The sequence below is a fragment of the uncultured Odoribacter sp. genome, assembly GCF_937966165.1.
Lineage (GTDB): Bacteria > Bacteroidota > Bacteroidia > Bacteroidales > Marinifilaceae > Culturomica.
Genome location: NZ_CALCLB010000005.1, coordinates 172058 through 219951, shown reverse-complemented (window position 1 = coordinate 219951; position 47894 = coordinate 172058). Strand labels below are relative to the sequence as shown.

General features: G+C 40.3%; 39 protein-coding genes and 2 tRNA genes (1 of these 41 cut by a window edge). 14 read left to right on the top strand and 27 right to left on the bottom strand.

The window, feature by feature from the left end; genetic code table 11:
- The 4 genes from Q0465_RS02035 to Q0465_RS02020 form a co-directional block, all read left to right on the top strand.
- Positions 1-236 (top strand): hypothetical protein (locus Q0465_RS02035; RefSeq protein WP_298612098.1); only part of this gene is annotated, 236 nt, incomplete at its 5' end.
- Between the two features lie 152 nt (positions 237-388).
- Positions 389-1624, top strand: coding sequence for an ROK family transcriptional regulator (locus Q0465_RS02030; RefSeq protein WP_298612096.1), 1236 nt, complete (start codon positions 389-391; stop codon positions 1622-1624).
- 47 nt (positions 1625-1671) lie between these two features.
- Positions 1672-3615, top strand: coding sequence for a glucosamine-6-phosphate deaminase (nagB, locus tag Q0465_RS02025; RefSeq protein WP_298612093.1), 1944 nt, complete (start codon positions 1672-1674; stop codon positions 3613-3615).
- Between the two features lie 100 nt (positions 3616-3715).
- The gene (locus Q0465_RS02020; protein WP_298612090.1) at positions 3716-4606 is read left to right on the top strand and encodes a sugar phosphate nucleotidyltransferase; all 891 of its coding nucleotides are present in this window, start codon (positions 3716-3718) and stop codon (positions 4604-4606) included.
- 207 nt (positions 4607-4813) lie between these two features.
- Here the strand turns inward: Q0465_RS02020 and Q0465_RS02015 are convergent, their stop codons facing one another.
- The 3 genes from Q0465_RS02015 to Q0465_RS02005 form a co-directional block, all read right to left on the bottom strand.
- Positions 4814-5182 (bottom strand): heavy-metal-associated domain-containing protein, encoded by a 369-nt coding sequence (locus tag Q0465_RS02015; RefSeq protein WP_298612087.1) that lies wholly within the window; start codon positions 5180-5182, stop codon positions 4814-4816.
- Positions 5183-5221: 39 nt separating this feature from the next.
- Entirely contained in the window at positions 5222-7495 is a 2274-nt protein-coding gene (locus tag Q0465_RS02010; RefSeq protein ID WP_298612084.1) for a TonB-dependent receptor, read from the bottom strand.
- A 76-nt stretch (positions 7496-7571) separates the two neighbouring features.
- Positions 7572-8024: a hypothetical protein gene (locus tag Q0465_RS02005; protein ID WP_298612082.1), complete on the bottom strand. Its 453-nt coding sequence runs from the start codon at positions 8022-8024 to the stop codon at positions 7572-7574.
- Positions 8025-8218: 194 nt separating this feature from the next.
- On the opposite strand from Q0465_RS02005, the gene Q0465_RS02000 reads away from it, so the two are divergent.
- From Q0465_RS02000 to Q0465_RS01990, 3 genes are all read left to right on the top strand, one after another.
- Complete coding sequence (locus Q0465_RS02000) at positions 8219-9379, top strand: TlpA disulfide reductase family protein (RefSeq protein ID WP_298612079.1); 1161 nt, start codon at positions 8219-8221, stop codon at positions 9377-9379.
- Positions 9380-9481: 102 nt separating this feature from the next.
- Positions 9482-10276 (top strand): UDP-2,3-diacylglucosamine diphosphatase, encoded by a 795-nt coding sequence (locus Q0465_RS01995; protein WP_298612077.1) that lies wholly within the window; start codon positions 9482-9484, stop codon positions 10274-10276.
- A gap of 107 nt (positions 10277-10383) precedes the next feature.
- Positions 10384-11919 (top strand): YifB family Mg chelatase-like AAA ATPase, encoded by a 1536-nt coding sequence (locus Q0465_RS01990; RefSeq protein ID WP_298612074.1) that lies wholly within the window; start codon positions 10384-10386, stop codon positions 11917-11919.
- A gap of 83 nt (positions 11920-12002) precedes the next feature.
- On the opposite strand, the gene Q0465_RS01985 is transcribed toward Q0465_RS01990, so the two are convergent.
- The 8 genes from Q0465_RS01985 to Q0465_RS01950 form a co-directional block, all read right to left on the bottom strand.
- Entirely contained in the window at positions 12003-12680 is a 678-nt protein-coding gene (locus Q0465_RS01985; RefSeq protein WP_298612070.1) for an inorganic pyrophosphatase, read from the bottom strand.
- Positions 12681-12732: 52 nt separating this feature from the next.
- Entirely contained in the window at positions 12733-13680 is a 948-nt protein-coding gene (locus tag Q0465_RS01980) for a hydrogen peroxide-inducible genes activator (protein WP_298612067.1), read from the bottom strand.
- 10 nt (positions 13681-13690) lie between these two features.
- On the bottom strand, positions 13691-14839 hold the full coding sequence (gene dnaJ / locus Q0465_RS01975; protein ID WP_298612064.1) for a molecular chaperone DnaJ: 1149 nt from the start codon (positions 14837-14839) through the stop codon (positions 13691-13693).
- A gap of 110 nt (positions 14840-14949) precedes the next feature.
- Positions 14950-15531, bottom strand: coding sequence for a nucleotide exchange factor GrpE (gene grpE / locus Q0465_RS01970; protein WP_298612061.1), 582 nt, complete (start codon positions 15529-15531; stop codon positions 14950-14952).
- A gap of 115 nt (positions 15532-15646) precedes the next feature.
- Complete coding sequence (gene radC / locus Q0465_RS01965) at positions 15647-16372, bottom strand: DNA repair protein RadC (RefSeq protein WP_298612058.1); 726 nt, start codon at positions 16370-16372, stop codon at positions 15647-15649.
- A 172-nt stretch (positions 16373-16544) separates the two neighbouring features.
- Complete coding sequence (gene rpsT, locus Q0465_RS01960; RefSeq protein ID WP_298612055.1) at positions 16545-16796, bottom strand: 30S ribosomal protein S20; 252 nt, start codon at positions 16794-16796, stop codon at positions 16545-16547.
- Positions 16797-16828: 32 nt separating this feature from the next.
- Positions 16829-16900, bottom strand: a tRNA-Glu gene (locus Q0465_RS01955).
- An 18-nt stretch (positions 16901-16918) separates the two neighbouring features.
- Positions 16919-16990 (bottom strand) — tRNA-Glu (locus Q0465_RS01950).
- Between the two features lie 213 nt (positions 16991-17203).
- On the opposite strand from Q0465_RS01950, the gene rsmI reads away from it, so the two are divergent.
- Positions 17204-17908 (top strand): 16S rRNA (cytidine(1402)-2'-O)-methyltransferase, encoded by a 705-nt coding sequence (gene rsmI / locus Q0465_RS01945; RefSeq protein ID WP_298612052.1) that lies wholly within the window; start codon positions 17204-17206, stop codon positions 17906-17908.
- A gap of 227 nt (positions 17909-18135) precedes the next feature.
- On the opposite strand, the gene Q0465_RS01940 is transcribed toward rsmI, so the two are convergent.
- Positions 18136-20862: a WD40 repeat domain-containing protein gene (locus Q0465_RS01940; protein ID WP_298612050.1), complete on the bottom strand. Its 2727-nt coding sequence runs from the start codon at positions 20860-20862 to the stop codon at positions 18136-18138.
- A gap of 302 nt (positions 20863-21164) precedes the next feature.
- Here Q0465_RS01940 and hydE point away from each other — a divergent pair, with 302 nt between their 5' ends.
- On the top strand, positions 21165-22220 hold the full coding sequence (hydE, locus tag Q0465_RS01935) for a [FeFe] hydrogenase H-cluster radical SAM maturase HydE (protein WP_298612047.1): 1056 nt from the start codon (positions 21165-21167) through the stop codon (positions 22218-22220).
- Here the strand turns inward: hydE and Q0465_RS01930 are convergent.
- The 5 genes from Q0465_RS01930 to Q0465_RS01910 all read right to left on the bottom strand — a co-directional run bounded on the left by Q0465_RS01930 (position 22217) and on the right by Q0465_RS01910 (position 27398).
- Positions 22217-22876, bottom strand: coding sequence for a LysE family transporter (locus tag Q0465_RS01930; protein WP_298612044.1), 660 nt, complete (start codon positions 22874-22876; stop codon positions 22217-22219). The genes hydE and Q0465_RS01930 overlap by 4 nt on opposite strands.
- A gap of 27 nt (positions 22877-22903) precedes the next feature.
- Entirely contained in the window at positions 22904-24703 is a 1800-nt protein-coding gene (locus Q0465_RS01925) for a GNAT family N-acyltransferase (RefSeq protein WP_298612041.1), read from the bottom strand.
- Positions 24704-24843: 140 nt separating this feature from the next.
- Positions 24844-25137, bottom strand: coding sequence for a DUF721 domain-containing protein (locus tag Q0465_RS01920; protein WP_298612038.1), 294 nt, complete (start codon positions 25135-25137; stop codon positions 24844-24846).
- 67 nt (positions 25138-25204) lie between these two features.
- On the bottom strand, positions 25205-26299 hold the full coding sequence (locus Q0465_RS01915; protein WP_298612111.1) for a DNA replication/repair protein RecF: 1095 nt from the start codon (positions 26297-26299) through the stop codon (positions 25205-25207).
- A gap of 253 nt (positions 26300-26552) precedes the next feature.
- Entirely contained in the window at positions 26553-27398 is an 846-nt protein-coding gene (locus Q0465_RS01910; protein WP_298612108.1) for a helix-turn-helix domain-containing protein, read from the bottom strand.
- Positions 27399-27610: 212 nt separating this feature from the next.
- Between Q0465_RS01910 and Q0465_RS01905 the strand changes: the two genes are divergently transcribed.
- The 3 genes from Q0465_RS01905 to Q0465_RS01895 all read left to right on the top strand — a co-directional run bounded on the left by Q0465_RS01905 (position 27611) and on the right by Q0465_RS01895 (position 32951).
- On the top strand, positions 27611-29143 hold the full coding sequence (locus tag Q0465_RS01905; RefSeq protein WP_298612036.1) for an ATP-binding protein: 1533 nt from the start codon (positions 27611-27613) through the stop codon (positions 29141-29143).
- A gap of 11 nt (positions 29144-29154) precedes the next feature.
- The gene (locus tag Q0465_RS01900; protein ID WP_298612033.1) at positions 29155-31884 is read left to right on the top strand and encodes an ATP-binding protein; all 2730 of its coding nucleotides are present in this window, start codon (positions 29155-29157) and stop codon (positions 31882-31884) included.
- 374 nt (positions 31885-32258) lie between these two features.
- A complete protein-coding gene (locus tag Q0465_RS01895) occupies positions 32259-32951 on the top strand; it encodes a tetratricopeptide repeat protein (RefSeq protein WP_298612030.1) in 693 nt (230 codons plus the stop codon).
- 124 nt (positions 32952-33075) lie between these two features.
- Here the strand turns inward: Q0465_RS01895 and Q0465_RS01890 are convergent, their stop codons facing one another.
- Complete coding sequence (locus tag Q0465_RS01890) at positions 33076-34095, bottom strand: 2-oxoacid:ferredoxin oxidoreductase subunit beta (RefSeq protein ID WP_298612027.1); 1020 nt, start codon at positions 34093-34095, stop codon at positions 33076-33078.
- 53 nt (positions 34096-34148) lie between these two features.
- Entirely contained in the window at positions 34149-35996 is a 1848-nt protein-coding gene (locus Q0465_RS01885; RefSeq protein ID WP_298612024.1) for a 2-oxoacid:acceptor oxidoreductase subunit alpha, read from the bottom strand.
- A gap of 398 nt (positions 35997-36394) precedes the next feature.
- Here Q0465_RS01885 and Q0465_RS01880 point away from each other — a divergent pair, with 398 nt between their 5' ends.
- Together Q0465_RS01880 and corA are read left to right on the top strand one after the other, a co-directional pair.
- Positions 36395-37906 (top strand): mechanosensitive ion channel family protein, encoded by a 1512-nt coding sequence (locus tag Q0465_RS01880; protein ID WP_298612021.1) that lies wholly within the window; start codon positions 36395-36397, stop codon positions 37904-37906.
- 93 nt (positions 37907-37999) lie between these two features.
- The gene (gene corA, locus Q0465_RS01875) at positions 38000-39061 is read left to right on the top strand and encodes a magnesium/cobalt transporter CorA (RefSeq protein ID WP_298612018.1); all 1062 of its coding nucleotides are present in this window, start codon (positions 38000-38002) and stop codon (positions 39059-39061) included.
- A 942-nt stretch (positions 39062-40003) separates the two neighbouring features.
- On the opposite strand, the gene Q0465_RS01870 is transcribed toward corA, so the two are convergent.
- The 8 genes from Q0465_RS01870 to Q0465_RS01835 all read right to left on the bottom strand — a co-directional run.
- Complete coding sequence (locus tag Q0465_RS01870) at positions 40004-40402, bottom strand: hypothetical protein (protein ID WP_298612015.1); 399 nt, start codon at positions 40400-40402, stop codon at positions 40004-40006.
- 472 nt (positions 40403-40874) lie between these two features.
- A complete protein-coding gene (gene eno, locus Q0465_RS01865) occupies positions 40875-42161 on the bottom strand; it encodes a phosphopyruvate hydratase (RefSeq protein WP_298612012.1) in 1287 nt (428 codons plus the stop codon).
- Between the two features lie 290 nt (positions 42162-42451).
- Complete coding sequence (locus tag Q0465_RS01860) at positions 42452-43030, bottom strand: hypothetical protein (RefSeq protein ID WP_298612009.1); 579 nt, start codon at positions 43028-43030, stop codon at positions 42452-42454.
- A 298-nt stretch (positions 43031-43328) separates the two neighbouring features.
- On the bottom strand, positions 43329-43907 hold the full coding sequence (locus Q0465_RS01855; protein WP_298612009.1) for a hypothetical protein: 579 nt from the start codon (positions 43905-43907) through the stop codon (positions 43329-43331).
- Positions 43904-45592: an RHS repeat-associated core domain-containing protein gene (locus Q0465_RS01850; RefSeq protein ID WP_298612006.1), complete on the bottom strand. Its 1689-nt coding sequence runs from the start codon at positions 45590-45592 to the stop codon at positions 43904-43906. Before Q0465_RS01850 ends, Q0465_RS01855 begins: the two co-directional genes overlap by 4 nt.
- Complete coding sequence (locus Q0465_RS01845) at positions 45519-46442, bottom strand: hypothetical protein (RefSeq protein ID WP_298612003.1); 924 nt, start codon at positions 46440-46442, stop codon at positions 45519-45521. The genes Q0465_RS01850 and Q0465_RS01845 overlap by 74 nt, the downstream gene beginning before the upstream one ends.
- A 739-nt stretch (positions 46443-47181) precedes the next feature.
- Positions 47182-47712 (bottom strand): 50S ribosomal protein L17, encoded by a 531-nt coding sequence (gene rplQ, locus Q0465_RS01840; protein ID WP_298612000.1) that lies wholly within the window; start codon positions 47710-47712, stop codon positions 47182-47184.
- A gap of 5 nt (positions 47713-47717) precedes the next feature.
- Positions 47718-47894: the end of a DNA-directed RNA polymerase subunit alpha gene (locus Q0465_RS01835; RefSeq protein ID WP_298611997.1), read on the bottom strand. 816 nt of this gene lie beyond the right edge of the window; only the last 177 of its 993 coding nucleotides appear in the window; its start codon lies off the right edge, out of view — the gene reads right to left on this strand; it ends in the stop codon at positions 47718-47720.

Genomic DNA, 47894 nt, shown 5'->3' with positions numbered 1-47894 from the left:
TGATGATATTGGGGATACAGCTTAGTAGGGCTCAGGAGAGGCAGGTAAGCGGTACGGTCACGGATACGGGTGACGGTACTACGCTTACTGGGGTGACTGAGGTGGTGAAAGAGAAAGTCACAGAAATATCCAACCATACCCGATTGCAGAAAGAAATTTGTAAAACAAGAAAAAGTAACCGGACTGAACACTTTTTTCCGGTCGCTCTCTTCTTTTATACAGCCGATCCGGAATAGAATCTTTCTTCATTTCGGAACCTCCCTTCTGTTATCTTTCCCGGAACTTCTGCAAAAAATAGTAAACGCTTACAAAATAATTCATTCCTTAAATAATTTTTTTAGTAAGTTTTTCTACTTTTGTAATCAATTATTTTCCTAAACAAAAGAAAATGCAATCGACTAATAAAAATTCATTACCTGGATTAAAAGAAAAAAGATACCAGCAAAAAAAAGATATTATCGGTTTTCTATATAAAATGGGGGAATTATCCAAACCCGAAATATGCCGCTTAACAAATATGACGACCCCTACAATCAGTAGGATGATCGATGAACTCATCGAAGAGGGATGGGTAACAGACCGCGGACAGGGTATGTCCATTGGAGGTAAACGTCCCCATATTTTTTCTTTAAATCCGGACGCAGCTTACATTATGGGAGTAGATGTCGGCCGGGAACATTTAAAAATTGCAATTTTCAATCTCCGGAAAGAAATTATCGGTGAAATCAAAGAGTACCGGTCTGTCCTGGAAGATGGAAAAACGAATGAAGAAAATTTACAATACGTCCAGGATAAGATTAACCAAACACTCGCAGAACTCAATATTTCTTATAAAAAAATAAAAGTAGCAGGCTTTGCCATCCCGGGCCTCATTGATAGTGACGGAAATTCATTTACTTATTTCGTTTATGAAGATACGAATATTAAAAAGGTTCTGGAAAAAATGCTGGGTATGCCTGTATTTATTGATAATGATTCCAAAGTAATGGCATTAGCAGAGCATACCTTCGGAGTAGCCAAAGGAATCTCGGATGCCTTATGTATCAGTGTAAATGAATGTATCGGACTAGGGATGATTTTAAACTCTCAGCCCTATACCGGCTATAAAGGAATGGCCGGAGAATTCGGCCACATCCGGATATCGGGCCTGGACGGACAATGTTATTGCGGAAAAGTAGGCTGTCTGGAAACTGTAGCTTCCGGCAGAGCAATTGTCAGAAGTGCCCGGGAAGCCATACAAAAAGGCACCAAAACAGCTATCCAAACCCTTGCCAAAGATGAAGAAATTACATTAGGTATAATTATCAAAGCCGCCAAACAAGACGATATTTTTGCCATCGATTTACTCCAAAAAGCCGGAGAAAAAATCGGAGAAGGAATCTCTACACTGATTCATTTATTCAATCCCCAGGTATTGGTGATCGGAGGAGAAATGGCTGATTCCGGAGACTTGATCATTGCTCCTATCCAGCAAATACTGAATAAGTATACCCTCACCCGTTTAAAAAATCAGTGTGAAATTAAATTGAGTGATTTGAACTCTCATTCCACCATCATGGGAACTTTAATGGTTGTAATGAAAAATCTTTATTACGATTCGGAAAGCAATTTTTCCCTTTATTAAACGAAACATTATTGCCGTAGAAATAAAAACCTTATAATATCCAATCTATGTTAATGAACACATATATCGCCACAGGCGAAGGAGCTAACAGGTATGAAAAAATACCCGTACAGATATACGAAGAACCGGCTACAGCCGTCGTTGCCGTTGCAAAAGAAATCGCAGAATTAATCCGTTCCAAAGCAGAGAAAAATGAAAAATGTGTGTTGGGACTGGCAACCGGTTCGTCCCCGATAAAATTGTACGAGGAATTGATAAGAATGCACAAGGAAGAAGGTCTTTCTTTCAAAAATGTCATCACTTTCAATTTGGACGAATATTTTCCGATGCCTAAAGAATCTGAACAAAGTTATCATTACTTTATGCATCACCATTTATTCGACCATATCGATATTGACCCGGACAATATTCATATACCGGACGGAACATTGAAATCAGAAGAGGTTGAAAAATTTTGTAAAGCTTACGACCAACAAATAGAAAAAGCAGGCGGCATTGACTTGCAAGTCTTAGGAATCGGCAGGACCGGTCATATCGGTTTTAACGAGCCGGGTTCGCTTCCAACTTCTACAACCCGCATGGTCTATCTGAATGACGTGACAATTCAGGATGCTGCAGGAGATTTCGGGGGAAAAGATAAGGTTCCGACCCGGGCAATCACAATGGGAGTCGGTACTATTCTGAAAGCGAAAAGGATTGTCTTACTGGCTTGGGGGGAAAAGAAAGCTTCAATCATTAAAGAAACGGTGGAAGGTAGTGTCTCCGATAAAGTACCCGCAACCTTTTTACAAACTCATCCGAATGTTGAATTCTTTATCGATATCCAAGCTGCAGAAGAACTAACCCGGGCCGATCGTCCCTGGCTGGTCAGTAATGTAGAATGGAATGAAAAGCTGATCCGGAAAGCTGTGATTTGGTTATGCCAAAAGGTAAATAAACCCATTTTGAAAGTAGAGAATAAAGATTATATGGACAATGGAATGAGCGACCTGATTAAGACTTTTGGTTCTGCCAATAAAGTGAATATTCAGGTGTTCAACGATCTTCAGCACACCATTACAGGTTGGCCGGGCGGAAAACCCAATGCAGACGACTCCACCCGTCCGGAAAGGGCTTTTCCTTATCCTAAACGGGTACTCATATTCAGTCCGCATCCGGATGATGATGTCATTTCTATGGGCGGAACTTTTGCCCGTCTGGTCGAACAAGAACACGACGTACACGTAGCATATCAAACTTCCGGTAATATAGCTGTTCTCGACGATTATATTTATCAGCAAATGGATATTGCAGCTGCTTTTACCCGTTTAGTGGGGGGAGATACCAAAACCATGGATGCCGCTTTTGAAAAAGTAAAGCAAATCATTGACCAACGTAAACCGGAAGATGACGAACCGGAAGAATTATTACCTTTCAAAGGGGCCCTTCGGCGTGCAGAAGCAAGAGGAGCCGACCGCTATTTAGGAATACCCGAAGATCATGTACATTTCCTGAACTTACCTTTCTATGAAACCGGTTCTGTCAAGAAAAAACCCCTGAGCCAGGCCGATATTGACATCATTGTCAAACTGCTCCGGGAAGTTCAGCCTCACCAAATATATGCAGCCGGCGATTTAGCAGACCCGCACGGTACACACGGGGTATGCCTGGATGCCCTTTTAAAAGCTTATGATATTGTATGCGATGACGAATGGTTTAAAGATTGCTATACCTGGTGGTATAGAGGCGCCTGGATGGAATGGGAAATAGAAAAAGTTGATATGGCCGTACCCATTAGTCCGTCAGAACTGTCAATTAAACGGAAATCTATATATAAACACGGTTCTCAGAATAACGGACCTGCCTTCCCGGGAGACGATCCCCGTGAATTCTGGCAAAGAGCAGAGGACAGAAACCGGAATACCGCAGACATATACAACAAATTAGGGATGGCCGAATATGAAGCCATGGAGGTATTTGCCCGCTATGAACACAAAAAAAGAAGGAAATAATTCTGATTACCGGAAAGGAGAAACCTCCTAAAGACAACCCTTTCCGGTTTTTAATTTAAAGTAAGGATTTCTAAATAAAGAGTTTTTAAATCTGAACATTATGAAAAATAAAACGACACTATTAATCATGGCCGCTGGCATGGGATCCAGATTCGGCAGTCTGAAACAAATTACGCCTCTGGGACCGCATAAAAAAGCTTTATTACACTATACAATATACGACGCTGTACATGCAGGTTTCGACAAAATCGTTTTTATCATCCGGGAAAGTTTTGCGGAAGAATTTAAAAATTTTGTAGGAAAATATGCTGAAAATTTGGCGGAAACGGTTTATTGTTATCAGGACATGAACAAATTGCCGGGAGGCCTGCCCCCAATTGAGAGAGAGAAACCCTGGGGCACCGCCCACGCCATCTGGTGTGCCAAAGACGCCATCCACGAACCTTTCGCAGCCCTGAATGCAGATGATTTCTATGGAAGTGATGCTTTTATAAAAGCCCACGATTTTTTAGCCGCAAATCAAAATGAAAAGGAGTATTGCCTCGTAGGCTATCGTTTAGCTTCTACATTATCGGAAAACGGCACTGTTTCCAGAGGGGTATGCGAAGTCGATACAGACAATTACCTGACAGCCGTTACAGAATGTACAAAAATCGGTACCTTGCCGGACGGAACAATTCGAGATGAAGAATTAGGTAAAATTCTCCATCCGGATGATGTTGTCTCCATGAACTTCTGGGGATTTACTCCTACTGTTTTCAGAGAAATCGAAAAACAATTCCTAGAATTTTATCCACAAAATAAAGATAATCTGAAATCTGAGTTTTATATTCCTAAAGTTGTCGATCAAATGCTAAAAGAAAAAACAGCCAAAGTAAAAGTATTAAAAACAAATGCCAAATGGTTCGGAGTGACTTATAAAGAAGATATCCCCGGCGTAAATGCTGCTTTAGCTGCTTTCGACACAGAAGGTAAATACAGTGATTTATAATACAAATGTCCGAAAAACAGGTTTCCAGGAAGATAAAATGACATTTCCCTACGGAAGTTGATTGTAACATTTCGCTGATGAACGGCATGAAATATTCCGATATTTTCCTGAATCAGCATCCAGGCACATCCTGCAGAAAATTGTTAGACTGGCGCTAATCCAATACAAAAGGACTTCCTTCCGAAACCGTTTTTCGGACACTTCTTTTTACAAAGCGTTAAAAGGCTCTTTTTTATCCTTTTTCTGAAAATAACCCCTTCCCCCGTCCCCGGGAGTTGTTTTTTCTTCTTCAAAACCAGAAACAGGAATGTTCAGTTTTTCTATAGCTTTCTGTAATTTCTCAGGGGTATTTTTATCTGTACGGAATTTAATCGTAACCGTTTGTTTTTCCAGGTTAACATTTAAATCTTTCACTCCTTTTTCAAAAGGGATATTCTTTTCCACTTTTGCTTTGCAGGATTCACAATGCAAGGTCGCATGATAAACGAAGGTTTTTACTTCTTTGTCAGTACTTTCTGCTTTCGCTGCCCAGCAGAAAGCAAGCATTAATAAAAATACAATTTTCACTGTTTTCATCTTTTTCTATCCATTTAATTAAACTTTTAAAAACATTTCTTATTCCCGGTCGATCGACAAGCGCAATCCGATATAAAATTTACGCCCGTGTATCGGCCCCCAGATCTGCGAAGCATCAAATTCTTTACTCCAGGGGGCATCTGCAGCAATAATCGGATGTTCCTGCATAAAATCACCTATATTCTCACAACCGACATATACGCTCCATTTCCGAAAATATTTGGTAACCTGAGCGTTCATCAACTGATAAGAATCAAAATTTCCTTTCCCCCCGGGCAAACGTCCGGGCCCATTTAACTGTGCCGTAAAATCGAACTGCCATTTTTTCATATGGGTATAGTACGAAAAATTAATCAATCCTTTATATCTACTTTGCAAAGGCGTCCTCAGTAGACGCCTCTCCCCGTCCCCCTGCAAATAGGTCATCCAGGCGTCGTTATAACGATAAGCCAATAGCATATCCAGACGGGGGATCAATTCATAGCGGATTTCTGCCTGATAGCAATTTGAATAAGAATCCCCTTGCAAATTGTAAAAATTAATTTTACCGGGCAAAGATTCATTATCCACCATAACCTGATGCGAAAAATCCGTCCGGTAATAATCCAGACTAATATTCAACACCCGGTCGAAAAGAATAAATTTCCGATTGAAAAGTATGCCAAAATTCCAGGCTTTTTCCATTTTCAATTGTTTTAATTCTTCCGGATGTTCTGCCAACAGCTTATTATTTATGTATACTGAACGGCCTGAAGCCAGCAAATAGCTATTCTCAGCCAATATATTAGCCCAACGGGATCCCTGTCCGGCAGAAAACTTTAAAGTTGTAAGTTCATCCGGAGCATACGACACATGAAAACGAGGAGTTACAAAGCTTCCTGCTATATTATGATAATCATATCTCAAACCGCCCATTAAAGTCAGTTTGGTCCAGAAATGTCCTGTATACTGGAAAAAAGCTCCTCCGACTTTTTCCTCCCGTCTCCAGTATACAGGTTCCGTACGGACAAACTCCGTCCCTTTTGAAACATAATCGTTGAAATTTTCCTTATACCGGTCGTAATTGAAAGAAACGCCTGCTGAAAATTTCTGATCCGGATTATTTCCGAAAATAGACTGATAAATGTAATTGACAAAAAGGGAACGTTGTTTGCCGTCATACGCTTTCGCTCCGTAATAAGCATCCTGGGTATGATCTGTATAATTCACTAATAAAGCCATACTGGTATTTTCAAATTGTGGCATTAAATATCCCATTTTCAAAAACCCTTCATAACGCCTTGATTTTATCCCTATTCCATACAATTGTCCTTCTCCTGTCAATGAACGCATATTTTTCCGAAACCCTTTCTGTCCCCCTAAACGGTCTTCATCCAGAAATTTCCCGCCGAATTGTATAAACCAGGCATCCGTTTTATAAGCCCACCTATTCATCAGATTGTACTGAGTTTTCCGGGGCATATCCAAAAAACCGTCCCGATGCCTGTCGTGGGACTGATTCATCCAATCCCCGTGAGCTAAAATAGCTGTACTCCACTTATCGCTCAGGTGAATTCCCGTATTCATATTGAATTCGACCATTCCTTCATCACTCCCATACAGGTTTACAAATATTTTTTCAGCATCCTGTGGTTTTTTATAGTCTACGCTGATCTGTCCGGCTATGGCTTCATATCCATTTATAACCGAACCGCTTCCCTTCGAAACAGAAATTGCACTCATCCAAGGCCCCGGAATATAATTCAAGCCATATAAAGCGGATACTCCCCGGAAATTAGGCATATTTTCCGTCATCATCTGCACATACTTCCCGTTTAATCCCAATAGCTGAATTTGTTTGGCTCCCGTAACAGCATCGGCATAAGATACGTCTACAGATGCATTTGTAGTAAAACTTTCCCCTAAATTACAGCAAGCAGCCCTGCACAATTCTTCTCCTGTAATCACTTGTTCAATCAAAGGGCTACGCGTATTTATTATCGTTCCCGGTCCTCGCTTTACTACATTCACCTCCTCCAGTTCCTGCCCATTTTTCAAAACGATTTCTACAACGGTATCCCCGGGTTTGATGACTAAGGTATCCGAACGATAACCGATAAAGCTCACAATCAGTTTTTCTCCTGTTTTCTTTGCTATACGAAATCTTCCCTCCCCATCTGTAGTAACCCCAAGCGTGGTTCCAATCCAGTATACATTTGCCCCCGGTAATACACTTTTTATACCCGAGCTCTCTTCCCAAACCCGCCCTTCTAACTGTTGTGCATACATAAATTTAACGACACAACAAAAAAATAAAATACATATAAATTTCATCCGTAAAACATTAACAATAATACCTCTCAAAACAACACACATTCTCTCTCTTTCAGAGATAATTCATTGTCAATATTCAACAAAGGTAAGTGCACAGCCACTCCAAAGGAGGAGCCTCCGCTAAAAAATCGCACCGGGTCCGAAGAAAAGATTCCCCGTAAACGAAATCAGAAGAAAAATCAAAAACAATTTCTTCCGGAATAGTCGCTATCCACTGAAAAGTAACAATCCGTTTTACCTGGAATAAATCCGAAACCCGGTAAAAAGTATGATGCGAATTGGAATGATGATTACAAGCCTTCCGCTGCCTGCTACAACATCCCTTCCCAGGAACCGAAGCCGATTGCTGCAGTGGACAATTTTTCAAGCGTTGACAGCAACACTTGTCTTTTTGAGGAAAAATATCTACGAATACATATTCTTTATTGCAAGGAGCACAATAAAACTGGGAAATATTTATCCCCGTTATTGCCAGCCAGACAATAAGCAAAATAAAAAAATTCCTTATGTTGATCACTAATTTTCCCATTATCTGCAAAAATATCTTTTAATTTCAGGATTCCAAAATCCCCCGAAAAAAATAATTACCTGTCCCTCTTCCTCTGAATCCGCTTTTTCTACCTTTACCAGAGAATAGATTATAACTTTTACGCACTCCCTTTAGTTTTTAATTGCTATTTTTCTAACTTTGTGCATTCATAATTTCAAAATTTATAGCCTATTATGATTAAAAATATCTTTCTTGCAGGATTTATACTTTTAGTTTTCATTTCCTGTCAAAATTATAATGTAAAAGTTCAGGGAACGGTCAAAGGAGCCCAGAAACAACAAATTTATCTGGATCAGTTAAATGTAGAAGGCGTAATAACGGTCGACTCGGTAAAGGCAAACCGGGAAGGACAATTCACGTTTAAAACAAATATTTCTTTACCTACTTTCTATAACATCCGCATTGGAAAACAAGAAACGATAACATTATTAGCCGAACCGGACCAAAAAATAAAAATAAACGGAGAACTCGATCACCTTAGAAACAATTATTGGATAGAAGGTTCAGAAGGATCATTATGGGTCAAGCTATTGAATTTTCAATTGAACCGCACCCTATCAGCCCTCGATTCTCTGAAAAATTTATACGCTACTCTTCCGGAAAACAAAGCAACCGAGACCCGGCGCACAACAATTGCAGCTGAATGGGATTCGGTATTGGTACAACAAGTACGGTTTTCCCGGAATTTTATCGTACAGCATGCTATTTCGCCGGCTTCTTATTACGCCCTGTATCAAAAAATAAATGACGATAACTTTATTCTTTCCCCGGAAACAGATTTGCAATCCTATAAGATTGTTCTCTCTTCTTTATTAGCGATGTATCCGGAATCCCAGTATACAAAAGCGTTAAATACCCATTATGAAAAAATCCAGAAAGACATACAAACTCATAAAATGAGGGAATTAATCCTTCAATCGGAAAATAGTTTACCCGAAATCAATCTACCGGATATTCACGGGAATCCGGTTTCTCTCAACTCACTAAGGGGCAAATATATTATCCTGGATTTCACAGTACTCGCTACTCCCGAAAGCAGTGAGTATATCAACGCCTTAAAAGCCGTATACAATAAATTCCGCCATAAGGGCGTGGAAATCTATCAGGTATGTCTGGACCAAAACAAGCTTCTGTGGGAAGAACTTGTACGGAAATATGATATAAAATGGTTATGTGTCCGGGATCCGGAAGCCCTCAAAAGCAAAGCCGCCCGGGATTTCAATATTCAGCAAGTTCCTTCCAATTATATTATAAACAAAGATTTTGACATTGCAGGCAAAAACCTTTATGGGAAACGGATGGAAGACAGAATACAAGATCTTTTAAATAAATAAATTTACCCCTTCCGGAAGTTGCCCTGACTTTTAAGCAGGAATTACAAATCCCCGGAAGTAAAGGATATCTTATTTCCCATAAGTAATAGTAGTTCAAAAAGAATGCAGGAACTCCGTCTCAAAAACGATATAACAACTAAAAAAATCTATTTCCTCTCGGATGCTCATTTAGGCGCCTCCGCTCTGAAAAACAACCGGGAACGTGAAATGAAACTGATAAAATGGCTGGATTTTATTCGTCCGGACTGTGCGGTATTATTTTTACTGGGAGATATTTTCGATTTTTGGTTTGAATATAAATGGGCCGTTCCCAAAGGATATGTCCGCTTTTTATCCAAAATTTGTGAATTCACCGATGCAGGCATTGAAGTTCATTTTTTTACGGGTAATCACGACATCTGGGCTTTCGATTATCTGAATAAAGAATGTGGTATGGTCGTACATACACACAATGAAATTTTTAACATCAGAGGAAAAAAATTTTACATCGGTCACGGGGACGGTTTGAATCCAAAAGACAAAGGTTATCTATTTATTTACCGCATTTTTCACAATCGTTTTCTCCAGCGATGCTTCAGGCTGATTCATCCGGACTGGGGAATTACGCTGGCACGTAAATGGTCCTCTCATTCTCGTCTGAAGGGGGAGGGTAAACCAGAAACAGATGGTTATAAAGGGACAGAACAAGAGGATATTGAAATCTATGCCAGAAAAATGCTCGAAAGCCAACATTTTGATTATTTTATTTTCGGTCACCGTCATCTTCCGCTGGATATTGCCTTGCCCCAAGACAGCCGTTATATCAATACGGGGGACTGGATCAGCTGGTATACCTATGCCGTTTTTGACGGGCAGAAGATGGAACTAAAAACATTTGAAAACCCGGAGCTAAGCTAAACGGATCCCTTCCTCATTATTTATCTTTATCCAATACTCTGTTTTTCTTTGTTTTTTGCTAAAAAAGTCTTAACTTACTTTGTGCATTTATCTAAATTACAGCCACCATGTTAGTTAAGATTTTTAGTGGTGCTGTCTGTGGTATTGAAGCGACAACCATCACGATTGAAGTCAACATCCTCTGGGGAGTAAAATTCATTATTGTAGGACTTCCTGATAATGCTGTAAAAGAAAGTCAGCAAAGGGTGGATTCTGCTTTGAGGAATATCGGTTCCAAAATTCCGGGAAAGCGGATTATTGTCAATCTCGCCCCTGCCGATGTGAAAAAAGAAGGATCTGCTTATGACCTGCCTTTGGCTATCGGAATATTAGCGGCAAATGAAGAAATTCCGGCAACGGAACTACACCGTTTTACGATATTGGGAGAACTATCTCTGGATGGAAGTCTGGTGACTGTTAAAGGAGTGCTGCCTATTGCTATCAATGCACAAGCAGAAGGATCTACCCATATGATTGTGCCCTACGAAAACGCTAACGAAGCCGCAGTAGTGAAAGGATTAAATGTCTATGGATTTTCTCATCTACGGGAAGTCGTCGCTTTTCTGAAAAAAGAACAAAAGTTTTCCCCCATTTGCTTTCACCCCGGAAATACGGAAACGGACAATTCTGTTCCCCTCTGTGACTTCAAAGATGTAAAAGGGCAGGAAAATGTAAAACGAGCGATGGAGATTGCTGCTTCCGGAGGTCACAATATGTTGATGATTGGTCCGCCGGGAAGTGGTAAGACCATGTTGGCCCGGAGACTACCGACCATACTTCCGCCCATGACGTTGGAAGAATCCCTGGAAACGACCAAAATTCATTCGGTAGCAGGTAAGCTGCAACGCAATAGTTCTTTAATCACGACCCGTCCCTTCCGGGCACCTCATCATACGATCTCCGATATCGCCCTTATCGGAGGAGGGTCTTTTCCCCGTCCCGGAGAAATTTCTCTGGCCTGTAACGGAGTCCTTTTCCTGGACGAATTACCGGAATTCAAAAGAGCTGTACTGGAAGTCATGCGACAGCCGCTGGAAGACCGCACGATTACGATCAGCCGTGCCAGGTCGAGTGTAGACTACCCGGCAAACTTTATGCTAATTGCTTCTATGAATCCCTGTCCATGCGGTTATTACACCCATCCTTCAAAAGAGTGTACCTGCAACGGAGGAATGATCCAACGCTATTTATCGAAAATATCCGGGCCCCTCCTGGACCGCATTGATATTCATATTGAAGTAGTACCCGTAGAATTAGATAAGATAACCGGAAACCAAGAAGAAGAAAGCAGTCAAACAATACGGGAAAGAGTAATCCGGGCCCGTGAAATACAAAATGGCCGTTTTAAAAATTTCGCCGGCGTATATTGTAACGCTCAAATGAATTCCGCCTTATTGAAAAAATACTGTCCTTTAAATGAGAAATGTACCTCTTTACTGAAAATAGCTATGCAAAAATTCGGACTTTCTGCCCGGGCTTACGACCGTATCATTAAATTATCCCGGACAATTGCCGATTTGGCAGGAAATGAACAGATCCTTCCCCAATATATTGCAGAAGCCATCCAATACAGAAGCCTCGATAAGGCTTCCTGGGGGAAGTAACATAAAAATGTTCCAAAAGTTTTGCTGAATTATCCGCAGCATTACAGTTCCGGATAAAAATAACTTTTGGAACTTCTCCTGATTTATACCCGGCTCAGGATATCTTCCAGTCCTTCAAAATGATTTTTATAATCCTCCAGGCTACGGCGTATTACTTCATGCGCCTCTTCTTTTCCATATACATCTGTAATTTCTACTTTTCGCTGTCCGTCTTCCCCCGGCATATCTTTATAAGTCAAAAAATAATGCCTCAACCGGTCTACGATAACCACCGGAAGTTCTGAAATATCATTATAACCGTGATATGTAGCATCATGCCGCAATACGGCAATAATCTTATCATCCGCTTCATTTCCATCCAACATCCGGAATCCTCCGATCGGGCGTACTCTGGCAATAATATCTCCATGAGCAATTGTACGTTCCGTCAATACACAAACATCCAAAGGGTCACTATCTCCTATGATACCACTACGATGGGATTGCTGCATACAATATTCAGCCACCAAATCCCCGCAATAACTCTGCGGAATAAAACCGTATAAAGCAGGTACGACATTGGAATATTTCTGAGGACGGTCGATTTTAATATAACCGCTTACCTTATCCAATTCATATTTTACCGTATCGGTAGGTACCATTTCAATAAAGGCAGTCAATACTTCCGGGGCTTCCTCTCCCACTTCCAAACCGTGCCAAGGATGGGATTTATAACGCAATCCCATCAAACGCGCTATCGGGTCATTAATTTTATTTCCCATAATTTAATCTGTTATTGTCCTTCAGGACTTTTCTATTCTTTCTCATCGTCCGCTAACGATTTTTCCATTCTACTATCCGTCCCCGGCTCTTATCCAGCATTTCTTTAGGAACGACAGAACGAATTTCTTCACACAACAATTCTATGAGTTTATGTTTAATATAATAACGGGAATAAATAACACTTACTTCCCGCAATGGACTGTTCTCCCGAAACCTCCTTACCTGTTTTTGCTGCTCAGGAGTCATATAAAGTACTGCTAGCTGAGGTATCAGCGTAAATCCACCTTCTTTATCCACAATCTTCATCAGGGTTTCCAAAGAATTACTCTCGAAATCAAAAGGTAAATTCCGATGTTGGAAACTTCTCATCTCACATAGATTTATCACTTGATCGCGGAAACAATGCCCGTCTCCCAACATCCAGATATCCGGCGTAGCAATATCCGAAATATCCACCTCTTTTTTCTGTAATAAAGGGTGACCGGGACTGGCATATACCAGCATTTCCTCATAGAACACAGGTTGTTCTACAATTTTTTCGTCCCCGTAAGGAGTTACAAAAATTCCCACATCGATAGCATCCTGCTTCAGATTACGGATGATATCTTCCGATACCATCTCTTCTACTTCTATTTTGACAGCAGGATACTTACGAATATAATCCCCGATAAATATCGGCAATAAATAAGGAGCCAATGTAGGTATAATTCCGATCTTCAAGCTGCCCTCGATCTCCTGTTTATCTTCTACGATAATTTCTTTTATGCGACTCGCAGATGCCAATACAATCCGGGCCTGTGTGATAATCCTGTTTCCAATATCAGTCGGCACTACCGGTTGACGGGTACGGTCGAAAATGATTACTCCCAGATCCTCCTCCAGCTTTTTTATCTGCATACTTAAAGTAGGCTGCGTCACAAAGCATTTTTCTGCAGCTGTTGCAAAATGACGGCAGTCGTCAACAGCCACAATATATTCCAATTGAGTGAGAGTAATCACAATATTCTATTTATTGTTCAAAAAAATCTTTCATCTTCTTGAAAAAACCTGTCTTGTTGTCAGATTTTCCCGGTTTGAATACATCGTAATCCTTCAACTTCTCAACAACTTTCTTATCTTCTTTGGATAAACTTTTAGGTATCCATACATTTACTTTCACCAATAAATCTCCTTTTCCGTAACCATTTACGTCAGGCAACCCTTTTCCCCTTAACCGGAGAATTTTTCCGGGCTGTGTACCCGGTTCCACTTTTACCTTTACTTTCCCTTCCAAAGTGGGAATTTCGGCTGAATCTCCTAAAACGGCTTCCGGGAAGCTGACAAATACGTTGTAAAGCAGGTCGTTCCCATCCCGTACCAACTCAGGATGTTCCTGTTCTTCCACCAAGACAATCAAATCCCCGTTAACTCCTCCCCGCCGAGCTGCATTCCCTTTACCACTCAATGATAATTGCATGCCCTCGGCTACTCCGGCCGGAATATTCAGCGTAATCACTTCCTCAGACAACTCCACACCTTCTCCATTGCAATAAGAACATTTCTCATTGATGATCTTCCCTTCTCCTTCGCAAGCCGGACAAGTCGAAGTCGTCTGCATTTGTCCCAATATAGTGTTTTGTATACGGGTTACCTGCCCGCTTCCTTTACAGGCAGAACAAGTAGAATAAGAAGAACCGTCCTTAGCTCCTGTACCATGGCAATGTTCACAGGCAACATACTTTTTTACCTTGATTTTCTTCTCTACTCCTGTTGCAATTTCTTCCAGCGTCAGCTTGACTTTCACCCTCAGGTTAGATCCCCGGTTCACTCTGTGTGCACGGCGTCCTCCTCCTCCAAATCCGCCAAACCCACTGAAACTACCGAAAATATCACCGAAATGAGCAAATATATCATCCATGCTCATTCCTCCTCCAAATCCTTCAGCACCACCGCCTAAACCGGCATGTCCGAACTGATCGTATCTCCTCCTTTTTTCTTCGTTACTCAGTACATCGTAAGCTTCCGCTGCTTCTTTAAACTTCTCCTCAGCTTCCTTATTGCCCGGATTTTTGTCCGGATGATATTGTATAGCCAGTTTCCGATATGCTTTCTTTATCTCTGCAGCCTCAGCATTCCTCGATACACCTAGCACTTCATAGTAATCTCTTTTTTCTGCCATTATCCTAATTTATATTCCGGATTCCGGCCGGAACACCTCCCACCGGAATCTGAATTGTTATTATTCGCTACACACATTACTGCTCCGTTACGACCAGAGTTTTTATCCCGTTATTCTCCAACCACTACTTTTGCAAAACGTATTACCTTATCATTCAACTTATATCCTTTCTGGACACAATCCACAACTTTCCCTTTCAGATCTTCCGAAGGAGCCGGAATTTTTGTCACCGCTTCATGTTCATCCGTATCAAATGTATTGTTGACACAATCTATTTCTTTCACTCCATTATGAGCCAGAAATTCTTTAAAGCCATTATAAATCAATTTTACTCCTTCCCGGATAGCATTAATGTCATCGGATTTCTCCATACTGGCTAAAGCCCGTTCAAAATTGTCTACTACCGGCAAAATACCTGTCAGAACCTGCTCTCCGGCATTTTTTGTCAGTTCCATCTTTTCTTTCAACGTACGTTTCCGGTAATTATCAAACTCAGCAGACAGACGCAAATACTTGTCATTCACTACAGCCAATTTCTGTTCCAGATCTTTTACTACATCCGGTTGCACCACTTGTTCTTCTGCCGCTTCCGGATTTTCTTTTTCTTCAGGTTCTTCCGGCTGAATTTCTTTTTTCTGCTTCTCGGCTTTCGCTTTTTCTTCTGCTTTCATCGCCTTCTCTTTTTCTGCCATGTCTTATATTTTTAATGTTTATTTTCCATTTAACGTAACAAAATTAAGCAAAAACTTTGCCATTACAAAAGATGTCAGTTTGTCGTTGTCAATCTGACATCTTTTTACGACAGGATTAAAGCTTTTTTGCTTTTTTTACAGTTCTGTCTATAATTTCATCGTCCACAAAACTAAAATAGGAACCTCCACCGATAATTAAATGGTCGTGCAATAAAATATCTACGATTTCCCCAGCCTCCTGAATCTTTTCTGTCACTTGTTTGTCCTGTTCACTCGGCCATAAGGCACCACTCGGATGATTATGAGCTACAATTATGGCACAAGCCTTGACTTCCAATGCTTTCCGGAAAAGAATCCGGATATCAATAACCGTCCCCGCCATTCCTCCGGAAGAAATTTTTTCACTATCAATCACCCGATTGGAACGATTCAGGTAAATAACCCAGAATTCTTCATGATCCAAATCTTTCAGGGTCGGAGCAATATACCGGTAAGCATCTACACTGGAATGTATGGAATTAACCGGTTTTTCCGTTTCCAAAGGCCGCCTCCGGCTAATTTCTATCGCCGCAATCACTCCGGCAGCCTTGGCTAAACCCATTCCCTTGTATTTTTTCATCAATTCCCGCATGCCCAAGCGAGCTAAAACATTGAGATCATACCCGCAATCCGATAAAATACGCCGGGCTAAATCCAAAGCAGATTCCCCCGGTTTGCCGGAACGTAAAATAAGAGCTAACAGTTCATTCGTAGATAATGCAGCTACCCCCTTTTTTAAAAGTTTTTCCCGGGGCTGGTCGTCGTCAGCCCACGCTTTTATAGGAAGATACAGTCTTTCCATAACACCGAAAATTTTGAACTAATAAGTTACGATTTTTTTACAAAATAAAAAAGAGGTAGTGTCTGTTTTCGGTTTCAGAAAAACAAATACTGAATAAACGATGAAAAGTCTTAAAAAAGAATTAGAGAGTGTCGTCTCTGACACTCTCTTCTGATATGAATGTAAAGATCAATTACAATTTATTGACGTGCAAAGCCAGTTTGGACTTCAGATTAGCTGCTTTGTTATCGTGAATTACATTTTTCTTCGCCAATTTATCCAACATAGACGAAACTTTAGGTAATAATTCAACAGCTACAGCTTTATCTGTAGTATTACGCAACTTTTTCACAGCATTCCGTGCCGTTTTTGCATAATAACGATTTCTAGCATTTCTCGTTTCTGTTTGTCTTATTCTTTTTTCTGATGATTGATGATTTGCCATCGCTACAAATATAAAATTCAACTTCTTTTGCGTAGTCCGTACGAGAATCGAACTCGTGTTACAAGAATGAAAATCTTGCGTACTAACCCCTATACGAACGGACCATAAATCCTTTTTTACAGTAGTCCGTACGGGAATCGAACCCGTGTTACAAGAATGAAAATCTTGCGTACTAACCCCTATACGAACGGACCATTATTTTGCTTTAGCGGATGCAAATATACGACATTTTTATTTCACTCCAAAAAAATGCTAATTTTTTTTCAATACACAATCATCTGTCATAGCAAAACACTGACAATAAATCATTTATTCGAATAAACCCGTACATTATTTTAAGATTAAAGATAAATAGGTTATCTTTGGAAAATTCTAAAACAGCAAAGGAAGTATCCAAAAAAATTAAAATGGGAAAATTATATTTGATTCCGACCCCTGTAGGTAATCTGGAAGACATTACACTCCGGGCGTTACGTATTTTAAAAGAAGTAAGTCTGGTCCTGGCTGAGGATACCCGCACGACTGCTAATTTATTAAAACATTACGAAATCCAGACGCCCCTGCAATCCCACCATAAGTTCAATGAGCACCAACAGGTAGAAAAGATTGCCGAACGCCTTTCCAAAGGCGAAGATATTGCACTCGTCAGCGATGCCGGTACACCCGGCATTTCCGACCCCGGCTTCCTGCTGACCAAAACCTGTATTGAACACGGACTGGAAACAGAATGTTTGCCGGGAGCAACTGCTTTTGTACCCGCTTTGGTAAATTCCGGATTTCCCTGTGACCGTTTTTGTTTTGAAGGTTTTTTACCGCAGAAAAAAGGCCGGCTCAAACGGTTGACAGCCTTGAGCGAAGAAAGCCGGACCCTTATTTTTTATGAATCCCCCTACCGGCTGGTAAAAGCCCTTCAACAAATGAGCGAAATTTTCGGTCCCGACCGTCAGGCCTGCGTTGCCCGCGAAATTTCCAAACTATTCGAAGAATTCAAAAGAGGAAGTCTGCAAGAATTAATCGATTATTATACCGAAAAAGGAGTTAAAGGAGAAATCGTCATCATCGTAGAAGGGAAAAAGAAAGAGGAAGGGGAATTGTATATTGAAACAGAGTAAAAATGTATAAATGTTCCGTTTTTTGAACTAAACGACAGTACAATTATTTTGTCATATTCGAATAAAAGAATACTTTACTAACCGCTTATATAAAGATTCTGAACTGTTTTTCCCCTGAACTTTAGGCTCGTTCATCAGCAAGCCGGCAGATAGGTCTTAATCAGTCAGGAAGTGCCATTAATCACCTGGACATTTAAACAATTTTACGTTTACATATTCGAACATCCTTACCTCTGTACTTTGTATTTAATTAAACTTCCGTTCTCCACACCGGCAAAAAGGTAAAAATTCCCATTATCCGAAAAAACGATGGAGAAGGGAGAATCTCCAGAAATCGGGAATCCGGACGACATCCCTGTTTTCAAATTCCACAACAGCATTTGATGCTGTTCTTTATCCAGCAAACCGATCCGGATATCATTTCCGGAAAAACGATATATATATGGAAAATCAAGGCTATTAGCATCTATTTCTTTCGAATAAAGCTCCTGTCCCGATAAATTATAAACCAAAAGATGCTTCCCTGCAGTAAAAATCAATTCATCCTGACCATCATTATTGATATCAGCCACATTTAAATGCCAGCCGGGAAGCAAACTTCCGTACTTTACTACCTCTGTTTTACCGTCGAAGTCAACTAAATTCAACCGACCGTCTGAATTGGCAAAAGCAAGCAAAGGCTTTCCTCCCTTATGCGTGAGATAGATTTCGGTCTTTTCACCCAACTCGAAAACATCACTCACACGTACCCTCTCTTTGGCTCTCCGGTCCAAAATGTACAGACGATAGAGATCAGCCAATACAATATAATCTTTATTACCTAAGCGATAGTGGTATATCCGGCTCGAAATTTTCTTATCCGCTTTAAAATTTTTCCAATCCGGAATCAGATTTCCTTTTATATCATACAAATTCACACTTTGATTTGCCAAAGGAGCAAATATCCTGTAATTCCGGTTCTGGTCGTAGTCGAATAATGAAATCCCCTGTTCACATTTTGCTTCAAACGCTATCGGGAAATGCCCTACATATTTACCATTCCGGTCAATAAGATATAATTTATCCGGAGAAGAAAATAAATACTGTAATTTGCCATTTTTAAATGCATCCACTTGATAGACTTCGCTATTGATCTTTCCGTCCAGTTTCAGTTTCCATAAAATACGACCGGAATTATTTAACAGGTAAACGGTATGCTGATCGTCCTGTACGAAGATTTCCTGCTCTTTATTGTTATGGTTGACTACCGGTACCGGCTTCATATTAATCTTTGCATCCATTTTGGTTTGCCATACCCGATGGGGAAAATTTTCCCGTTTTACTTCTTCTGTGCTTAAAAACAAATTATTGTACAACATCTCCCCTTCATTCGACCATTGCAGAGCCAAAGTAGAAAAATTTGTCAGTTCCTGTTCATGTGCTTCCAGATATTTTCCCCCATTCCCTTTCGTCACATACGTATAATAAGGCAACATTTTCTGCACATTGGCAAAATAAGCCAGGTTCGATTTTGCTGAAAGCTTCATCTTTGCCTTTTTAAACCAATCCGTATTTTTTATAAAATTTCCATGCACATAATCTTTTATAAAGTCTTCCATTACTTTTTGAGAAGATCCCAACACCAGATAGTTATCTATAACCCATATATATTTCACCGGAATTCCCTCAAAGATATATCCCCAATATACAGCCGCCCAATCTTCTACAAAAGATTTATAATAAGAAACTGTTTTATCGCGGTCGACCGCATATCGTAAATACCCTCTTCCCGGATTCAGCTGCAACTGCCTGTTCTGCCGGGCCAGGATTTTCTCTACCCAGTTTTTACACAAACCGCCCGATTTTACTTCTGCCACAATCAGTCCATCATTCTTCCCTGAGGTTTCGTTAAAACTCATATTTACCAGAGCAAACCGCCCTTGCAAAAGTTCCCTCAATTCAGCTTCTGCCTCTTTCCCCAAGATAGTGGTATATTTTTGTTTCCGTTTCCGCACATTCTCAATTAATCCCGCATTCCGCCTGTATTCTTCCAAAGCCCTCAAATACGCGTCCAGCTGGCTGATATTCAAAAACATTACGGAAGAAGCACCGGCAGGAAGTATCCCGTCTAAATTTGAAATCCCGGGCTGCTGACCTTCAAAGGTCTTCATGTAAGAAGCATCTAAACCGGCATAATCCATAAAACCGTTTAAACTGATCCCATCCGCTTTCAGTTCCCCGTCCCAGGCTCCCCATTTAAAACAGGAAGAAATATTCAAATGAGGGAAAAGACGATTCGTCTGTACATACAGGGGTAATAATTCCGAAAAGAAATCGGTATTCAAAAAAATATTCAAACCGGATCGGGGGGAAAAATACTTGGTAATATTTTTAAATTTAGAAGATCTGCCCGGAACACTGGCTTCCTGCTCAAACTGCTTTAAAGCATCTTCGAGAAACAACTCTGAATCGGAAAGTAAAATTTTACCTTCTTCTGCCGCACAGAAGATTTCTCCTTTCTCTGCCTTTAATGTATATATTTTATACTGATCATATTTTCGCGGAATGATCGCTCTCCATGCGAAATTTTCTCTCAGACATTCAAATACTTCCTTTCCTGCTAGAACATCCTTATTATCTCCTACAAATAAATATACAATTTTCTCTTTTCCTTCTTTCCGTAAGGCTATCACCCGGGATGTCGGAGCAATAAAATCCTTATTCTCCAGTAAAGAGGCAGAACGGTAAAGTAAAGTGTTCTGAAAATCAGCAATACCGGATTTAAATGCTGCATCAATTTTCTCCGGTAAAGCAATACCGGCATTTATATTTATAACGAAAGCCGAATTGTAGGGAATAAAAGAATCCTTACTGTTATTTTGTAATTCTCCACGCCGGTAAATATGCCACAGGCTATAGATAATTAACCCCAATAACAGCACCCCTATAATTGATAACCAAACCCCCTTTTTCATAACCGTATATCTGTTTGAATAGCAAAATTAGTAAATTATTGAAAATAATAACAAGAAAAGAAAAGTTCGCTCCTTTATGCGTGTTAAAATTTTATATAATTCTTCCGTATAGCCTTGATATGCCAGGTTATCATTTTCATCCGGTCGTTCACTAAAGGGCGACTTTCAATTGAATACGTGGAGTTTAAACGAAAAATACCAGTTACCGGGAGATTGCTTTTCTGTCCATACGGTTATTTCAAATAGTATAGGGAAAAATAAAGGATTTTTTCTAATATTGTGTCTTTAAAGTGTATTTACAGATGGAACAAGCTGAAATCATCCGATTATTAAAATGTACAGGTGAAGAAGAAAGCCGACTATTCGCCGATGCCGCCGGCTTAAGGAACTCCCGGATCGGAAATGCTGTTCATCTTCGCGGCTTGATTGAAATATCCAATATTTGCCGGAAAGATTGTCTCTATTGTGGCATCCGTAAATCGAACCTCCGGGTCCATCGCTACACCCTTACAGAGAATGAAATCCTCAATGCCGCTCTCTTTGCCGACGAACACCGGTATGGCTCCATTGTTTTACAGGGAGGCGAAAGAACGGATCCTGTTTTTATCCGCCAGATCGGTAAATTATTAACGGAAATAAAAAAAAGAAGTCAAAATCGTCTGGGGATTACGCTTTCATTGGGAGAACAAAATGAAGATACTTACCGATATTGGTTTGAATGCGGAGCCCACCGCTATTTATTGCGGATTGAAACTTCCGATCCTGCATTTTATAAAAAAATTCATCCCCGGGACGGGCTACATTCTTTTTCTACCCGCCGTACTTGTATCGAAGCGCTCAAACGATGCGGGTATCAAACCGGTAGCGGGGTCATGATTGGTTTACCTTTTCAAACGACCGAAATGCTTGCCCGCGATCTTCTATTCCTAAAATCCCTGGATATCGATATGGTGGGTATGGGGCCTTATCTGGAACATCCGGATACTCCCCTTTATGCTGAACGGACAAAGCTTCTTTCTCTTCCGGAAAGATTCCGTTTAGGGCTGCATATGGTGGCTTGCCTGCGGTTACTTATGCCGGACATTAACATCGCCGCAACCACAGCCCTACAGGCGATTGATCCGCTGGGACGGGAAAAAGCCCTCTCTGCCGGGGCCAACGTCATTATGCCCAATATCACTCCCGCTATACAGCGGAAAAATTATACTTTATATCAGGGCAAACCCTTCTCTGAGGAAGGAGCTACTGAAGTGATGCAAAAACTGACCGAAAGCATCTCCCGCTATGGCTGCCATGTTGCCTTTCAGGAATGGGGGGACTCTAAACACTGGCAGGACAAACAGACCTCTTCCGATTAAGCAGCAGAAGGCAACATCGACCGGAAAGGTTCAAAAGCAGCCAAAATAACCAATCCTCCTAAAATAGTAATAATAATTCCCGACACCCGGTTGATCGTGATCAATACCCGCAATTTAAATTTCTTCCGGAAAATATTAACTATTGTCGAAAGAACATACCACCAGGCACTTCCCCCCAGCAATACCCCAATAAGTACCATTATCTCGGTCACGGCATTGGGAGCATCCCCAAATACAGAAGTACCTGCAAATACAGCCATAAATACAATTACAGTAACCGGGTTAGAAGCCGTCAAAAAAAATAAAGATAAAAAATCCCCTAATAATCCTTTCTTTGTCACCCGTCTTTTAGCCTTCACCTGTTTTAAAGGATTATCAAAATAAATTTTCAATCCGACGATAATCAGAAAAATGCCTCCGATAATCTGGAGAATTACTTCATGCGTCTTAATGGTATTAATGACAAACCCTAACCCGAAAGCGGCCACAGTAGCATAAAATAAGTCCGCACAAGCTGCACCCATTCCGGCAATAAAGCCGGACAAAGCTCCTTTATGCAATGTTTTCTGAATAATAAGTACACCCATAGGTCCTAAGGGAACAGACACCATCAGTCCGATTAACATCCCTCTGAAAATGTATACGATATCGTACATCCCTGCTCTGTTTTTAGTCCTTTGCCGTTATAGCACCACACTATCTGACGAAAAACGACTTAAAATGGTTTCGTCGTTAATTTCTTTTGACAAAGATTCAATTGTATTCATCGGTACATCAAACAAATCTAAAATCAACAGCCCGTCCAGGCACATATTAAATTTAGGATCGATATTAAACCCGATTATTTTAGCATTTAATGAAATATATTTTTTCAGTAAAATCGGCAATTTATCACTGGAAGGTTCTATATCCCCGATCATTTTATCCAATAAAGCAATATTATTCTGAGAAGCCTCCAGCATAACATCCACATCCGGATCTTTTGTTTCCACCCGGTATTTGCAACGGGAAGAGACATAGCGGGCCAACTCATTATTATAGTGGTTCTGAATAATAAACTTCATTATAAGTTCTTTGGAAACATCTGTATACTTACCGCTTATGGTAACCGGACCGATTAAATAGCGGTATTCGGGATTTTTGATCAGAAAATACAGTATCCCTTTCCACAATAAAAACAGTGGCAAAGGTTTCCGCTGGTAATCTTCAATGATAAACGAACGTCCCAGCTCTATCGATTCGTATAAAATCGGAAGCATAGCCTTCCGAATTTTGAAAAGAGAGTTGATATAAAATCCCTTTAAACCATAACGGTCAATCACTTCCTTTCCTTTCCCTACCCGATAAGCGCCAACAATTTTGTCTGTGTCATTGTCCCAGATAAAAAGATGGAAATAATAGAGATCATACTCGTCCAGATCGATACTCCGGTTTGTCCCTTCTCCTACAGCCCGGAACGTTACCTCCCTGAGCCGGCCGATTTCATTGAGAATATTGGGTATTTTAATAGAAGGTGCACAATAGACACTGTAATTCTTCATATTAAACAACAGATAATCTTCAGCGATATTCTGCACTTCTTTCTTCAATACCGCCACATCTGCTTCCGGAATGATAGGCTCGGCCTTGGGTTCCGCCTTTTGCGATTTCAAAAAGAATTTTTTTACTTCTAAAGAAGAACCCAATAAATAAGTCTTCGCCCGCAAAAATTTACCGTATTGGATAATATCTGCAAAAGAATTTTGTGTTTCGACACTAATCGGATTTCCGATTCTCAATTTCACGATTCTATTTTTCTTATTTAATAATTCTGAAGGCAACTTTACTGTCCTCAGCATCGGATGAATTAAACCCAGCAGGTGAAATAACAAACTATTGGAGCCCTTAAAATAAATTGGAATGACCGGTACATTTGCTTTCCGGATCATCTTTAAAACGGAGGTCCCCCATTCCTTATCTTCTATATTGTTCGATTCCGCCTGATAAGCAGAAACCTCTCCCGCCGGAAATAGTCCCAATGGTTTCCCATCCGATAAATGCCGTAATGCTTCTTTAATTCCTGCCGTACTCGATATAGCCTTCTGATTTTCAAACGGATTTACTCCCAAAAAATAATCTTTAATCGGCACAATCTTTTTTAGCAAAAAGTTTGCCATAACTTTATAATCCGGCCGGATTTTACTCAGCAATTTAATCAGAATAATACCGTCCAATCCTCCGAAAGGATGATTGGAAATGGTAATAAAAGCCCCCTCTTTCGGTATTTTTTGCAAATCTTCCTCGTTGATTTCTATCGTCACTCCCAATGCATTGATTAAACGGTCTAAAAAAGCATTCGGATCTTCATCATATACGTCCGAATACAATTTATTGATTTTATTCAGCCGCATGATATGCATAACCATCTTCGCCGCAAAACTTCCTCCGAAACGATTCAATCCTTCCGACGCTTTTAATAAATCACTCGATTCTATCAGATTCATAATTTTATCTCCTTATCACACCCTGAATCTATCCCCCTGTTTCTAGTTTTTACTTTTGATATCGGATTTTCCACCTTAACCTCCCCCCGCTCTTTCCCCTTATTCTCTTCCCTTCCTTCAACCTGAATTTATGGATTTTTCTACTTTATAATCATTTCCTTAACGACTTTTTCCCCCAACCGGTCATTTAAAGCCGTAATGATTCCTTCTCTCACCATCATAATCTCATTTCTTACTACAGAAGAAGTAAAACTCACAAACAATTTTCCCTCCAGCATGTAAATATTCTTTGTCTTCGAAGCGATCAGCTTACCTACAACCTGCGGCCAGATTTCGGAAACCTCGTATTCCTTGAATTTCTGATCCAATCCCATTTGCTTCAAAACAAGTCCAACAAGTTCATCTAGTTTCTGTGTTTTTCCCTGACTGATCATCCGGCTTTTCCCTTTAAATTGCAAATATAATATAAATCATACGTCTCTCTTCTATCGAAGTTCAAAATTAAAAAAGAGTTCCGTCTTCTACCCGGAATAAAGTATATTCTTTTCCCTGTGTACTCAACATTTCATCAATGTGTTCCCGGTTCGTATCCGTAATGAATATTTGTCCAAAAATATCTCCTCCCACAAGCTTTATTATCTGTTCCACCCGTCCGGCATCCAGTTTATCAAAAATATCATCCAGCAATAACATGGGCTTTAATTGATTAACCCGGTACAACCAAACATATTGAGCCAGCTTCAAAGCGATTAAAAAAGTCTTTTTCTGTCCTTGGGAGCCGATTTTCCGGACCGGGTAACCTTCAATTTCCAATAAGATATCGTCCCGGTGTATCCCTGCTGTGGTATATGCCAGCAAGCGGTCCTTTTCCAAAGCCGCTTCTAAAGCAAGCTTTATGTCTCCTTCCCCAACCGAACTATGATAGCGTAAATTTACTTTTTCTTTCCCCGAAGAAATCAATTCATAATATTCCCGGAATACGTTTTTAAAATCTTCCAAAAAATCCAGCCTCTTCCTCCACACTTCCTCTCCATATTCCACCAATTGTTCATCCCATATCTCCAAAGCTTCCCGGTCCAAACTCCCCCCAACAGAAGCCTTCAGTAAAGCATTCCGCTGCAAGAGAGCTTTATTGTAACGAATCAGGGCCTGTAAATAATCCCGGTCACACTGACAAATAATGTGATCTACCAACCGCCGGCGTTCTTCGCTTCCCCCTTCGATCAATTTCACATCTTCGGGCGAAATCATCACAAGAGGCAGTAAACCGATATGTTCCGACAATTTAGTATACGCCTTCTGATTCTTTTTAAAAATTTTCTTTTGTCCCCGTTTTACCCCGCAATAAATATCCAGCTCCTCTCCCCTTTGCTCATACTTTCCCTGTAATACAAAAAACGGTTCCCCATGACGAATATTTTGGTTATCCGGCAAATTAAAATAACTTTTACACATCGACAACTGATAGATGGCATCCAGAATATTTGTCTTCCCCACTCCGTTATTTCCGATAAAACAATTAAAACCGGAACAAAACACAACTTCAGCCTCCGCTATATTTTTAAAATTGACAATATTTAATTTTTTTAAAGTCATAAACTTTTTCATCTGCCATAAAAATCCGTTTTCTACTCACTTCTTTCCCACTGCATACAAAGATATTAAGATTTCGCGGAATATCGGCAAAATCCGACTTAATAAAGTAAGTATTTGAAAATTAGGTTGTTTATAGCATTTTTTCAATATCCCTTTTCAAATTAAAGGACAGGACGGGGAGAAATCAAGCAGAAGGAAAGCAAACGAATCTTTTCCTTTTTAGTATAGATAAAAACATGGAAAGGAAACAGAATCAGAAAAAGAAACTTTCCCTGTATTTAGAAGGGGGCATCCCTGTATAGCGGCGGAAATAGCGGCTCAGTGTCGCATGATCGGGGAAATTCGTCCGGGCAGCTATCGATTTGATGTCCAGTGACGAGTCCCTGAGCAACATCTTGATCTCATAAATCGTGTAATAGACAATCCATTCACGGGCGGACTGTCCGCTGACGTTTCTGACGAGATTCGTAAGGGATTTCGGAGTAAGGCTTAGTTTTTCGGCATAATAGGCTACGTCCTTGTCGGGGGAATGTTCTTCAATAATATATTGCATAAACAGAAAAGCAGTCTCCTCCTTATGCGTATACCGGGTCTTCTCCTCCGTAGGGTCGTTGATATAAACCATATAAACCGTCCAATAATAGGTCCTTAAAAATTGCACAATTGTTTCGCGCCGGCAATTTGAGGATGAGTTCACTTTCCAGTAAGTCAGCAAGTCGCAATAGTTTATAAAACGCCGTATATGTCCTTCGTCAGGTTTGGATGCTATATGTCTCCGCATATAGGCCAGGAATCCCGGGCGCAATCTGCACAGCCCGCTCAGTATATCGGTGAACAGGGTAAGTGTAATACAGAAAAAAGTCATCCGGAAATCCTCACTCCTGTTTTTTATGGATACGAGCTGCCACGGCATCAGTGTAACAACCATTCCCGGAATGATCCTGAACCTGCCGTCAAACACCTGAATAGTCGCCGTACCCGCTATGCAAACAGCTCCGATCCCCTCTTTGAGATAGGTAGGACATTCCGAAACGGGAAAGACGGAAAGTTCCGTATGAATACTGAATTCCTCTTTCTCCGGTACCCCTGGTCCGGCCATATTCGTTTGTAGTTTTTCGTTTGACGGCATATTTTATTTTATGACAAACATAGTCATTTCTTCCGTAATTTTACTCTATTTTCCTCATTGTCTGGCAATCATTGCCCTATTTCATCGTAAATCTAGTTTATAAATTAATTTTGTACTTATAAAAATTGTCTATACACAAAAAAACTTTATCGTTTAATCGAAGCTTGTAATATACATTTTCTATGTGTGCCGCAACCAAAAGTTCCAATAAAAAAATTCCTGACAAGGAGGACCGGCATGGAGTATGCCGCTGTCCAGGTTCAGGTTATTACTCTGACCTGATGCTGGAAGCGATGCAGACCAGTGTTATCTTTTTCAATAACGACGGCGCCATCTACCGTACCAACACACTGGCCCGCAAAGACTTACATATAACAGATGAAATTGTAGGACGGCTTCTTCCCGAACTATTATCGGTCATTAATAATGAAAACGATATATTGTCTGAGCTCATGGACGGCCTGGATATTTCCGCAACAGATCAGGTACAACTGCCGGCCGGTACCATCGTGCGCTGCGCTCCTTCAAAAGTACAATTCTTTGCCAGTGGCTGTATTACCCGCCTGGAATGCGGACGGCATCTGTTTTCATTCCGAAATATCATGGATGAAATTACGCGGGAACAGATACTGAGCATGATATTGGCACGGACAAAGATTTTCCCGTGGTTCTACGATACAGATCGGAATAAAATGCTGATTGATGCTCATTGGTTTTCTTATCTGGGCATTCCTGCCGGGGACTGTATGATAACCCAGAAAGAATTTTTCGCCCGCGTGCATCCCGACGAACGGGACACATTAGCCGAAGCCCTTCAATTACAACTTTTCGAACAGGAGATACAGGATATATTTTATTACCGCTTGATGCGTGGAGACGGCACATGGGAATGGTTCTCTGCACAATCTATGTACCTCGGCCGGGCCAACGACGGATCCCCCTACCGTGTTGTAGGGGTCTGCCAGAGTATTCAGGATCATAAGACTACGGAAGAAAATCTTCGTTCAGCCCGCGATAAAGCGCAGGAAAGCGACCGTCTTAAATCGGCCTTCCTCGCCAATATGAGCCATGAAATCCGTACCCCCCTGAATGCTATTGTAGGATTCTCACATCTGCTTACCGGAGAAGAGATCGATCTCTGCAATGAGGAAGCCAGAGAATATGCAGCCTTAATCAATAAGAATTGCGACTACCTGATCACGCTGTTTACGGATATTCTCGATCTTTCGCGTATCGAAACCGGTTCTATGGAATTCTGTTTTACAGACCATTCTCTCTCACAGGTCCTGTCCGATATTTACGAAAAATACGCAAAGGAAATGCCGGAAGGAGTGAAATTCAACCTATTGATTCCTCCCGGTGACACCCGGATCTATACCGATGCTCAGCGCCTACGGCAAGTAATGGGACATATAGTGGAAAATGCCATAAAATTTACGGCAAAGGGCCATATTGATCTCGGCTGCATGTTTACAGGCGACGGAAACGAGGTCCGCTTGTTCGTGGCCGATACCGGATGCGGTATTCCTCCGGACATGACCGAAAAGATATTCGACCGTTTTTATAAAATCGACTCTTTCAAGCAAGGCGCCGGATTGGGCCTTTCAGTCTGTAAAACGATCATAGAGGGTATGAGTGGCAAAATCAACGTATCCTCCCAACCGGGGAAAGGTTCCCGGTTCACCGTTAAAATTCCAGTAAAACTACAGAAATAATTTACAAAACGATGAGCAATAATACTCCTCTCCAAATATCGGACCTATATGGCCCGGTATTGGACACCCTACCCGATATGCTTGTTCTCTACGACAAAGATATTACAGTACTGGACACTATACACCCTATTCCGGAATTGATATCAGAACAACCGGAAGTTTTTACCGGTATGACGTCTGAACGCCTGAAACAAATTACCGGAACCCATTTCAGTCAACTGGCAACCGTCATCCGAACCCGGAAACCCAGCCGGTTCGTTTTCCGGTATAAAGGATATAAGAGCAACAAAACCCAATATTATGAAGCCTTTCTTACCTGTCCGGAAGCCGATTATGCCCTCGCCTATATCCGCACCCTCCATGAAGAGTCTGTCGCAATGATGGAATCCGAACACCTGCATTATTTTTTTACCGAAGTACTCGAAAACATTGCAATACCGATCACGGTCAAAAGTCTGGATTCGGGATGTTATCTCTTTTGGAGTAAAAAAATGGAAATATTCGGCCGTACAGCCAGTGAAATGATCGGTTTCAACGAAACCTTCTTCTTATCCGAGGAAAAAGCGCTTCGGGTACAGCAAATCGACCAGGACTTGGTTCGGGAGAAAAACAAACAGTATCAGGGTATTGAGAAATACACGCTATGCGACGGGAAAGAGCATACATTCGTCATTACCCGGACTTTATTCACATTCGGGGCTGAAAAACTGGTTATGGCCAGTGCTCTCGACATCTCAGAACTCAGAAAGACCCAGGCGTCCCTGCTATACACAAAGGATGAGCTGGCCCGCAAGAATATGACACTTTCTTCGGTACTGAGCCTGGCTAAGGTAATCCCCTGGGGGTGTGACCTCGAAAAAAATATTTTCTATTGCGACTACGACGCTTACCATCCCCACACTGCTACGGAGCCTGACGAACACGGGTGTTATGCCGTTCCCATGCACAACTATTTCACAGGTATCCATCCTGATTACCGGGAGGAAGCGATCCGGATGATCGCAGAAATGGCCGAAGGACAACGGACGGAATTTCACGAAACCTATCAGGTACACTGGTTCAACGAACAACAATGGGAATGGGTACAAATACAATGTAACGTCGCCCGGAAAGGGGCGAACGGAAAACCCGTCTCACTGATCGGTTCTGCTCAACGGATTACCGGGCAGAAAGAGACAGAACTGGCTTTGCTGCAAGCAAAGGAAGAACTGAACATAAAAAATGTCATGCTTTCCTCTGTATTGGGTATCGCACAGGTCATTCCCTGGCACGGGGACCTGCAAACAGGTCTGTTCTCCTGTGATTATAACGCCTATCACCACGAAGAAACCGCAAACCCCGATGAAAAAGGAAAATATACGGTTACCTTTAATCATTTTTTTTCCCGTATCCATCCGGACTTTCAGGAACATGCTATCAAACAATTCAATGACCTGGTTGCAGGATGTATATCCGAGTATCATGAAGTTTATCCCATTCACTGGTACAATAACCGGGAATACGAATGGCTGGAGACCCAAAGCAGTATTCCTAAAAACGGAATTGACGACAATCCTCAGCAGCTGATCGGTTCGGCACGTGTAATTACCGCCCAGAAACAAATGGAAGAATCCCTGCGCAAAGCCAAGGAACAGGCCGAGCGCAGCAATACCCTTAAAAGTGCCTTTCTGGCCAACATGAGCCATGAAATACGCACTCCCCTGAATGCCATTGTCGGTTTTTCAGAACTATTGGCCGAGGCTGTTGAGGAGGAAGAAAAAAAGGAATATCTCAACATCATTAAAAATAGCAATGCTTTGTTGTTGCAGCTGATAGGAGATATTCTCGATCTGTCAAAGATAGAAGCCGGGACATTGGAGTTTGTTTTCGCCGACCATGATCTGAACGAAATGATGGAGGAATTCCGGCAGACTTCCCGCATGAAAATAGCCGATCCCGCCATAGAAGTAGCCTGGAAGGACAGCCTGCCCGGTTGTAGGATCCATACTGACCGGGGACGCCTTTTGCAGGTTTTGCACAACTTTATCAACAACGCGGCCAAATTCACCCGCCAGGGGCATATCCATTTCGGCTACCGCAAACAATCGGACGGCCGCTGGTATTTTTACGTGGAAGATACGGGCTGTGGTATTGAGGCCGGTAAAATAGACGATATATTCGAGCGTTTCGTCAAACTCGACGCGAAAGTGAAGGGCACCGGACTAGGCCTTGCGATCAGTAAAAGTATCATCGAGCGTCTGGGCGGTGAAATCGGGGTTACCTCCGTGGAAGGAGAAGGATCGACATTCTGGTTTCTGCTACCCGCCGAATGCGTCACTACATCAAGCCCTTTGACAGGAAGCCCGGAGGAAACCGGCTACACCTCCCCCTGTACGAATTCCGACCGGCAAACCCTGCTGATTGCCGAAGATGACCCGGCCAACTATAAATTATTCGAGTTTATGCTTAAAAAACATTATACGCTCCAGCACGCCTGGAACGGACGTGAAGCTGTGGAAATGTTCAAGGCAAACCGTCCCAGCATGATACTGATGGATATCAAAATGCCGGAAATGGACGGCTATGAGGCAACAGCCGCTATCCGTAAGCTATCGACCGACATCCCTATCGTGGCTGTGACTGCTTTCGCTTATCCCGAAGATATGCGCCGCATACTCTCCAGCGGATTTAACGGCTGTTTACCTAAACCCGTCAGCGGAGAAAGTCTGAAGAAAAAAATTTCGGAACTATGCCCCAGGTAAATAGAAAATAAAGGCAGGCAGGGCTTGATACAGGAATCGGACAATCAGGAATTTTGCCCGAATATCATTTACCCCCAGGAGGACAGTCTTGCGGGAGAGCATTCCTCCCTTGTCTTTCCGATACGAGCATTCTAATAGATTCGTACTCAAACAACTACTTGTTGCACGTATAAAACAGACGGACAACAATACCATGATTTTTCAAAGGAAGGGAAAGAAAAACAAAAAATTATTTCAATTTTTCATTTCTTCTTTCCAATTAAAAAACTACTTTTGCACGTTATTAATATGTTTATCAATTCTGAAGGAGGAAAACTTATTTCGTCAGTGCGCGCGATAAATTTTCAAATCCCATAACAGTAAAGGAAATAACTATGTCAAAGTCAAAGGAAAAAAAACACGAAGACAAATTTGAACACCTTGAAGAAGCATTAACCAGAGGGGAACAATTCATTGAGTCGAATCAAAAAATGCTGATCAATGTCGTGATTGTAATTTTAGTCATCATCGCAGCTTTTTTAGGTTATAATAAATTTATCAAACAACCCCGTATACAGGAAGCATCCCAACAGATCTTCGGAGCCCAGAACTATTTTGCCAAAGATTCATTTAACCTGGCTTTAAACGGAGACGGTAATATTTCAGGATTCCTGGAGATTGCAGACAATTACGGTTCTACTCCTTCCGGTAATTTAGCTAAATATTATGCAGGTTTGTGTTATTTATACACCGGAGATTACAAAAATGCCATTCAATATCTGGAAAAATTTTCTTCAGATGATTTATTACTATCCAATATGGCTATAGCAAATATCGGAGATGCTTATATGCAATTGGGAGATTACAAGAAAGCTGCTGAATACTATAAAAAAGCCAGTACATCCAAAATAAATAATTTTTCAACTCCTCTCTTTTTAATGAAGAATGCTTCTGCTTATGAGAAAGCCGGGGATTATGCTTCTGCTCTGAAAATCTACGAACAGATTGAAAAAGAATTTCCGAATACTCCGGAAGCCCGGGATATTGAAAAATACATTGTCAAAGCACAAATGAATTTAAAAAAATAAAATACTGACGAGTAATAAAAAACTGCCAAAACAATTTTGGCAGTTTTTTTATATCCCCACTTTTCCTATTTCCAAAAAAGAAGCCGTCTGAAACTCAAACGGCCCCTCTTAGAGAGAATATAAATTATTTTACTTCCCATGTGTCTCCACTGTTCAACAGGTCTTCCATACAATGGATCCTGGATATTTTCTTGACTTCCTCTATTTGATCATCCAATGCTTCGTCATAGGTATGCGCTTCCACATCCCGGATAACTCCAAAAACTACAGGAAATTCAGGAGCTTTCATATTGACCAGCATCCAGTGCAGGAATGGATTGGGATCATGAGCATCGTGAACCAGAATATCGTTTTCGGTAATTCCGTCTTTCCCGATTTCCACTACCTTCAATTTTCCGCTCTTATCAAATATCAATCCTTTGTCTTTATTTTTTCCGAAGATCATCGGCATTCCATGATGCAAAATCAACTGACGGTCTTCCCGGACGTCCTTATCTGTAATTGCAGCATGGGCCCCATCGGCAAAAATCACGCAATTTTGCAACACTTCCACAACAGATGTCCCTTTATGTCTGACAGCTGTTTCCAATACCTCAGCTGTCAAAGCCACATTGGTATCCAGAGAACGGGCAAAAAACTTACTCTGGGCACCGATAGCCAACTCGCCCGGATTAAAGGGATGCTCTATCGTCCCGTAAGGAGAAGTTTTCGTTTTAGTACCCAATTTAGTTGTAGGGGAATACTGACCTTTGGTCAATCCGTAAATTTCATTATTAAACAACAATAATGTCATATCTACATTTCTCCGGATGACATGTATAAAATGATTACCCCCAATAGCCAGGGCATCTCCATCCCCGGAAATCTGCAGTATATTCAGCTTCCGGTTAGCATTCTTAGCCCCGGAAGCAATAGCAGCCGCACGACCGTGTATAGTATGAAAACCATACGTATTCATATAATAAGGGAAACGGGAGGAACATCCGATACCGGAAATAACAGCCCAGGATTCTTTCGGATAACCTAATTCTGCCATTGCTTTCCATACGGCATTAATGATCCCGTGATCACCGCAACCAGGACACCAACGGATTTCCTGATCGCTTTTAAAATCTTTCGGAGTATATTTTAATTCTTCTGACATAGCTTTAAAATTGAAAATTGAAACATCAGTAAGTGTAAACTTCCTTTTTTCAATTATTTATCATTTATCAATTTATTAACTTCTTCTTTAATTTCAAGCATTGTGAAGGGTAACCCTGCCACTTTATTGTATTGCTGATAAGTAAATTCAGGATATTTACTTCTCAAATAAGAAGCAAACTGCCCCAGGTTCAATTCACACACCAATATTTTCCTGAACTTTGCAAATACATCACGGGTATTTTTAGGTAACGGATTGATGTAATTAAAATGAGCCAAACTTACATCTTTACCCTCTTTCCGCAATTCCTTTACAGCCGAAAATAAATGTCCGTAAGTTCCACCCCATCCCACAACCAATATTTCTCCGCCTTCCTGACTTCCATACACTTCCTGCTGGGGAATAGAATTGGCAATGCGAGCCACTTTTTCCTGCCGGAGGTCGGTCATCACCTGATGATTTTCAGGAACGTAACTGATTGTTCCGGTGATATTCATCTTTTCCAATCCTCCTATGCGGTGTTCCAGTCCTTTCGTTCCCGGTACAGCCCACGTTCTGGCCAAAGTCTCCGGGTCACGGGCATACGGCTGGTAATTATCACCTTCTTTAGCACGTCTGATATTGATTTCCGGTAATTTAGCCATAGAAGGAATCAACCAAGGCTGAGCTCCGTTAGCTAAAAATCCGTCCGTCAATAAAATAACCGGAGTCATATGCTCTAAAGCGATCTTACCGGCAATAAAAGCGTAGTCGAAACAATTCCCTGAAGTACTGGCAGCAATAACAGGCATAGGACTCTCTCCATTCCTCCCATATAAAGCCTGCATTAAATCGGATTGCTCCGTTTTTGTCGGCAAACCGGTAGAAGGACCTCCCCGCTGCACATCTACAATGACTAAAGGCAATTCAGCCATAACAGCCAAACCGCAAGCTTCAGATTTCAATGCCAGTCCGGGACCGGAAGTAGTAGTTACAGCAAAACTACCTGCATAACTGGCTCCGATAGCCGTACATATCCCTCCGATTTCATCCTCGGCCTGATATGTTTTTGCCCCTAAATCCCGTCTTAAAGCCAACTCTTGTAAAATATCCGTAGCCGGAGTAATCGGATAAGATCCGCAGAACAAAGGCAAACCTGCTTTTTCAGCAGCAGCCAATAACCCCCAAGCCGTAGCTTTATTTCCAGTGATGGTCCGGTATTTCCCTTTTTCAATATGAGCCGGAGCTACCTTAAAATGCACAGCCAAAGCGTGCACATTTGCCGCATAATTATAACCGGCCCGCAACACTAATTTATTGGCAGAAGCAATATTCGGTTTTTTAGCAAACTTCATATCAAAAAATGCCTCCGTATGCTCTACAGAACGTTCGAACATCCAATAAGTCATACCCAAAGCAAACATATTTTTGCAACGAAGTACCGATTTTTGATCCAATCCGGTTTCCTTTAAAGCCTCAATAGTTAACTTGGTAATATTGACGGCAATGACATTATAATCATTCAAAGAATGATCCGTCAACGGATTAGAGGTATAACCGGCTCTTTCCAGATGTTTATCTGTAAAAGCATCCGTATCCACAATAATCGTACCCGCCTTTTTAGCCCAGCGTAAATTCGCTTTTAAAGCTGCCGGATTCATAGCCACCAATACATCCGCGAAATCCCCCGGAGTCGTAATGTGTTCTTCACCAATATGAACCTGAAATCCGGATACACCTCCGACTGTCCCTTGCGGAGCCCGGATCTCTGCGGGATAATCCGGGAATGTTGACACATCATTCCCAAACAATGCAGCGGTATCTGAGAACTGCTGCCCGGTTAACTGCATCCCGTCTCCGGAATCCCCTGAAAAACGGATGACAACATCTTGTTTTTCGATAACTTCTGTCTCTTGATTCATGACAAAATAATCTTCCTTTAAATTTTTAATTATTTTTATTTGTTTTCAGAGAAAATTTTATGTTGTAAAACATGGTAAAGGTAGCGAATCGTGGAGACTAAACAAGTTTAAACCGAACAATTTTTCCCCTCATATAAGTGGCTTTATATCAATAATTCTACAAACGTTTTCCCCGTTTTTTTGAGGTTATAAAATATACTCATTCTAAATAACTACTGAAATAACAGCTTTTTTTTGCAAAACCAATGCTTACGTTTGCGGAATTATTACATAAGACTCTATTTTTGATTACAGATTATTACTTATACTACTTTTTTACCTCTCATCAGAAAGGAAATTTTTCTCTTTCCCTGTCACAAGTTTTTTTCATTTTCGTATGACAAATAAAAAAGGGATTTATGAAGAAAATTTTCTTTCTATTCATTTTATGCTTGAGTTTAGGAGCTTGCCACCACTCTGTCACTTCACTGAATGCTCCGGATCCGGAAGAACAATTTCTCATTGCCCGTAATCAGGTAGGACCTGTAAAAAAAGGAATGACCATCAAACAATTACTTTCCTTACTTCCTGACGATCAGACCAAAAAATTAGCCAGCCGTTCAGAATTATCCTCGGAAACGGCCAATAATTATTATATTTATGACGATAGCACCCGTCTGTTATTTATTGTCAGTCCCCGTCGTAAAAATGACGAAACTTCCCGTATCAGTCAGGTAATTATCAAAGATCCCCGTTTCAGAACCCCTTCCGGCATCGGATTGAATTCAACAGTAGGAGAAATCCGACACGCTTATCCTGAAAGTAAGATTGTCCCTTCTGTAAACAATATTATTTTATATATCCGGGAACTGGATGCCAATTTTGAATTGGATAAGCTTCATCTTTCCCCAACGATCTGGAATGATACAACAGGTAATATCGAAATCGATAGTATTCCTCCCTCTACCCATATCACTGATCTGACGATCGTCTGGACTTACGATGCCAGTAACATTACCGATAAATTATTCTGGGACGACCTGATTCACCATCTTATCAACTGGATTGTCACGCAGGTTCCGGCTATTCTCTTACTTATCGTAATCTTTATCGCCTTATTGCGGCTTCTCCGCTATATTGTCAAACGGATCCGGAAATCGGCCACAAAACGTCTCCAAAAACTGAAACAGGACGATTCTGAAGGATTAAAACGCATTAATACAATTGCAGAAATTACGTACGGCATCGGAAGAATCTTTTTGTGGACTATTTTTATTTTGATGTTATTGGAAAAATTCAATATTAATATTGCTCCTATTCTGGCAAGTGCCGGAATTGTAGGACTAGCTGTGGGATTTGGCGCCCAGGAATTGGTCCGCGATTTTATTTCCGGCTTTTTTATGTTATTGGAAGACCAAATCCGGGAAGGGGATGTCGCTATCATTAACGGGACCGGCGGCACAGTCGAAAAGATTGAACTCCGGACGACTACTCTCCGGGACGCTTCCGGGGTCGTCCATATCTTCCAAAACGGGAAAATCAACTCCCTTTCCAACATGACAAAAGAATGGTCGGCTATGGTAGTTGAAATCCGCATTGCATATAAGGAAGATACGGACCAGGTAAATGCCGTATTAAAAGCTGTGGGAGAAGAGATGAAAAAGGACCCGGACTTCGGCCCGAATATTTTGAGTGTAGACCTTTGGGGAGTAGATGAATTTGCAGAGAACGGAGTCATTCTAAAAGTGAAACTGACAACCAAAGCCGGTCAGCAATGGAGTATCAGCCGGGAATTCCGCCGCCGCGTCAAGCAAGCATTCGAAATTCACCACATTGAAATCCCTGTGCCACACCTTAGCTTGTATGCAGGAGAAACGACAAAACCCATGCCTATTATTTTAACAAAAGAGGAAACCGAAGATAAAAAATAAAAACAGACATAAAAATTTATTTTAAATTGCTTTCCTTTTCTTTTTACTTATTATCTTTATTCTGTATTTGTATTTTAAATCGTTTTACCGATTATGGCTCGCTTTCTAAAAAATAAATCAGAATCGCAAGGAGCCGCTCCAGGGTCACTGATATTTATCGGCCGAAGGAAAATGAAAGATCCTTTGCTAAGAGTTGTACAGTACAACAATGAAAGCCTGACAGAAGAAAACCTCCAATCCCCTGCAAACATTGAAAAATACATAGCAGACGATCAGGTCACCTGGATTTCCCTCTACGGGCTTCACAATACAAAATATATCGAACAAATCGGTAAAACATTTGAAGTCCCTTCGCTTATATTGGAAGATATCTTAAATACAGATGAACGTCCGAAACTCGCAGAAGATGAAAAACATATTTTTATCATTTTAAAAGCTTTGTATTATGATCCGGAAATTCAGAAAATCCGAATCGACCAAATTTCTTTCATACTGGGTAAAAACTATCTGTTATCCCTTCAGGAATCAGCCTATCCCTACTTCCAGGATATAGACAAGCGACTGGCTTCCGGACTCTCAAAGATTCGTTCCTATAGTCCGGATTACCTCTGTTATGCTTTAATGGATACCCTGGTAGACGGCTATATCTTAACAATTGAGAAGCTGGGAAGTAATATAGAAGCTCAGGAAAAACAGCTCCTTACTTCCGACAAAAAAATCATAGAAGATATTTACCGCTATAAAACAGAGTTATCCTATATCCGCAAAAACATACGCCCCGTCAAAGAAGTAATGACCCGTTTTATGACATCCGACTCAGACCTGATTAACAACAGGACTTTCAATTACCTGAAAGATCTGGACAGCCTTGTTACCCAAGCCCTGGAAGCAATTGAAATTTATTATATGATGGTCGCAGACCAACAAAATATTTACAACAGTAATATAAGCAATAATGTCAATGACGTCATGAAGATACTTACGATCTTCTCCGCCATTTTTATTCCCCTCACTTTCATTGTTGGAGTATACGGAATGAACTTTGAATATATGCCTGCCCTGAAATATCACTGGGGTTATTTTGTATTATGGGCGGTTATGCTAGCCATTGTCGTTATTATGTTGCTGTTTTTTAAAAGGAAAAAATGGATATAATATAATGGAAAGGGCAGGAAAGCAGCATGAGTGATTTGTGTGTGTTATTTCAGGAAAGATAACCGCTTCCCTTGCCCTTATCTTCAATATATCGTAATTGTTCTATCCGCGCCAAAATCCCTCCCCCGCTCTTTTTCTTTCTTCAGGTTTTCCCTATTATTTCCAGCGAAAAGAGATAAAATCTTTTAAAATATTTTTCACGCAAAAAACGTGGACCCGCCGCTTGTTTATAGTGAGGCTCCGCCAGGTGCCCAAACACAAACACAGACAACAACGTCCACGCATATAGGAATATAGCATTATTCCCGTGTTTTTCAGAAATCTGGCGGATTTCACTATAAGAATAATAAGTGATAAACTGGTCATTTTAGAAACGCTTGAAAAGCTTCCTAACGACACAAATATATACTAAAATTTTCAAAATAGAACCAATTACTCTCCCAATTTTACAAAATTGGATTAAAAAATTTCAATATTTTTCTAAAAAACGTGGATTCGTATTTATTTGAGAAAAGGCCCCGCCAGAAGCCCAGATACAAATAAACACAAGAATCCACGTCTAACGTAAATATCTCTCGTATTTATTCCTGTATCTTTTAAATCTGGCGGATTTTTTCTCAAGAATAAATATAAATCTTTTTATAATATTCAATCTACACCTGCATTCTACACATTGCAAAGATAAAATAACTTTTCTGAATTTAAAAAGAGTTTATTTATAGTTGAATTATTATTAAACGGCAAGTATTTATAAAGTTTTTCCATTCTTTACCTGCTTATAGAAGCAAAAATTATTTAAGTCCCCTTTTCTTTCATCAGCTATTCCCTTTCATTACCAATGATTCGGAAAAACTTTTACCGTACAGTACGGATCAATCCGGACCATAAAAAGAGCTGCCATTATTTGTCTGACAGCTCTCCTCTAAAATAGCTTTCTCCTCATCAACACCGGTTAACCGTTGTTTGAGGAACCGTTTCTTCTTTTATATATTCCCCGGATTCGCTGTAATATACAGTAACTTTTATCTCTTCTTTTTTCAATACCAATTTGTAATCATTGTTACTTCCTTTATAAGCTGCATCTATGGTATAACCAGCATATTTCGCAGCAACAGCCTTTGTAACGGCTTCCGGAAGGGCGCTCACTTCTACCTGTGTATACGCACTTTGTTCCTGAACAAAATAAACGCTCTGCAAAGGAAAGTCTTTTTTCAGCGTATCTTCTATAATCGTATCCCTTGAAATACCCGGTTCACCCATAGCATGTACAGCAGCCGAAGCCTGAATAGAAAATAAACCCAACGCTGTCGTTACCAATACATTCATTACTACATTTTTCATGACTTTAAATTTTAATGTTCAACAATTTTTCTTTCAAAATGTGATCACCCCTGCTTCCGGATATTCTTCCTGAAAAATGTATACCAAACGGCAAGATTAAAAACACCGCTTATTTTATAATACTGATAAAGAAAGAAATAGTTCTTTTTAACGCCATGAAGGAAGAAAAAAATTGTAGAATTTTGTAGAAATCCCCCGCACTGAAGGGGAATTTATCTACAATTTTAAACCGGAATAGAATAAAATTTAAGTATTAACACACTGATTAACAACAAACAACAACTTAAACAGATATTAAATAAACATTTAATATGTTTACAAAAAAGAAAATAGCTAAAAAGAGTGAAGGTATTTTGTAAAATCTCCAAAAAGAAAAAGAATATTTTTGAAAATTCAAGGAAAGTTTTTGAAAAGAAAAAAGAAAAGCCGTCCTATTTTTCATAGAACGGCTTTATTTTTGGTAAAAGATTCTTTACTTACTGAACTTTTTTCCACAGAATTTAGCATCTTTCCCCAATTGTTCCTCAATCCGTAATAACTGATTATATTTTGCCATACGGTCGGAACGGCTCATAGAACCGGTTTTGATTTGTCCGGAATTGGTAGCTACGGCAATATCAGCAATAGTAGCATCTTCTGTTTCCCCTGACCGATGGGAAGTAACGGTTGTATACCCTGCCCGTTGGGCCATTTCAATAGCATCCAGGGTTTCTGTCAAAGTACCGATTTGATTTACTTTGATCAGAATAGAATTGGCACAACCTAATTCGATCCCCTTTTGCAAATATTCTACATTTGTTACAAATAAATCGTCTCCCACTAACTGACAGCGATCTCCTATTTTAGCTGTAAGCATTTCCCAGCCGTCCCAATCATTTTCTGCCATTCCATCCTCAATAGAATCAATCGGATATTTGGAAATCAGTTCTTCCAGATAAAGAACCTGTTCTGCAGAAGTACGACGGGCTCCGTGTGAACCTTCAAATTTAGTATAATCGTACATTCCATCTTTATAAAATTCCGAAGAAGCACAATCCAATCCGATCATTACATCTTTTCCAGGTTTATAGCCTGCTTTTTCTATCGCTTTCATAATAGCATCCAAAGCATCTTCCGTTCCATCCAAAGCAGGAGCAAATCCTCCCTCATCACCGACAGCAGTACTCAATCCTCTTTCATGCAACACTTTTTTCAGTGTATGAAATACCTCTGCTCCCATCCGTAAAGCTTCTTTAAAGCAAGTTGCACCGATAGGCCGGATCATAAATTCCTGAAAAGCAATAGGAGCATCCGAATGAGATCCGCCGTTAATAATATTCATCATCGGCACAGGCAATAATTTCGCATTACATCCTCCGATATACCGATATAAAGGAATTTCCAATACATTAGCAGCAGCCTTTGCACAAGCCAAAGACACTCCCAACATAGCATTGGCGCCTAAATTACACTTAGTCTTTGTCCCATCCAGTTCAATAAGCGTCCGGTCAATACCTACCTGGTCCATTACATCCATTCCCAATAATGCATCGGAAATAACGGTATTTACATTCTCTACAGCTTTTAAAACCCCTTTTCCCATATACCGTGATTTATCTCCGTCCCTCAGTTCCAATGCCTCATTCTCACCGGTTGAAGCCCCAGACGGCACAGCAGCTCTTCCCATTACACCCGATTCCAGTATAACATCTACTTCCACAGTAGGATTACCACGAGAGTCTAAAATCTCCCGACCAACAATTTCTACAATATGTGTCATAATTTTTTATATTTTTAAATTTAACGCTATTTTATTCTTCGAAGTTACGACAAAAGAATGAAAAGTAGAAAAAGAAAAGCAAAAAAATAAGAATCAGCTATTAAAAATATTATTTCATAGAAATACTCTATATATATCAAACTCAGGAATACTCTTTTCCCTATACTTCGATTTTACAAATTTTTTTCCAAACCTGGATTACACGCCCGATACTCCCCATCTCGAACAACCAAACAATAAAAATTCCTCCCCTATTACTTTAGAAGAACAGGAGAGGAAAATAAAAAGGTTTATTCCGAAAGTTTCTCTTTACGAAGAACCCTTTCTAAGCCCCAATACAGATCATCCGGGTTCTCCCGAAACTCTACCTGTAAGCTGGAATCTCTATCTACCATACAAGTATCTCTTTTATTGAAGATAAAATAATAACGGCTTTCCCGAACCAAGTCTTGTACAAATTTACGCGTGGAGGTATAATGATATTTATGATAAAGAGCATATTTCTTTCCAAGCCCATAATTATACTGACGGGTCTCCAGGGTATTCGGCTCCAAAACCATAGAAGAATAATGCGTCTGTAATTCTAAAGTATCGGATCGAAAAACACCGAAACAATCAAAACCATCCCATTCACTCGGTGGTGGAGACGGTATTTCAGGCATAGAAACACATAGTATACTATCGCTACGGTTGATTACGGTAATCTCCAAATACACATAACCGATATAATTTACCGTATCTTCGGGATAAACTGGAGAATAGGCACTGTCAACAGTGATGACCACATTATCTTTCAGCCATTGAGGCAAAGTATTTACGCGACTACCCCAAAACAAACTAAATAAAAGGAAAAAGAATAGACTTTTCATTTGTACCAATATTTTAAAATGATTGTTTTATATACCTGACGAAAACGATCCATATTATTTTCCACTAACCATTGATTATACCGTCTTATCATCTCTCCCCTAAATCCAGAATTGTCACCAAAATGATAACAGAAATTTCTTCGTTATCCTAAACACAATCTGCATTAACTGTTACAACCACCTTCTTAACGCTAATTACAAAATAAGTCATCTGTATCCTTTCAAAATCTTCCCGAGAATTTCTGAAAAAATTCCTCCCCTATTACTTTAGAAGAATAGGAGAGGAAAATAAAAAGGTTTATTCCGAAAGTTTCTCTTTACGAAGAACCCTTTCTAAGCCCCAATACAGATCATCCGGGTTCTCCCGAAACTCTACCTGTAAGCTGGAATCTCTATCTACCATACAAGTATCTCTTTTATTGAAGATAAAATAATAACGGCTTTCCCGAACCAAGTCTTGTACAAATTTACGCGTGGAGGTATAATGATATTTATGATAAAGAGCATATTTCTTTCCAAGCCCATAATTATACTGACGGGTCTCCAGGGTATTCGGCTCCAAAACCATAGAAGAATAATGCGTCTGTAATTCTAAAGTATCGGATCGAAAAACACCGAAACAATCAAAACCATCCCATTCACTCGGTGGTGGAGACGGTATTTCAGGCATAGAAACACATAGTATACTATCGCTACGGTTGATTACGGTAATCTCCAAATACACATAACCGATATAATTTACCGTATCTTCGGGATAAACTGGAGAATAGGCACTGTCAACAGTGATGACCACATTATCTTTCAGCCATTGAGGCAAAGTATTTACGCGACTACCCCAAAACAAACTAAATAAAAGGAAAAAGAATAGACTTTTCATTTGTACCAATATTTTAAAATGATTGTTTTATATACCTGACGAAAACGGTCCATATTATTTTCCAATAACCAATCACTATATCGCTCCATCATCCCTCCCCTAAACCTAGGAGTACATTTTTGCCAGCTGGGATGTTTGACCTGTAATTCGTAAGCCATATAATGAGTTTTATTAAAATCACCGTATTTATTCACCCCGTGACCAGTATACTCATGTACCCCCAAAACATTTTCAACTTGTTCTACTATTGAAAAATCTTTCTGTATACTTTCATTTCCTTGATTTACTGAAATACGGAAAGGATCAGGACCTGTAACATTCTTATCCGGATTGAAAGTTGTTGAAGCATAATCGCCACCAAAAGAAGGTGAATTATACGTATCTTTTCCATTTCTGACAGCAATAGCTCCTCCTTCCAAACGCGAGATATCATATTTCTTCATAGATAAGATATGAGTATAAATCTTGGAATAAGCTTTAGATGAAAGGTGGTTTTCCTCAATTCCACTACTCAATGACTTTTGAAATTTACTAGACTCCATTGTTTTAAAATCTTCTGCCGTTGTTATACGGATTTTCCCTGTAAACCCTTCTTCGTCAACTCCCAAAAAATTTCCATATTTATCATAATAAGGGCTCATATACATTCCCGTCGGATCAACAAATTTTAACGGATTATTGGTACAATAAGCATAAGGACTCCAGCCGTAATATTTTTCCAACAGCGGATCCGCAACAAACCAACGCCCTAAATGCCTGTCATACATACGGGCTCCGTAATCCAGAAAATCCAGGTCACCGATATCCTGCCTCTCCTTGCCGTTGTATTTCAAACGGTTTTCCAACAGCTGAGGATAATCTGCCTGTTCATGCTCCAGACCAAACGGATAGTAATCGTTCCGCTCACAAACATTTCCTGAAGAATCAATCACACAACGGATACTACCCAGATGGTCCTTCAGGTAATAATAAACTTTGTAACCATTACTACCCAATGAAATTCTTCCTTCTCCAAACAAAACTCCCTCAAGCGTCAAAGAACCCCCTTCGCGAAAATACTGAAAACTTCCCCGGTATTCATAACCCCGGCCGGAATTATCCGTTACACCCAGCTTTTCTCCATCTGACGTGTAACGGTAGCGGACCTGGGAAATACCATAACGGCTGGCCCCGCTCAACAAATTTAAATAATTATATTCATAATTCAAGCCACGTCGGTTATCTATTTCTAAATTACCGTTTAAATCGTATACATAATCCGGCCTGCTGGAGGCAATAACCAAACCAGAATCCGGAGCCGGAACCAACTGGTTCAGATCTTCAGCTATGCTTATTAACTGATTACCGGTATAGTTATACGTATAGTCCGTCACCCCTTTCCCGTTTCCGTCACGACGCATCAGTAACTTTATATTTCCATTCCGGTCATAACGTAAATTGTATTCGGTATAATAATTTTTCTGTATTCCGTTACTAAAAGAACGGGAATCTTTAAAGCGGCCATAATTGTCGTAAGCAAAAGAATAAGTAAAAATAGGATTACTACCCTGATTCCAGGACCATTCACTGATATTACCGGTATAAGAAGCTGTACTACCCTTAAGCTGAGGATCATAATAACGCAGATTCACCCCCAAAACGGGGGAAGATACTCCGACGATAATGATAAAGAACTTCCCGGCCATTAGGGGCTGTAACCCGAGTCAACAACCAGGCAGATTTTACAATTTGGTCCTGATGATAAAAGTCCCTAGCATTCGTATACTCATTCGCCGCTTCATCTGTAGCATCCTGTATTTCTCCGAAATAATAAACATAACCGTCACCCATCGTTATAGTTATCGTTTCCATTTCACCATAGTCTTTATCCGTTGGATGAAGCAGGCTTATTTTTATTTCTCCAGCCGGAAAATTTGTATTATAAACATGAATCGTATTATTACGGCCCAAAATAAAATTTCCGCTATAACCTAAAAAATTAAAACGGAATATGTCCGGCTGAGGATCATAGTTATTGGTATTTAAAGGGGCTAACCGTAAACCGTAAGTGACTAATTTACCATAACTAGTTTTACAATTTGTAATTACCTCCTGATCTGCCGTGGTCTTATGAAAATAATCCAAATATTTAATGCGATTCAGTTCCCCTATTTCATCCGGTGCACAACGGACCTGCCGGGTAATACACCCTCCTCCGGTCAAATACCAACCGGAACTCAAACTGCCCTGTAAACGGTTGGGATACCAGCCATTGGCCGTATAACCCAGAGCAAGGGAAATATCAAAATCATTATCTTTATAATGATAAAGGGGTATAGTTAAATTCAGAGAGCCGGTGTATAAATTTACCGGAGTATTTCCATAACGGACAAAATCCCATCGTTCTGCATGCGGACGTACTGGTAAACCAGACTCGGCCGTAGGATTTTTAGGCACATCTGCATACTGGCTGTAAAGCGGCAGAGGCAATAAAATCCACCCAAATAAAAACAAAAACCGTATAAAATTCAGAAAAAAAGGAAATATAATTTTCATAACACATACTTTATTTATAAATAGAAATCACTTTCTTTTATCCCTTCAAAAGAGATAAAACAAAACCACAAGGGACAATTAGTCCCCAGACAGCATTAAGCCATCTTTAGAATATTCTGTAAGTAATTAATATACACAACAGAAAGCACACTTTCGGATAAATATCCCGCATTTCTATACACTTCTCCCCAGGAAAGAAAGCAAAAGTTTGCGAAAAGAATTAAATTATTATTTTATCATCATAGGCAACAATATTTCAGGGTGATTTTTATACCCTCCAGAGGTTGTTCTTACTAAAATTAAAGAGGATTTTCCGGATTACCTAGATTTTAAAAAAAAAAAATCTGAACAAGCGATTTTGAAAGGATTGATAATCAGTACCCCTTTGTAAAAAAATCTGAACAAGCCCTATTTTGACCCATTTGGAGCTTTTGGGGAACGATAAAAACGTCAGATTTTTGATAAAGGAAAGAAAATGTAAACAAAAGGATACAATAAACAAAAAAATTATTTCTTAAAAAGAACAATCGAAAAGAGAGAGGTTATTAGGAAATCAGTCCATACAGGCAGAATATAGAGCCAATTTACGAAGGAATAAACTTTATTTTAGTTATTTACCAATAAGCAGTAACCTCCTGAAGCAGGATAAAATGCAAGATGTGTCCGCCTGAAGTCAGCAAGATGCACAAAAAAACCGTTCTGCCGGAGCAAAACGGTTTTTAGAAAAGATCCAGTCAGTTTATTCAGCCTTCGGAGCCTCTTCAGCTTTAGAGGCCTCAGCTTCCGGAGCTACGGCTTTCGGTGCTTCTTCCACGACTGCGTCAGAAACTTCAGCTGTAGCTTTTTTAGCGGAAGATCTTCTTCTGCGGGTAGCTGTTTTCTTCACTTCCTGTTTTACTTCGGTATAAGTAGCGTTGAAATCGACCAATTCCATCATACAGGTTTCGGCATTGTCTCCAATCCGGTTACCGGTTCTGAGAATACGGGTATATCCACCGGGACGATTTACAATTTTCGGAGCTACTTCTCTGAACAATTCGGTAACGGCTTCTTTCTGTCCAAGGTAACTGAACACTACCCGGCGGGAATGCATATTGTCATTCTTGCTCTTTGTGATCAGGGGCTCAACATATATTTTCAAAGCTTTTGCCTTGGCAACGGTAGTGTAGATTCTTTTATGCAGAATCAAAGAAGTCGCCATATTAGAAAGTAATGCTTTTCTATGAGCGCTTTTTCTATTTAGATGATTAAATTTCTTACAATGTCTCATTTTACTTATTCCTTGTCTAATTTATACTTAGATACATCCATACCGAACTCAAGGTTGTTATTTTCAAGCAGAGCTTCCAATTCCGTCAAAGATTTCTTACCGAAATTACGGAATTTCAACAGATCGTTCTTATTGAATTTTACCAATTCTCCCAGTGTCTCCACTTCGGCTGCTTTCAGGCA

Bases quoted from the DNA above. Each gene is read 5' to 3' on its own strand.
- Q0465_RS02030 (WP_298612096.1), top strand. From the start codon at position 389: ATGCAATCGACTAATAAAAATTCATTACCTGGATTAAAAGAAAAAAGA.
- nagB (WP_298612093.1), top strand. From the start codon at position 1,672: ATGTTAATGAACACATATATCGCCACAGGCGAAGGAGCTAACAGGTAT.
- Q0465_RS02020 (WP_298612090.1), top strand. From the start codon at position 3,716: ATGAAAAATAAAACGACACTATTAATCATGGCCGCTGGCATGGGATCC.
- Q0465_RS02015 (WP_298612087.1), bottom strand. From the start codon at position 5,182: ATGAAAACAGTGAAAATTGTATTTTTATTAATGCTTGCTTTCTGCTGG.
- Q0465_RS02010 (WP_298612084.1), bottom strand. From the start codon at position 7,495: ATGAAATTTATATGTATTTTATTTTTTTGTTGTGTCGTTAAATTTATG.
- Q0465_RS02005 (WP_298612082.1), bottom strand. From the start codon at position 8,024: ATGGGAAAATTAGTGATCAACATAAGGAATTTTTTTATTTTGCTTATT.
- Q0465_RS02000 (WP_298612079.1), top strand. From the start codon at position 8,219: ATGATTAAAAATATCTTTCTTGCAGGATTTATACTTTTAGTTTTCATT.
- Q0465_RS01995 (WP_298612077.1), top strand. From the start codon at position 9,482: ATGCAGGAACTCCGTCTCAAAAACGATATAACAACTAAAAAAATCTAT.
- Q0465_RS01990 (WP_298612074.1), top strand. From the start codon at position 10,384: ATGTTAGTTAAGATTTTTAGTGGTGCTGTCTGTGGTATTGAAGCGACA.
- Q0465_RS01985 (WP_298612070.1), bottom strand. From the start codon at position 12,680: ATGGGAAATAAAATTAATGACCCGATAGCGCGTTTGATGGGATTGCGT.
- dnaJ (WP_298612064.1), bottom strand. From the start codon at position 14,839: ATGGCAGAAAAAAGAGATTACTATGAAGTGCTAGGTGTATCGAGGAAT.
- grpE (WP_298612061.1), bottom strand. From the start codon at position 15,531: ATGGCAGAAAAAGAGAAGGCGATGAAAGCAGAAGAAAAAGCGAAAGCC.
- radC (WP_298612058.1), bottom strand. From the start codon at position 16,372: ATGGAAAGACTGTATCTTCCTATAAAAGCGTGGGCTGACGACGACCAG.
- rpsT (WP_298612055.1), bottom strand. From the start codon at position 16,796: ATGGCAAATCATCAATCATCAGAAAAAAGAATAAGACAAACAGAAACG.
- rsmI (WP_298612052.1), top strand. From the start codon at position 17,204: ATGGGAAAATTATATTTGATTCCGACCCCTGTAGGTAATCTGGAAGAC.
- Q0465_RS01940 (WP_298612050.1), bottom strand. From the start codon at position 20,862: ATGAAAAAGGGGGTTTGGTTATCAATTATAGGGGTGCTGTTATTGGGG.
- hydE (WP_298612047.1), top strand. From the start codon at position 21,165: ATGGAACAAGCTGAAATCATCCGATTATTAAAATGTACAGGTGAAGAA.
- Q0465_RS01930 (WP_298612044.1), bottom strand. From the start codon at position 22,876: ATGTACGATATCGTATACATTTTCAGAGGGATGTTAATCGGACTGATG.
- Q0465_RS01925 (WP_298612041.1), bottom strand. From the start codon at position 24,703: ATGAATCTGATAGAATCGAGTGATTTATTAAAAGCGTCGGAAGGATTG.
- Q0465_RS01920 (WP_298612038.1), bottom strand. From the start codon at position 25,137: ATGATCAGTCAGGGAAAAACACAGAAACTAGATGAACTTGTTGGACTT.
- Q0465_RS01915 (WP_298612111.1), bottom strand. From the start codon at position 26,299: ATGACTTTAAAAAAATTAAATATTGTCAATTTTAAAAATATAGCGGAG.
- Q0465_RS01910 (WP_298612108.1), bottom strand. From the start codon at position 27,398: ATGGCCGGACCAGGGGTACCGGAGAAAGAGGAATTCAGTATTCATACG.
- Q0465_RS01905 (WP_298612036.1), top strand. From the start codon at position 27,611: ATGTGTGCCGCAACCAAAAGTTCCAATAAAAAAATTCCTGACAAGGAG.
- Q0465_RS01900 (WP_298612033.1), top strand. From the start codon at position 29,155: ATGAGCAATAATACTCCTCTCCAAATATCGGACCTATATGGCCCGGTA.
- Q0465_RS01895 (WP_298612030.1), top strand. From the start codon at position 32,259: ATGTCAAAGTCAAAGGAAAAAAAACACGAAGACAAATTTGAACACCTT.
- Q0465_RS01890 (WP_298612027.1), bottom strand. From the start codon at position 34,095: ATGTCAGAAGAATTAAAATATACTCCGAAAGATTTTAAAAGCGATCAG.
- Q0465_RS01885 (WP_298612024.1), bottom strand. From the start codon at position 35,996: ATGAATCAAGAGACAGAAGTTATCGAAAAACAAGATGTTGTCATCCGT.
- Q0465_RS01880 (WP_298612021.1), top strand. From the start codon at position 36,395: ATGAAGAAAATTTTCTTTCTATTCATTTTATGCTTGAGTTTAGGAGCT.
- corA (WP_298612018.1), top strand. From the start codon at position 38,000: ATGGCTCGCTTTCTAAAAAATAAATCAGAATCGCAAGGAGCCGCTCCA.
- Q0465_RS01870 (WP_298612015.1), bottom strand. From the start codon at position 40,402: ATGAAAAATGTAGTAATGAATGTATTGGTAACGACAGCGTTGGGTTTA.
- eno (WP_298612012.1), bottom strand. From the start codon at position 42,161: ATGACACATATTGTAGAAATTGTTGGTCGGGAGATTTTAGACTCTCGT.
- Q0465_RS01860 (WP_298612009.1), bottom strand. From the start codon at position 43,030: ATGAAAAGTCTATTCTTTTTCCTTTTATTTAGTTTGTTTTGGGGTAGT.
- Q0465_RS01855 (WP_298612009.1), bottom strand. From the start codon at position 43,907: ATGAAAAGTCTATTCTTTTTCCTTTTATTTAGTTTGTTTTGGGGTAGT.
- Q0465_RS01850 (WP_298612006.1), bottom strand. From the start codon at position 45,592: ATGGCCGGGAAGTTCTTTATCATTATCGTCGGAGTATCTTCCCCCGTT.
- Q0465_RS01845 (WP_298612003.1), bottom strand. From the start codon at position 46,442: ATGAAAATTATATTTCCTTTTTTTCTGAATTTTATACGGTTTTTGTTT.
- rplQ (WP_298612000.1), bottom strand. From the start codon at position 47,712: ATGAGACATTGTAAGAAATTTAATCATCTAAATAGAAAAAGCGCTCAT.